Annotated in this window: 46 protein-coding genes; 15 read left to right on the plus strand and 31 right to left on the minus strand. The window is 64.9% G+C overall.

The annotated features are described in order from the left end of the window. Positions 1-203: 203 nt before the first annotated feature. Positions 204-911: an AraC family transcriptional regulator gene (locus tag V0R59_RS26520; RefSeq protein WP_330077653.1), complete on the plus strand. Its 708-nt coding sequence runs from the start codon at positions 204-206 to the stop codon at positions 909-911. Here the strand turns inward: V0R59_RS26520 and V0R59_RS26525 are convergent. The 17 genes from V0R59_RS26525 to V0R59_RS26605 form a co-directional block, all read right to left on the minus strand. Then, on the minus strand, positions 864-1,763 hold the full coding sequence (locus V0R59_RS26525) for a sterol desaturase family protein (RefSeq protein ID WP_330077654.1): 900 nt from the start codon (positions 1,761-1,763) through the stop codon (positions 864-866). The two genes, V0R59_RS26520 and V0R59_RS26525, sit on opposite strands and share 48 nt — an antisense overlap. A gap of 106 nt (positions 1,764-1,869) precedes the next feature. Further along, the gene (locus V0R59_RS26530) at positions 1,870-2,919 is read right to left on the minus strand and encodes a hypothetical protein (RefSeq protein ID WP_330077655.1); all 1,050 of its coding nucleotides are present in this window, start codon (positions 2,917-2,919) and stop codon (positions 1,870-1,872) included. Positions 2,920-2,977: 58 nt separating this feature from the next. Further along, positions 2,978-5,341 (minus strand): hypothetical protein, encoded by a 2,364-nt coding sequence (locus tag V0R59_RS26535; protein WP_330077656.1) that lies wholly within the window; start codon positions 5,339-5,341, stop codon positions 2,978-2,980. A 10-nt stretch (positions 5,342-5,351) separates the two neighbouring features. Beyond that, positions 5,352-6,485 carry a hypothetical protein gene (locus V0R59_RS26540; RefSeq protein WP_330077657.1) on the minus strand — a complete coding sequence of 378 codons (1,134 nt, stop codon included), beginning with the start codon at positions 6,483-6,485 and terminating at the stop codon, positions 5,352-5,354. Continuing rightward, positions 6,464-7,909: an alkaline phosphatase family protein gene (locus V0R59_RS26545; RefSeq protein WP_330077658.1), complete on the minus strand. Its 1,446-nt coding sequence runs from the start codon at positions 7,907-7,909 to the stop codon at positions 6,464-6,466. Before V0R59_RS26545 ends, V0R59_RS26540 begins: the two co-directional genes overlap by 22 nt. After that, entirely contained in the window at positions 7,899-9,098 is a 1,200-nt protein-coding gene (gene eboE / locus V0R59_RS26550; protein WP_330077659.1) for a metabolite traffic protein EboE, read from the minus strand. The genes V0R59_RS26545 and eboE overlap by 11 nt, the downstream gene beginning before the upstream one ends. Further along, positions 9,095-9,979 (minus strand): TatD family hydrolase, encoded by an 885-nt coding sequence (locus V0R59_RS26555; RefSeq protein WP_330077660.1) that lies wholly within the window; start codon positions 9,977-9,979, stop codon positions 9,095-9,097. The genes eboE and V0R59_RS26555 overlap by 4 nt, the downstream gene beginning before the upstream one ends. 46 nt (positions 9,980-10,025) lie before the next feature. Next, positions 10,026-10,763: an EboA domain-containing protein gene (locus tag V0R59_RS26560; protein WP_330077661.1), complete on the minus strand. Its 738-nt coding sequence runs from the start codon at positions 10,761-10,763 to the stop codon at positions 10,026-10,028. Then, the gene (locus V0R59_RS26565; protein WP_330077662.1) at positions 10,760-11,647 is read right to left on the minus strand and encodes a UbiA family prenyltransferase; all 888 of its coding nucleotides are present in this window, start codon (positions 11,645-11,647) and stop codon (positions 10,760-10,762) included. The genes V0R59_RS26560 and V0R59_RS26565 overlap by 4 nt, the downstream gene beginning before the upstream one ends. Then, on the minus strand, positions 11,644-13,512 hold the full coding sequence (locus V0R59_RS26570) for a 3-dehydroquinate synthase (protein WP_330077663.1): 1,869 nt from the start codon (positions 13,510-13,512) through the stop codon (positions 11,644-11,646). Before V0R59_RS26570 ends, V0R59_RS26565 begins: the two co-directional genes overlap by 4 nt. A 456-nt stretch (positions 13,513-13,968) precedes the next feature. Next, positions 13,969-15,597, minus strand: coding sequence for an AMP-binding protein (locus V0R59_RS26575; protein ID WP_330077664.1), 1,629 nt, complete (start codon positions 15,595-15,597; stop codon positions 13,969-13,971). A gap of 9 nt (positions 15,598-15,606) precedes the next feature. Further along, the gene (locus tag V0R59_RS26580; RefSeq protein WP_330077665.1) at positions 15,607-16,356 is read right to left on the minus strand and encodes an enoyl-CoA hydratase/isomerase family protein; all 750 of its coding nucleotides are present in this window, start codon (positions 16,354-16,356) and stop codon (positions 15,607-15,609) included. A 1-nt stretch (position 16,357) separates the two neighbouring features. After that, positions 16,358-17,599: a CaiB/BaiF CoA transferase family protein gene (locus V0R59_RS26585; RefSeq protein ID WP_330077666.1), complete on the minus strand. Its 1,242-nt coding sequence runs from the start codon at positions 17,597-17,599 to the stop codon at positions 16,358-16,360. Then, on the minus strand, positions 17,596-18,342 hold the full coding sequence (locus tag V0R59_RS26590) for an enoyl-CoA hydratase/isomerase family protein (protein ID WP_330077667.1): 747 nt from the start codon (positions 18,340-18,342) through the stop codon (positions 17,596-17,598). Before V0R59_RS26590 ends, V0R59_RS26585 begins: the two co-directional genes overlap by 4 nt. Before the next feature lie 13 nt (positions 18,343-18,355). Continuing rightward, positions 18,356-19,321, minus strand: a complete 966-nt coding sequence (locus tag V0R59_RS26595) for an NAD(P)H-dependent flavin oxidoreductase (protein ID WP_330077668.1) — start codon at positions 19,319-19,321, stop codon at positions 18,356-18,358. A 3-nt stretch (positions 19,322-19,324) separates the two neighbouring features. Beyond that, positions 19,325-19,858, minus strand: coding sequence for a MarR family winged helix-turn-helix transcriptional regulator (locus V0R59_RS26600; protein ID WP_330077669.1), 534 nt, complete (start codon positions 19,856-19,858; stop codon positions 19,325-19,327). A 62-nt stretch (positions 19,859-19,920) separates the two neighbouring features. Further along, positions 19,921-21,300, minus strand: a complete 1,380-nt coding sequence (locus tag V0R59_RS26605; protein ID WP_330077670.1) for an aspartate aminotransferase family protein — start codon at positions 21,298-21,300, stop codon at positions 19,921-19,923. Positions 21,301-21,498: 198 nt separating this feature from the next. On the opposite strand from V0R59_RS26605, the gene V0R59_RS26610 reads away from it, so the two are divergent. From V0R59_RS26610 to V0R59_RS26625, 4 genes are read left to right on the plus strand one after another with little or no spacing between them, the layout of a single operon-like run. Continuing rightward, positions 21,499-22,551: an ABC transporter substrate-binding protein gene (locus V0R59_RS26610; RefSeq protein ID WP_330077671.1), complete on the plus strand. Its 1,053-nt coding sequence runs from the start codon at positions 21,499-21,501 to the stop codon at positions 22,549-22,551. Between the two features lie 26 nt (positions 22,552-22,577). Then, positions 22,578-23,648 (plus strand): ABC transporter ATP-binding protein, encoded by a 1,071-nt coding sequence (locus V0R59_RS26615; protein WP_330077672.1) that lies wholly within the window; start codon positions 22,578-22,580, stop codon positions 23,646-23,648. Positions 23,649-23,692: 44 nt separating this feature from the next. Then, complete coding sequence (locus V0R59_RS26620; protein ID WP_330077673.1) at positions 23,693-24,613, plus strand: ABC transporter permease; 921 nt, start codon at positions 23,693-23,695, stop codon at positions 24,611-24,613. Then, positions 24,613-25,449, plus strand: a complete 837-nt coding sequence (locus tag V0R59_RS26625; protein ID WP_330077674.1) for an ABC transporter permease — start codon at positions 24,613-24,615, stop codon at positions 25,447-25,449. Before V0R59_RS26620 ends, V0R59_RS26625 begins: the two co-directional genes overlap by 1 nt. Here V0R59_RS26625 and V0R59_RS26630 read toward each other — a convergent pair. After that, complete coding sequence (locus V0R59_RS26630) at positions 25,409-26,323, minus strand: alpha/beta hydrolase (RefSeq protein ID WP_330077675.1); 915 nt, start codon at positions 26,321-26,323, stop codon at positions 25,409-25,411. The two genes, V0R59_RS26625 and V0R59_RS26630, sit on opposite strands and share 41 nt — an antisense overlap. Positions 26,324-26,403: 80 nt before the next feature. After that, on the minus strand, positions 26,404-27,570 hold the full coding sequence (locus tag V0R59_RS26635; protein ID WP_330077676.1) for an MFS transporter: 1,167 nt from the start codon (positions 27,568-27,570) through the stop codon (positions 26,404-26,406). Between the two features lie 95 nt (positions 27,571-27,665). Here V0R59_RS26635 and V0R59_RS26640 point away from each other — a divergent pair, with 95 nt between their 5' ends. Then, positions 27,666-28,559 carry a LysR family transcriptional regulator gene (locus V0R59_RS26640; protein ID WP_330077677.1) on the plus strand — a complete coding sequence of 298 codons (894 nt, stop codon included), beginning with the start codon at positions 27,666-27,668 and terminating at the stop codon, positions 28,557-28,559. 321 nt (positions 28,560-28,880) lie between these two features. Here the strand turns inward: V0R59_RS26640 and V0R59_RS26645 are convergent, their stop codons facing one another. The 5 genes from V0R59_RS26645 to V0R59_RS26665 all read right to left on the minus strand — a co-directional run bounded on the left by V0R59_RS26645 (position 28,881) and on the right by V0R59_RS26665 (position 34,600). Further along, positions 28,881-29,315 (minus strand): hypothetical protein, encoded by a 435-nt coding sequence (locus V0R59_RS26645; protein WP_330077678.1) that lies wholly within the window; start codon positions 29,313-29,315, stop codon positions 28,881-28,883. Between the two features lie 236 nt (positions 29,316-29,551). After that, positions 29,552-31,681 (minus strand): KAP family P-loop NTPase fold protein, encoded by a 2,130-nt coding sequence (locus tag V0R59_RS26650; protein ID WP_330077679.1) that lies wholly within the window; start codon positions 31,679-31,681, stop codon positions 29,552-29,554. A gap of 472 nt (positions 31,682-32,153) precedes the next feature. Next, positions 32,154-32,753, minus strand: a complete 600-nt coding sequence (locus tag V0R59_RS26655; protein WP_330077680.1) for a histidine phosphatase family protein — start codon at positions 32,751-32,753, stop codon at positions 32,154-32,156. 124 nt (positions 32,754-32,877) lie between these two features. Next, on the minus strand, positions 32,878-33,642 hold the full coding sequence (locus V0R59_RS26660; protein ID WP_330077681.1) for a cupin domain-containing protein: 765 nt from the start codon (positions 33,640-33,642) through the stop codon (positions 32,878-32,880). 34 nt (positions 33,643-33,676) lie between these two features. Next, positions 33,677-34,600 carry a hydroxymethylglutaryl-CoA lyase gene (locus V0R59_RS26665; RefSeq protein ID WP_330077682.1) on the minus strand — a complete coding sequence of 308 codons (924 nt, stop codon included), beginning with the start codon at positions 34,598-34,600 and terminating at the stop codon, positions 33,677-33,679. 129 nt (positions 34,601-34,729) lie between these two features. Between V0R59_RS26665 and V0R59_RS26670 the strand changes: the two genes are divergently transcribed. Next, on the plus strand, positions 34,730-36,163 hold the full coding sequence (locus tag V0R59_RS26670) for an NAD-dependent succinate-semialdehyde dehydrogenase (RefSeq protein ID WP_330077683.1): 1,434 nt from the start codon (positions 34,730-34,732) through the stop codon (positions 36,161-36,163). 51 nt (positions 36,164-36,214) lie between these two features. Here the strand turns inward: V0R59_RS26670 and V0R59_RS26675 are convergent, their stop codons facing one another. Continuing rightward, positions 36,215-36,883: a GntR family transcriptional regulator gene (locus tag V0R59_RS26675; protein ID WP_330077684.1), complete on the minus strand. Its 669-nt coding sequence runs from the start codon at positions 36,881-36,883 to the stop codon at positions 36,215-36,217. A gap of 62 nt (positions 36,884-36,945) precedes the next feature. Continuing rightward, entirely contained in the window at positions 36,946-37,680 is a 735-nt protein-coding gene (locus V0R59_RS26680) for an SDR family NAD(P)-dependent oxidoreductase (protein WP_330077685.1), read from the minus strand. Positions 37,681-37,889: 209 nt separating this feature from the next. On the opposite strand from V0R59_RS26680, the gene V0R59_RS26685 reads away from it, so the two are divergent. The 4 genes from V0R59_RS26685 (at position 37,890) to V0R59_RS26700 (ending at position 42,571) form a co-directional block, all read left to right on the plus strand. Continuing rightward, a complete protein-coding gene (locus V0R59_RS26685) occupies positions 37,890-38,921 on the plus strand; it encodes an ABC transporter substrate-binding protein (protein WP_330077686.1) in 1,032 nt (343 codons plus the stop codon). Positions 38,922-38,977: 56 nt separating this feature from the next. Beyond that, on the plus strand, positions 38,978-40,045 hold the full coding sequence (locus V0R59_RS26690) for a phosphotransferase (protein ID WP_330077687.1): 1,068 nt from the start codon (positions 38,978-38,980) through the stop codon (positions 40,043-40,045). Next, complete coding sequence (locus tag V0R59_RS26695; RefSeq protein WP_330077688.1) at positions 40,042-41,364, plus strand: aspartate aminotransferase family protein; 1,323 nt, start codon at positions 40,042-40,044, stop codon at positions 41,362-41,364. The genes V0R59_RS26690 and V0R59_RS26695 overlap by 4 nt, the downstream gene beginning before the upstream one ends. A 238-nt stretch (positions 41,365-41,602) precedes the next feature. Continuing rightward, a complete protein-coding gene (locus V0R59_RS26700) occupies positions 41,603-42,571 on the plus strand; it encodes a DNA-binding protein (RefSeq protein ID WP_330077689.1) in 969 nt (322 codons plus the stop codon). 3 nt (positions 42,572-42,574) lie between these two features. Here V0R59_RS26700 and V0R59_RS26705 read toward each other — a convergent pair whose 3' ends face one another. Then, positions 42,575-43,078: a GNAT family N-acetyltransferase gene (locus V0R59_RS26705; RefSeq protein ID WP_330077690.1), complete on the minus strand. Its 504-nt coding sequence runs from the start codon at positions 43,076-43,078 to the stop codon at positions 42,575-42,577. Between the two features lie 109 nt (positions 43,079-43,187). On the opposite strand from V0R59_RS26705, the gene V0R59_RS26710 reads away from it, so the two are divergent. Next, positions 43,188-43,385 (plus strand): hypothetical protein, encoded by a 198-nt coding sequence (locus V0R59_RS26710; RefSeq protein WP_330077691.1) that lies wholly within the window; start codon positions 43,188-43,190, stop codon positions 43,383-43,385. 7 nt (positions 43,386-43,392) lie between these two features. Here V0R59_RS26710 and V0R59_RS26715 read toward each other — a convergent pair whose 3' ends face one another. Together V0R59_RS26715 and V0R59_RS26720 are read right to left on the minus strand one after the other, a co-directional pair. Beyond that, the gene (locus V0R59_RS26715; RefSeq protein ID WP_330077692.1) at positions 43,393-43,821 is read right to left on the minus strand and encodes a TOBE domain-containing protein; all 429 of its coding nucleotides are present in this window, start codon (positions 43,819-43,821) and stop codon (positions 43,393-43,395) included. A 173-nt stretch (positions 43,822-43,994) separates the two neighbouring features. Then, a complete protein-coding gene (locus tag V0R59_RS26720; protein WP_330077693.1) occupies positions 43,995-44,294 on the minus strand; it encodes a DUF3077 domain-containing protein in 300 nt (99 codons plus the stop codon). A 445-nt stretch (positions 44,295-44,739) separates the two neighbouring features. On the opposite strand from V0R59_RS26720, the gene V0R59_RS26725 reads away from it, so the two are divergent. Next, on the plus strand, positions 44,740-45,471 hold the full coding sequence (locus V0R59_RS26725; protein WP_330077694.1) for an enoyl-CoA hydratase: 732 nt from the start codon (positions 44,740-44,742) through the stop codon (positions 45,469-45,471). Positions 45,472-45,580: 109 nt separating this feature from the next. Here the strand turns inward: V0R59_RS26725 and V0R59_RS26730 are convergent, their stop codons facing one another. Beyond that, complete coding sequence (locus tag V0R59_RS26730; RefSeq protein ID WP_330077695.1) at positions 45,581-46,873, minus strand: spinster family MFS transporter; 1,293 nt, start codon at positions 46,871-46,873, stop codon at positions 45,581-45,583. Next, entirely contained in the window at positions 46,870-47,853 is a 984-nt protein-coding gene (locus V0R59_RS26735; protein ID WP_330077696.1) for a flavin reductase family protein, read from the minus strand. Before V0R59_RS26735 ends, V0R59_RS26730 begins: the two co-directional genes overlap by 4 nt. A 201-nt stretch (positions 47,854-48,054) precedes the next feature. Here V0R59_RS26735 and V0R59_RS26740 point away from each other — a divergent pair, with 201 nt between their 5' ends. Both V0R59_RS26740 and V0R59_RS26745 read left to right on the plus strand, forming a co-directional pair. Then, entirely contained in the window at positions 48,055-49,476 is a 1,422-nt protein-coding gene (locus tag V0R59_RS26740) for a coniferyl aldehyde dehydrogenase (protein WP_330077697.1), read from the plus strand. Between the two features lie 18 nt (positions 49,477-49,494). Beyond that, on the plus strand, positions 49,495-51,147 hold the full coding sequence (locus tag V0R59_RS26745; RefSeq protein WP_330077698.1) for a methyl-accepting chemotaxis protein: 1,653 nt from the start codon (positions 49,495-49,497) through the stop codon (positions 51,145-51,147). Positions 51,148-51,280: the final 133 nt, after the last annotated feature.

Raw genomic sequence — 51,280 nt, forward strand, 5'->3', positions numbered from 1 at the left:
GCGTTTTTGGTTACTTTTGCCGCCCAGCAAAAGTGACCCGCCGTAAAGGCGGAAGGGGCCGGCAGAGTCGCCGCAGGCAATGGATAAGCTCGCAGCACCAGCACCAGCACCAGCACAAAGCGAGACACCCCTGGCGCGACGAGGCCGCCAAGGTCACGGAAAGTGTTACTGTTGCCCGCCAACAGCCCAGGCGGAGCCCGCCCTTGCACCACCTCCAACCCCATTGGCACGGCACCCTCTGGCTGGCCCCCGACCATTGCCTTATCGCCGGCCAGGCCGGGCACACCGGCAGCCATGCCCACTATCCCCATCAGGTGCTGATCGCCCTGTCCGGGGAAGTCGAGGCCCTGGTCGACGGCAAGGTCGAGCGCGGCCCGGTGCTGTTGATCGAGTCGGGCCGGGAACATGCCATCCTCACCGGCGAGCAGTCCCTGCTCAGCCTCTACGCCGAGCCGCTGGCCTTCGAGCTGCCGCGGCTGCGTGAAGTCTGCGAAGGCACCGGCGCAGATGCCGAAGGCCTGCTCGCCGTCTTGTCCCGGCTACCTCGCCGCACGTTGCAACCGCGCTTGGCCAAGGCCGTGCAGCGTATCCGCGAGCTGGACGCCGACACCTTGCCGGCCACCGAGCTTGCCAGCGCAGCCGCCCTGTCCCTCAGCCAGCTGGAACGCCTGTTCAGCGGCGAACTGGGCGTCTCCGTGCGCCGCCTGGTGCTCTGGCAGCGCCTGCGCCTGGCCCTGCAGCTGGCGCTCGGTGGCCACAGCCTGACCAGCGCCGCCGCTACCGCCGGTTTCTCCGACTCGGCCCATCTGTCCCGCAGCATCCGCCGGCACTTCGGCATCCGTGGCGACCACACCCTGCGTCATCTACAACTGCGCGTGATCGGCCAGGGCGTCGCGCAACCCGGCGGGTAGTACGGCCGGTGGGTGAGTGGCGCGGGGCCCGATGAAGGGCTGCAGCAACTGGTCGGCGTAGGCCACCGGATAATCGGGGCAATCACCGATGCCCAGGTCATCGTCGGCCAGTTCGTAGCCCGGCAGGTGCAGCGCCGTGCCCAGCAGCCGGTCCCAGCCACTGAAGAACAGGGCGAAGTTGACGTCGCCATTGCTGCCGTACTTGAGGTGATGCAGGCGGTGCACCGGTGCCCAGGCGAAGGCGTGGCGCAGCACACCCAGGCGCATGTCGACGTTGCTGTGCTGCAACAGCAACTGGATGGCGATGGCGAAGGCCAGCAGCGCCGTAGTCTCCTGTGGCAGCCCGCAGAGCAGCAGCGGCAGGGTACCGCCGAGGGCTTCGAGCAGTTGGTGCAGCGGGTGCTTCATCAGGCCATTGAAGCCGTAGAGGCGGGTGACGCTGTGATGGACCGCGTGCAGGCGCCAGAGCAGGGCGCTGCGATGGCTGGCGTAGTGAACCAGGGTGATGCCGAGGTCGGCGATGGGGATCGCCAGCAGCAGTTGCCAGGCCAGCGGCCAGTGGCTGGGCCAGATGCCCAGGTCGGGCAGGAAAGGCGCAACCAGGGGAATGGCCGATACGCTGAGGATGTTCAGGGATTCGTTGACGCCGGCATGCAGCACATCGCGGACGGTGTCCTGTTGTGGCCGGTTCCAGAACGGGCGATAGGGCCACAGGCGCTCGCAGGCTGCGCTGACCGTGATCGCCGCGAGCAGCAGCGGCAACAGCCAGGCGAAGCTTGCGCCCAGGCTGGCGAGGGTTGTTGCCGTGCCGATGAAGCCGAAGAAGAAAAGGGGACCGTACAGGCTGCGCATTGGGCTGCTCCATGAAAATTGGAGCGCTGAGTGTCGGTCTGTTCCCGTGGTACGCGCTTGAACGAACGGCGCATGAGTGGGGGAGCAGGCAAGCCCGCTCCCGCCGTCAGAACTGCACCCGCCGCAGTCGGCCGGCCAGCGGCAGGACGCCACCCTCCGGCGTGGGCAAGGGCCTTCCCGACAACCCCATGCCCTCGCTGACCACCACCCCGCCAGGCACCAGGCACAGGTTGGACGGGGTATCCAGGCCCTCGGCCAGCACGGTTACCTCGCCGCTGTGCAGATCGCAACGCAGCAGCCGCCCGCTGAAGCGCGTGAACCCGCCATGCCGCGGTTCGCCGTTCCAGTCGGCGGTCAGCGGTTGTTGCAGGCTTTCGCACAGCTCCAGCACCAACAACTGACCCTGCGGCGCCAGCGCCAGCCCGGTGGGCAATTGCAGTCCGTCGATCACGCATTCGATCTTCCCGCTGCCCGGCCAGACGCGGATCACCTGGCCGGCCCTGTCGGCAAAATCCAAGCCCTTGCGCTGCGGATCGCCATGCAGTTCGCCGGAGAACAGGCTGATCAGCACCGCATCCGTCGCCGCCTCATGGACCAGGGTGACGGGCACCGCTTCCTGGCCCCGTTCCAGGTCCGGCAATTCCACCAGCACCTGCTCGCCCTCGCCTGGGCGGAATTCCACCAGCTGGTTGGTATCGGGCTTGACCGCCAGCCAGCTGCGGCGGCTCGGGTGGTAGCACAGGGCATTGAGATTGCCCTGGCTGTGGCACACAGGTTCCGGCGGAGTGTATTGCAGGTCGAGCAATCGGGAACCTTCGACGTAGTCGGTCTGGCTGACCAGGCAGCGGCCGTCGCCCTGGGCGATATCCGACAGCCCCATGATCTCGTCGCGCAACATGCGGACCTGCATGTTCATGGAGCGATAACCTTGGGCAACGGTCTCCCGCGGCAGCCAGGCGCCCGGTCTGGCCAGATCGGGACGCAAAAGACTGATGCGGCCACTGAACGGCTCGCCCGGCAGGCCCGAGCCGGCTTCGACCAGCAGCAGGCTGCCGTCGTCCTGCAGGTGCACGCCGCGAGGGTTGAGCAGGCCTTCGGCGATGAGGGTGGAAGGGCGCAGGTCCTCGCGGGGACGCGCCGGGATGGTAATGGGCATGGGGGTCTCTCTCCGTGGACAAATGCCGGGTGACATCACGTCACCCGGCGCTCCTGTGTCAGATGCTCGCGTAGTCGCCCATGCTGAGCGGTTGCGGTGGGTAGTTGAGCTTCACCAGCTTGGTCGCCCACAGCTCCAGGATTGCCCGGCGACTTTGCGGCAGGTCGCGGGTGATCGGCATCGCCAGGGTGCTTTCCAGCTGGTACTCCTTGCTGACCAGGACAATGAGCTGGTCGATGGCGCCTTCGATCCGCGACAGCGAGTTGAGCGGCATGTATTTGTCCATGATCGGGTACAGGTAGTAGAACGGCTCCAGGATGCGCGGGTAGATGAAGGTTTCCCAGATCTGCTGGCCGCAATCGGCGTTGTGATAGATGGCGTTCCAGGCATTGACGAACTCTTCCTCCATCTGCGGCTCCTGGGGCAGCACGCGGACCGGGGCGAGGAAGTCGGCATAGGTCTGGAAATAGCTGAAGCTGAAGGGAATGTCAGGTGCCTGGCCGTTCTCGTGGAGGAAGAAACGCAGGGTCGGGAAGCCGGCTGCCACGGCGGTCATGCTCAGGGTGGCGATGCCGTTGGCATCGGTCTGGATCTGCGTGTAGCTGTACTGCACCGTGGTGTTCTGGCCCTGCAGGACGCCTTCGGTCTGCACCGCGCCGCCGAACGTCAGGCAGGGGCTCAGCGCCACCGCACCCGGCGTCGTCAGGTACTGCTGGTAGCTCACCGGCTGCATGGTGGCGGAGCGCACGGTGGGTCGGACCGCGACGAGCTGGCGGCCGTTGCCTTCGTTGACCTGCTGGGGGGCGGTGGGCATGTCGACGAACTGCGGCAGCACCGAGCTGTTGTTGACGCGGTCGTCGGGATAGTCGTTGAACAGGGTGAAGTCGGCAGGGTTGCTGAAGGCCAGGTAATAGTCCGAGGTCCCCACCAGGTAAGGGTTGTTGTACTCCACTACTGTCAACGCCGTGCCAGCCGGCGCCGGCAGGCCGTCGTACTGCACCATGATCTGCAGCGTGCGGGTATCGCCCACGTCGATGAAGCTGCCGCTGTCCACCACCTCGGCGGTCCACATCTGCTGGGTGGCGACGGTCGCCGGCGTGGTGCCTTGCAGTTGCAGCTCCAGCGATCCGCTGGCCAGCAGCTTCTGCGCATCGGCGCTGAGAGGCAGGTCGAGGATGCCGGAGCGCTTGACGAACTCGGACTGCTTGTAGTCATCGAAGCCGAAGCTGCCCACCGAGGTGAAGTTCGAGCCCTGGCGCACGCCGATCTCGTAGCTGCCGGCATCGAATTTTTCCGCATCCGGAATCGCCGCGGTCTTGTCCAGCGGATAGAACGGGAAGCCGTTGAGCAGGTCCAGGGACAGGGTGTTGTCGTGCGCCTGGACCGGGATGATGCCCAGCGTCTGCGACTTGTCGGGTTGCCCCGGGCGCTTGAGCGTTACCGCCTGGCTGCCCACCAGGCGACGCCCGCCGGGTGCCGTCGGGTACTCGTCGGCGAACCACAGGCCGAGGGTGCCGGAGGTACGGCTGTAGGCGGGGTTGAAGAAGATGCTGCCGACGTTGTCCAGGCCCTTCTGATACATGTCCTGCACCTGGGCCATGTCCAGCGGCGCGGTGGAGTGGGTGTTGATCGGCGGGTAGTTGTTGAAGATGCCGTTCTTGTCGTAGCAGGTCAGGTAGGACGAGAAACGCAGCATCAGGCCCTGGGCGCCTTGCTGGTCCATCTGCTGCTGCAGGTTCTGTAGCAGGGTCGAGCCGCCGAGGGCCCAGGTCAGGTTCTCTTTCGGGAAGCAGGTCTGCCAGGTGGCCGTCACGTAGAACAGGCCGCCCAGGGTCGCCCAGTTGAAGTTGAGGAAGCGGTCGAGCATGCGGTACTGGCGCTTGGCGGTGAGGCCGCACTGGTCGTTGCCCAGCACCAGCCGGTCGAAATACAGCGCGGTGAAGGTGTTCTGCCACGGGCTGATATCGACGAAGCGCGCAGGGGTCGGGCTGTTGCTGCCAAAGGGGTTGCCGAACAGGTTGAAGCCCTGGTTGATCAGCGGGTCCTGGCTGACGTAGCCGCCGCCCGGCAGTTCGCCGCCGCTGATGACCGACTTGATGTCGTTGTAGCTGACGGTGCCGCAGCCGTTGTCGCCGAACAGGTCCCATTCGCCGGGAATCAGCGTCGGCGGGCTGTTGGACACGTTGCCTGGTACCTGGGTGACGTAGTCGGGGGCCTCGTGCAGCACCCGCGGGGTGATCAGCCACGGCATCAGGTAGGTGTCGGCGTTTTCCGGGGTGATGTTGTAGTACTTCAGGAACGGCCAGTTCAGCTCCATCTTCACCGCGTCGTAGAGCGGGTAGGTGTCGTTGTTGTTGCCGGTCGGCGGGTTCCAGAACATGTGGCCGTTCAGGTAGATGCGGGGGAAGTTCAATACGCTCATGTCGTTCTCCTTAACGTTGCCACTGGGCGCGTTTCAACGACCAGACGAAGTCCAGCCGGTTGTAGCCGGCAAACTCCGATGCCGGCACCAGGGACGTCGGGTAGACGATCCCGTCCTGTTGCTTGAGGGCGAAATTGAAGTAGCCCTTGTCCTTGGAGTACGCCGCGGTGTCGTGGCAGGCGAAGCACGACGACTGGCTCTGGAAGGCCGATTCGAGTTGCGAGTTGGCGAGCAGGGTGGGGTTGGTCTGCAACTGGGTGCCGATCAGCTCGTACTGCGACAGGTTCTCGTAGATGCCCTGGAACTCGCTGTTGACCGGCTGCGCGGCGGCCGTCGGGCCGGTGCTGTTGGTCATCTCCGTGGGTGGAATCGCGTTGGTCACGGTGTACTTGTGGTTGTTGCGGTTCTCGAAGGTGGTCCAGACCCAGCCCGGCGTCAGCTTGTTGATCACGTGCAGGCCGCTCAGCGCGGCGTAGCCGACCTGGTAGGTGCCGCCCTGTTCCTGGTACCAGGCCTGGGCGATGTAGTAGTTGTCCTTTTCCAGTTGCGCCTTGAACGCCAGGTCGCTGCCGATCCACAGCCAGCCGGCCTTGAGTTCCCAGGCGTTGGAGGGGAAGGCCAGGTCCTGGGTCAGGGCGGCCTGGCCATTCACGTTGTAGACCTGCTGCTGGACGATGTAGTCGAAAGTGCCCTCGCTCATCAGCAACTGGAAGCGCACGGGCTTGCCGCTGAGCTGTGCCGGCACCGTCTTGCCACCCATTTCCAGGATCAGCCCGTCGACCTGTTGCACGGCATTGAGGTTGTGGAACGCACGATTCAGGTTCATGCCCTGGGCGCTGGCCGCGTCCAGCACCGCCTGCGGCGGTGGCACGTTCTGGCTGTACGCGCCGGGCGCCGCGCCATTGCTCAGGTAGACCTGGTCCGAGGGCTTGAGGGTCTCCCAGACCCGATCGAGGCCATTGGCGGCGGGCTGGTTCAGGCAGGCGAACCAGTTCCAGCTCAGGGTTTCCGGGCTCTGCGCGAGTTCGGCCCGGGTCTTGGCCAGGTCGCCCCCGAAGTCGAGGAAGTTGTTGCAGTCGAATGCCTCAGCCTGGGCCAGTCCGGCCAGTGTACTGAGAACGGTTATAGAGATGGCTCGCCGCATGTAAGCTCCTTGGCATTGGCCAGGTCGGTGTAGGACTGCCCCAGGAAGTGTTCCAGGAGCAGTTGTTTGACCTCTGTCACCGCGAGACGCGGAGGCAACGACAGGTCGCAATCGGTGATGAGCAGGGGGCCGTACTGCTCGCTGGCAGGCGCACGGCCGTGACTGCCGCAGACCAGTCCTGTGTCCAGCGGGATCAGGTCCATGTAGTAGCGAAAGCCGAGTTTCTTCTGCAGCAGGCGGCGCGCCACTTTCAACCGGGGGAAGCGGATCGACGGGTCGACGAACAGCTCCACCGGGTCGTAGCCCGGCTTGCGGTGGATATCCACGGTGCGGGCAAAGTCGGGGGCCTTGGCGTCGTCGAACCAGTAGTAGTAATCGAACCAGTGACCCGCGGCGGCCACGGCCACCAGTTCGCCGCTGCGCGGGTGATCCAGGTGCAAGGCACCTTGCTCGTGCCTGTCGAGGACCTGTTCGATGCCCGGCTGCCCCTGCAGCAGCGCCTTGACCCGGGGAATGTCCTCGGGCTTCTTCACATAGACATGGGCGATCTGGTGGTCGACCACGGCAAAGGCGTCGCTGGCCCCCGGATCGAGCAATTCCCAGCTCAGCGACTGGCGCACCTGCAGCAGGCCTTCGCCGCGCAGCACGCGGTTGATCGACACCGAGCGCTCGACCGCCTCGATGCCGTATTCGGAGAGCAGCATCACCGCCGCGCCCTGGTCCCGGGCAAAGTCCAGCAGGCGCCCGACCTCCTGGTCGATGGCCCGCACTTCACCTGCGATCGACGGATGATCGGGGCCGACCCGTTGCAGGCTGTAGTCGAGGTGAGGCAGGTAGATCAACTGCAGGTCGGGGCGGTTGAGCTGGAACTCCAGCAGGGCGCAATCGACGATCCAGCGGCTCGACGCGATGCCGGCCGCCGGCCCCCAGAAACCGGGGAAGGGGAACTCGCCGATCTGCGCTTCGATCCGTTCATGCAGGCCCCGCGGCGAGGAGTACAGGCCGAACAGCTTGCGGCCGTCGGCCGGATAGTGCGGGCGCGGGGTGATGGAGGCCGCCACGTCGGCATACATGTTGAACCACCAGAACAACTGGCTGCAGCGGAACCCGGGCAGCGCCCGCTGCAGGGTATGCCAGACCTTCTCGCCCTGGATCAGCGCGTTGGGCTGCAGCCAGAAGCGCACTTCGGCCTGGTCGCGGAAGTACCAGCCATTGCCGACGATGCCATGCCCGGAGGGCGGCAGGCCGGTGAGGATCGAGGCCTGCACCGTGGAGGTCACGGCAGGGAACGAGGGTTGCAGGCTGGCCATCTTCGCTGTTTCCAGCAGCCTGTTGATGTGCGGCGTCGCCGGACCGAGCAATGCCGGGGTCAGGCCGACCACGTTGATCAGCAACAAGGGCTGGCGCGGGCGATCAGCAGGCATCGGCAGGCACCTCCAGTGGCTCTTCGTGCAGCAGGTGACGTTCGCGCAGTTGCGCTTCGACCCAGTCCAGCTCGGCAGCGATGCCTTGTAGCTGGGCCTGTTCGTCGGCAGGCCGCAGTTGTGCGGGGAGAACGCCCCAGCTATAGGTTTCCACTTCCAGCACGGGACGGAACTCCGCGTGCCTGGCCAGGTAGTCGAAGGTCTGCTTCAGGGCGACCTGGCTGCCACTGAGTTCAGGCAGCAGCAGGTGCTCGCTGAACAGCGGCACATGGAAATGAATGCGCAACTCGGGATAGCGGCGCGGATCTTTCGCGCATGCTTCGAGGGCCGCCGGCAGGTCCAGCCACTGGCCGTCGCGGGCCTTGACCTGATGCAGGTAGGTGGCTTCGGAAAAACTGGCCAGCACTTTGAGCACTTCGCGGCGGCGGCTTTGGTCGTCGACGGGTATGCGACAGATAAGGGCGTTGGACAGCTGGATCTTGCCGATCGGCACCCCGGCCTGGCGCAGCCGCGCCAGCGATTGGCCACAGTCCTCGAACATCACCGCCTGGTGGCAGACGTCGAAGCACAGCGCCAGGTAGGCCTGGTTCGGATCGCTGGCCTGCCAGTGGCGGAAGAAGGCGATGGCCTGGTCGGTGTTCTCCAGCACGCAGTCGGGCTCCATTTCCAGGCAGACCACGATCTTCCTGCCGGTCTCCCGATGCAGGCTGGCCAGCCCGGCCGTGAGCTGGCGTAGCTGGTCCTCGGCGCGCTGCTGCAACAGCGGGCTCCAGCCAGCGGCGTAGCCCAGCGGCACGCTGGAAATCACCCCTTGCCCGCAGTCAGGCGGCAAGGCCTCGGCCAGGAGCCTCGCCAGGTCCAGGCTGTAGCCCAGGCGTTCCGGCATGCTCCAGTCGGGCAGGTACACCTCGGCCTTCACCGCGCCCTCATGGAAGCGGCCATAGGGAAAGCCATTCAGCGACGTCAGGCGCAGCCCGGTGTCGTGCAGCAGGTCGAGGAACTGCGCCCGTGCCTCCGGTTGTTGCAGCTCGGCCGCCGCCCGGGCGCAGATCCACAGGCCGCTGTCCTGGCGGTCCAGCCCGCGCAGCCGGCGCACGCCCTGGAAGTGCCGTTCGATGGAGGAGCGCAGCCCGGCCAGGTCATGGGCCGGGTGCACATTGCTGCAATAGCCGAGCTGCGCGGCCTTCATTTGACCACCGGGTCCTGGCCGCGCAGGGCGGAGTTGTCCTGCCACTGCTTGCGCTGGTCGATGGGCAGCGGCTTGCTCACCAGTGCCTTGTCCAGCTGGCCGCTCTGGGCGAAGAAATTCACCGGGTTGTGGAACAGCACCTGCTCCACCTGGGCCTCGGTGAAGCCGGCGGCAAGCATAGCCTGGCCGGTCTTCGGCACCTTCAGCGGGTCGCTGATGCCCCAGTCGGCGGCGCTGTTGACCACCATCTTCTCGGTGCCGTACTGCTTGAGCAGGGCGACCATGCGCTCTTCCGACATCTTGGTGTTGGGGTAGATGGAGTGGCCGCGCCAGCAGTCGCTGTCCAGTACCAGGGGCAGGGTCAGTTCGTTGAGGTGGTCGATGATCACCAGGTGCTCGGGGATGCCGACTTCGCGGATCACCGCCAGGGTGCGCTTGGTGCCGCCGATCTTGTCGCGGTGCGGGGTGTGTACCAGCACCGGCAGCTGGAACTGCCGGGCCATTTCCAGCTGCATGGCGAAGAAGCGATCTTCCTCGGGGGTGATGTCGTCGTAGCCGATTTCGCCGACGGCCACCACGCCGTCCTTCACCAGGTAGCGCGGCAGCACGTCGAGCACCTCGTGGGCGACCGCGATGTTGTTGGCTTCCTTCGGGTTGATGCCGATGGTGCAGAAGTGATGGATGCCGAACATGCTGGCGCGGAAACGCTCCCAGCCCACCAGGGTGTCGAAGTAGTCGACGAAGCTATGCACGCTGGTGCGCGCCTGGCCCTGCCAGAACGCCGGCTCGATGACCCCGGTGATGCCGGCGGCGGCCATGTTCTGGTAGTCGTCGGTGGTGCGGCTGACCATATGGATATGCGGATCGAAGTACTTCGGCATGGTTACATCCTCTTCAAGGCAGAGTGTCGTGTACGTAGGGGGGCGTTCAGGCGCTGGCCAGGTGCTCGTGCCATTCCCGGGGCAGGCGTTGCTGCCGGTCCAGGCCCGCCAGGCGCTGGCGTTGCGCAGGGCTCAGCAGGTCGAAGGCGATCAGCCGGGGCAGGCTGGGGGACACCGTGCGGGCGGCGGCCAGTTGCTCGTCGAGCAGGTCGAGGGCCAGCTGGTTGAGGGTGACGCCGTGGTGCTGCTCCAGGCCGATCACCCGGGCGCTGTCCAGGCCCATGCCCAGCGCCTTGAGCAGCAATTGCTGGAAGGCCCTTTCCGGGTAGTGACGGGACGGGTAGGCCGTGTCGAGGGCGAGGGCGGCGAAGACCTGGGGATTGCTGGTGCGCCCGGCCAGCAACGCCAGGTCCAGGCACTGGCCGCGGCTGTCGAGCCAGTCGAGGGCCTTGAGCAGGGCGATCTTTTCCTGATCGTCGCCCCACAGGAACAACTGGTTCAGCAGGGGCACCTGGGCGTCGCCGGCATGCTGGCCGACGACCTGGGCCAGCAGCAGCGCACGGGCCAGTTGCACGGTGCTCCAGCCGTCAGCGCCGGGCTGGTCACGCAGGTGGCGCTTGCACTGGCTGATCAGCACGGCAGCCTTGATGGCCTCGGCGGTGCGGGCCAACTGCTCCCGGGCCTGTTGCCACCAGTGCTGTTCGTCCGGGTCGAGTTGTCGGGTCAGGTGCTCATGCCGTTCAGCCAGGCATTCGTGGCGCATTTCGAGCGAATCCATGCTCATGTCGGTTTGATCCAGCGCTGGAAGTGAGGAAGCAGGAAGAACACCAGGACGCAGAACAGGCTGCCCAGCGGCTGGTTGGCCACGGCCATCACCAGGGCATCGAACAGCGGCAGCGCCGCCAGCCCCGCGCCGATGAAGGCGCGCACCTGGCGCTTTTGCGGATTGGCCAGGTGCAGCCGGTAGTGCCAGCCCAGCCAGCCCAGCCACAGCGCCAGCACCGGCCAGAACCACAGTGTCCCGGCATACAGCGCCAGGGCCAGCGGGCTCAGCATCAGCAGCAAGGGCAGGCGGCTGATCAGTTGGTTGCGGTGTTCCTGGCGGGCGAGGTAGGTCAGCCCGCTGATATACACTCCGAGCAGCGCGGCGCAGAGCCAGATGGGCTGCGGCGGTATCGCCAGGCTGGCCGCGGCGGTGAGATACAGCGCGGAGCGGCAGGCGCCCATCAGCCAGACGCTGTGGGCATGCTTCTTGTGCAGCAGGTTGTAGCCGAAGATGCAGGCCACTAGCAGGACCACGCCGCCCAGCAGCCAGCGGGGCTGGTCGATCAGCTGGCTCAGGAGCAGCGCCGAGGCGCCGGCCAGGGCCAGCAACAGCACGCTGGCAAGACGCACCTGCCGGCGGCTGACCAGGCCCAGGGTGATGGGCCGGGGGTTGTGGTGCTGTTCATCCCAGTCGGCATCCAGCAGGTCGTTGAGCAACATGCCGGCCAGGTACAGCAGCGACAGGGTGACCAGCAGCAGCACCCAGACCAGCGACGAAGGCGGCGCCAGGGCCCCGGCACTGCTGGCCAGGAGGGCGGCGGCCAGGGTGTTGGTCCAGACCGTCGGCAGGTTGGAGATGCGGCCCAGGGTCATCCAGGCCTTGACCTGCGGCATCTGGCTCATGGCGTGCAGCCCTCGTTCAGGGCCGGTGCCGCAGTGCCGCGGGACGATAGCCGCAGCAGCGCCTGCTCCATCAGGCGGTCATCGATTTCATGCAGGTCGATGGAGCTGCCGATGCGGTTGAGCATGGGGATGGACAGCTGTCCGCCCAGGTGCTGGCGGAATTCTTCCAGCCCGAGCAGCACCAGGGAGCGGCCTTGTGCGTCCTTCAGGCTCAGTTCCGGCGGGCACAGGTTGAAGCCGAGCCTGGTCAGCAGGTCCATGACCCGTTCCGTCTCGGCATCGCCCAGCAGGCCCAGGGCATTGGCATAGAGCCCGTCCAGGGCCATGCCCACCGCCACTGCTTCACCATGGCGCAGGCGGTGCTGGCTGAGGTTTTCCAGCTTGTGCGCGGCCCAGTGGCCGTAGTCCAGCGGCCGCCCGTTACCGCGCTCGAAGGGATCGCCGGCACCGGTGATATGCGCCAGATGCAGTTCGGCGCAGCGGCGAATGGCATGACGGCTGGCGGCATGCTCGAAGCCGGCGAGGGCATCGGCCTGCTGCTCCATCCACTGGAAAAACGCCTCGTCCTTGATCAGCGCCACCTTGACTGCTTCGGCCAGGCCGGCGATCTGGTCGCGACGGCCCAGGCTGGTCAGCAACTGGAAGTCGTTGATCACCGCCGTGGCGGGGTAGAACGCGCCCAGCAGGTTCTTCTGGCCGAAGGCGTTGATGCCGTTCTTCACCCCGATCCCGGCGTCGTTCTGTGCCAGTACCGTGCTCGGCAGGCGAATCAGGCGGATGCCGCGGTGGAAGGTGGCGCAGGCATAGCCCACCGAGTCCAGCAGGGCGCCGCCGCCCATGGCCAGGACATAGCAGTGGCGGTCCAGGCCATGGGCGAGCATGTCGCGGTAGAGCTGCTGCAGTACGTCGGCGGTCTTGCTCAGTTCACCGGCCGGGACGGCGATGGGGGCCGCTTGCAGGTGCAGGTCGGCATGGGCGGCGAACCAGGCCTGGATCTGTGTCGCCAGCCGTGGATTGCATTGCAGCAGGTGTTCGTCGGCGAAGATCAGCACCGTCACGCGGCCGTGCTGGCCGGCGGTGAGCTGCTGGTGCAGGCAGGGATTGTCGAGGTCGAACAGATGGTCGGTGAACAGCACCGGATAGTCGTAGCTGACCTCGAAACGGCCGTGCAGCGCTTGTTGCGGCGCCTGGCGCAGGCGCTTGAACAGGCTGTAGCCGGCGATGAACAGGGCGGGCAGGACCATGCTGGCAAGCAGCGTCACCAGCAGCGCATTCTGCTCGACGAGGTAGCTGCCGATGGCGCTATAGGCCAGGGCCAGGCCGGCATTGGCCAGGGTGGTCACGACAACGAAAGTGCGCAGCGGATAGCGCTGCATGCCGGCGGCCACCACCGAGGTTTCCGCCAGCACCGGCACGCCGCGCAGGGCGATCAACGACAGAGTGCCGAGCTTGCGGGCAAGCTGTCCGGGCTTGCGCTGGTGCAGCCCGAGGCGCCCCGACAGCACCCGGAAATAGCCGGCGCCCAGGGCGTAGCCGAGCCAGGCGCCGAGGCACAGGCCGATGAAGATCACCAGGTAACCGCCGACCCCGCCCAGGGCGGCCACGGCCAGCAGCGCCACCATGCTCGACGGCACCGGCAGCACCACGTCCAGCGCGAGCAGGGCGATCACCAGCAGCGCCAGGTTTAACTGCTGCGCCGGAGTCCGGGGAAGGTAAAGATCGAGCTGGGCGACAAGGTCCTGGATCTGTTGTTCGAACAGCAGGAAGCTGGCGACCACCAGGACGGAAAAGCAGATTACAGACACCCAGAACCATTCGGCAGGCCCTCGTTTCGAGAGCACACCACGCCATAGGCCGCGCTTCATCAAGCATCCCTCTTGATATTTTTTCGACTGATATCCGTTTCAGTTTCTACAGACTGATAGTTGTTCTTTTGAGGGAGTGAGGTGTCTTTTGAGTGATAGTGTTTTGATGGCACCTCATCAGGTCACTCACAAAACTTAGACGGTCGCGGGGCTTTTGCAAGGCGCGGGCATGGGATTTTTCGAGGGCTGGAGGGCCCGCTCCCACAGAGGGATGGTCGACGCGGGTAGGAGCTGCGTTAGCTGCGAAGGAGCGCGCAGCGGTCCCGAATCCTGTCTATCCAATGAGCCTGGAGAAACGCGGCAGATCGGGCGCTGTGAATCCATGATGCGGTTTGGTCAGAGGCTCGTGCGGGATGGTCTTGGGACCGCTGCGCGGTCCTTCGCAGCTGACGCAGCTCCTACCCGGACCGCGCAGCATGGGTGGTCTGGGTAAACCGCCCATGCCCACGGAGGGTTTCAATCCAGGCCGAACTGCTTCAGCGCATGCTCGCGCAAGCGGCCTTTCTGCACCTTGCTCGACCCGGTCATGCCAATGCTTTCGAAGTCATCGACGATCGCCAGGTAGCGCGGCACCTTGAAGTTGGCGCAGCGTTCCTTGCAGAAGCCGGTGAGCTCTTCGACCGAGGCGGCAACGCCTTGCTTGAGGGTCACATAGGCCGCCGGCACCTCGCCCAGCCGCGCATCGGGCACGCCGATCACCTGGGCCAGTTCCACCGCCGGATGCTTGAGCAGCACCTGTTCCACTTCCAGCGGCGACACGTTCTCGCCACCCACGCGGAACATGTCCTTGAGCCGGCCGACGAAACGCAGCCGACCTTCCTCGGACAGCACGCCAAGGTCGCCGGTGTACAGCCAACCGTCACGCAGTGCCGCAGCGGTCTGTTCCGGCAGCTTGTAGTAGCCCTGCATCAGGCTCCAGCCACTGGCGCAGATCTCCCCCGGCTGGCCGGGCGGCAAGGCCTCGCCGGTGGCCGGGTCGCGGATTTCCAGGCGCAGCCCGGCATGGGGTTTCATCGAGCCGTCCAACCGGTATTCCAGCGGCTCGCGATGGTCGGAAATGACAATGTTCGGCGACGCCTCGGACAAGCCGTAGGCATTGCAGATCGCCGCCGCGCCCATGCGCTCCACCACGTCCCGGAGGATCTGCGGACTGGCCGCCGCCCAGCCACCCCGCAGGCACAGGCGGGTATCGCTGAAGCTGGGGTCGGCCAGGAGCATGAGGAACATGGTGTCGTTGCCCGAGGTCAGGGTGCAGCGCTCGGCACTCATGATCGCCAGGGCCTGGGCCGGGTCGAAGGTGGCTGCGGTGACCAGCGTCGTCCCCGTCACCAGCGCCACCAGCAGCGACATGGTGCTGCCGGCCACATGGTAGAAGGGCCGCGGACTGAAGTAACGATCCTCGGCCTGCACCCCCATGCGCCCGGCCACCGAATGGGCGACGCCGAGCATCGAGGCATGGCTGAGCATCACGCCCTTGGGGAAGGCGGTGGTGCCGGAGGTGAACTGGATCAGCAGGGTATCGTCCGGGGTCACCGCGTCGCGGGCCGCCTGCAGGGTGTCGGCGTCGATGCTCCCGCCAGCGGCGAGGAACGCCGGTGCGGCGATGGCGCCGGCCGGCACCTGCTCGCCGAATACCACCACCTGGCGCAGCAGCGGCAGGGCCTGGCCGGGCAGTTGCCGGTCGATGGCCGGCTCGACCTCGCGCAGCATGGCGATGAAGTCGATCTTGCCGAGGAAACGGTCGACGCAGAACAGCGCGCGGACGTCTTCATGGCCCAGGCCGTAGCCCAGTTCCTCGGTACGAAAGCGAGTGTTGAAGGGCACGCAGACCAGGCCGATGGAGGCGGCGGCGTACCAGGTCAGCGCCCAGTCCAGCGAATTGCCCATCAGCACGCCGATATGCTCGCCGCGTTGCAGGCCCAGGGCGAGCATGGCGCGGGCGCGGGCATCGACCTGCTCACGCAGCTCGCGGTAGTCCAGGCGGCCGTCGTCGGCCACCAGCGCGGTGTTGTCGGGGGCGCGCGTGGCGCTGTCCACCAGGACCTGCCACAGCGGACCGGGAAGCGGGGAAAGATGTTCGTTCATCAGGGTTCCTCAGGAAAACGAAGTCATGCCGGCGCGCCAGGTGCCCTGGGCGAGGTTGTCCTCGATGGCCAGGATTTCATGGGCGAGGGCACCGAAGCGGCTGTCGTCCAGGCCACGGTCGATGGTGCGCTTGGCACTGCGCAGGGCTGGGGCCGGGGCGGCGGCGATGCTTTGCGCCAGCTCGGCGACGAAGGCGGGAAATGCCGCCACCGCCCGTACCTGGTTGACCAGGCCGATGTTCACCGCTTCCTGTGCCGACACCTCGCGGCCGGTGAACATCAGTTCCTTGGCCAGGCGCCGACCGACGATGCGCGGCAGGCGCTGGGTCGCGCCCACCGTGCCCCAGCGGCCTTCCGGATAGCGAAAGCTGGCGGCCTCGCTGGCGACGATGAAGTCGCAGGCCGCGGCAATCTCGCAGCCGGAGCCCACCGCCGGGCCTTCCACCACGGCCACCACCGGCATCGGCATGTCTTCAAGGGCGGCGTACACGGCAAAGGCCTTGATCCGCCGGGCGCGGATCTGGTCCTCGTCCATGTCCTTGCGCTCCTTGAGATCGGCGCCGGCGCAGAACACCGGGCCGTTGGCGCGGATCAGCAGCACGTGCACGTCGTCACGCTGGCGCACGGCATGCAAGGCCGCGTGCAGGTCGCGGCACAGACCGGTGTTGAGGGCATTGCGCGCCTGGGGACGGTTCAGGGTCAGGGTCGCCACGTGTTCGTCGACGCTCAGGTCGACGTTTTCCAGTTGCAGTTCATCCATCTCAGATCGCTCCTGCAGTGCGCAGCGCGTCGATGCGCTGGGCGCTGTAGCCCAGGCCGGACAGCACCGTGTCGGTATGTTCGCCCAGCAGCGGCGGGCGGCCGGGATCGGGGCGTTCCAGGCCTTCGAACTGGAACGGCAGGCGGATCGCCGGGAAGCGCCCGCCTTCGGGGTGCTCGAAGGCGCCGAACACGCCACGGGCGTTGAGGTGCGGATCGACCACCACCTCGTCCAGGGTCTGCAGGGGCCCGGCCGGAACCCCGGCGGCGTCGCAGGCGCTGCACAGTTGGTCACGGGTCAGGCGTGCCGTGGCCTCGCTCAGCGCCGCCATGACTTCCTCGCGATGCAGGACCCGGCCGCTGTTGAGCTGCAGGCGCGGATCATGGGCCATGTGGTCGAGGCCGAGCAGTTGGCACAGCGGCCGCCAGTGCTGATCGGCACCGGTGATATGCACGTAGCCGCCGTCGGCGCAGCGGAAACTGGCCGAAGGCACTCGCCCCGGGTGCTCGGTGCCGAGGCGTTCGGGCACTTCGTCGAGGGCGAAGTAGCGGGCGGCGGCCAGGGCCAGCAGGCTGATCTGGCCGTCGAGCATGGAGAAGTCCAGGTACGCGCCGCTGCCTGCGCGCTCGCGGCCCTGAAGCATGGAGACGATGCCCAGGGCGATCCACAGCCCGGAGCTGAGGTCGGACACCGGAATCCCCGGCTTGACCGGCCCGCCGTCCTTCTCGCCGGTCAGGCTCATGATCCCGCTCATGGCCTGGAACACCGTGTCGTAGCCCTTTTTCCGCGCATAGGGGCCGGTCTGGCCAAAGCCGGTGCAGGACACATAGATCAGGCGCTCGTTCAGCGTCTTCAGGCTCGGCCAGTCGAGGCCGTAGCGCTTGAGGGTGCCCACCGGGAAGTTCTCCAGCACCACGTCGGCGTCCTTGACCAGCTCGCGCACCACCTGTTGACCCTCGGCGCTGCGCAGGTTGACGGTGATCGATTCCTTGCTGCGGTTGAAGGCATAGAAGTAGGCGCTGCGCTCATGGCCGAGGGCGGCGGCCAGGGCTTCCTCGTCCAGCTCGTCGCGCACCAGCTCGTCCTGGCCGACGAAGGGCTCGTAGCCACGGGTTTCGTCCCCCGTGCGCGGTTGCTCCACCTTGATCACCCGCGCGCCCAGTTCCGCGAGGATCATCCCGGCGAACGGGCAGGCCAGGACCCGCGCCAGTTCGATGACGGTAATGCCTGCCAGGGGCTTCATGGCTGCTGCTCCTGCTGGCGGAATGCACGCATGCGCGCGTTCAGTTGCTGGCCCAGCTTCAGGCCTTCGCTGAACGGCAGTTCGGCCACCTGGTGGAAGATGCGCTTGGTCGCTTGCATGGCATTGACCGGGTGCGCCGCCAGGCTCAGGGCCAGGGCGCGGGCTTCGTCGAGCAGTTGCGAGTCGGGCAGCACGCGGTTGACCAGCCCCAGGGCGCGGGCTTCGTCGGCGTGCACGGTGCGGCCGGTGGCCACCAGCTCGAAGGCGGCCTTGCGCCCGACATGCTCCACCAGCCCGGCCATGACGATGGCCGCGACGATGCCGTGCTTGACCTCGGGGTAGCCGAAGCGCGCCGATTCGCCGGCCAGGACCAGGTCACAGGAGATCGCCAGGCCGGCACCGCCGCCCATGGCGTAGCCGTTGACTGCGGCGATCACCGGCTTGCCCATCTGCTTGACCAGGCCTTGCAGCTCGGTGGTCAGCGCCGCGCGGCGCTCCACCAGGTCCTGGTTGTCCGGAGTGAGCACGGCGAATTCGCGGGTGTCGGCGCCGGCGCAGAAGCCGCGACCGGCGCCGGTGACGACCACGGCGCGCACGCTGTCGTCGGCGTCGGCAGCCTTGAACGCGGCCACCAGGCCTTCGGTGAGGGCGAAATTCAGGGCGTTGAGCTTGTCGGCGCGGTTCAGGGTGATGGTGCGGACGCCGTCCGCGGTGTCGTTGAGTACGACGGAATCTTCGGTCATGGTGCAGCTCCCCTCAGGATTGCATGGCACGCAGGCGGGACAGCGCCTGTTCGAGTTCTTCGATCAGCGAGCGCATGATGGCGCTGGCCGGCAGCAGCTCATGGATCAGGCCGGCGGACTGCCCGGCCTCGACCTTGCCGTTGCCCACGTCGCCGTCGAACGACGCCTGTTTCAGGCTGGCCGAGGCCAGCAGCGCCTCGTAGGCCGGCGGATCGCTCAGGTGCAGGCCGTCGCGTTCGGCGGCGGCGACCCGTTCGGTGAAGGCATTGCGCAGGCTGCGCACCGGCAGCTTGCCGCGGCCCACCAGCACGGTGTCGGCGATCCCGGCTTCAAGCACGCGCTGCTTGTAGGCCGGGTGCAGGCTGGCTTCCTCGCTGAGCATGAAACGGGTGCCCAGTTGCACGGCGTCGGCGCCGAGGGCGAGCAGGGCGGCGATGCCATGGCCATCGGCGACTCCACCACCGGCCACCACGGGAATCGATACTTCCTGGAGTACCCGGCGCACGTTGACCAGGGTGCTGACTTCGTTGGCCGGCGGATGCCCGCCGGCTTCGCTGCCGACCACCACCAGGCCGTCGACCCCGGCGGCAGCGGCCTTGACCGCGTGCTCGACGAAGGCCACCACGTGCAGCCAGGTCGCGCCATAGGCCTTGAAGCGTGCCAGGTGCGCCTTGGGCGAGCCCTGGCTGGCGATGATCACCGGCACGCGCTCGGCCACCAGCAGATCGAGGATTTCCTCGGCGCCCTTGCGGTACAGCGGCATGTTCACCGCGAAGGGCTTGTCGGTGAGGCTGCGCATCTCGCCGAGGGTGCGTTGCAGGTCGGCCAGGCGCATGGGGCCGGCCGCGATGACGCCGAGACCGCCGGCGTTGCTGACCGCCGCAGGGAGTGCGGCGCAGCTCGATGCCCAGCTCATGCCAGCCTGGACGATCGGATAAGGGATACCCAGCAAGCGGGTCAGGCGGGTATCGAGGGGCATGGATCAGTCCTCATGGTCGTCTTCTTCCGACTGGTCATAGGGGATGTGCTTCTTCAGTTCGCCGAAGTAGCCCAGGCTGTTGGCGTAGACCCGTTTCATCAGGGCCTTGAGTTGTTCCCGCTCGGCCTCGGAAAGGCCGTCGAGCATGGCTTCGTTGCGGGTCCGCGAATCTTCGAGGATGCGTCGCACCAGGTCCTTGCCCGCCGGGCTCAGGCAGAGCAGGGCGCTGCGCCCGTCTTCCGGGTTGGGCTGACGCTCGATCAGCTCGCGCTTGCCCAGGTTGGTCACCAGCCGGCTCATCTGGCTCTTCAGCACGCCGGCATGCTTGGCCACCCGCACCAGCGGCGCTTCGCCGAGGTAGTCGAGGATGGCCAGGGTGCGCCACTCCAGCACGGTGATGGAGAAGTGCTGGGGGATCACCAGGGCCGCGATGCGGCTGGACAGTCCGGCCAGGCGCTGCAGTTGCACGGAGAACAGGTCGCGCATGTCCGAGGACGGTTCGAGCGCCTGTTGCGCCGTGGTTGCTTGTTTTTTCATGGGGTCACCTGTGAGGGGATTCGTTCATCAGTGCCTCATTGTTCTGGGTTGTCCGGCCAGGCTCAATGGTTGAATCGTCCTTGGGCGACAAGTTTGTCCAGGGTGGCGTCCAGGCCCTGCCTGAAAGCGGCCAGCACCAGGTCGATTTCGGCCTCGTCGATGATCAGCGGCGGGGCGAATACCACCGAGTCGTTGAGGGAGCGGGCGGTGACGCCGTGGGCCTCGGTGTGCCGCGAGGCCTCCAGGCCGACCTTCCATTCCTTGGGGAAGGCGGCCTTGCTGGCCTTGTCGGCGACCAGCTCGACGCCCCACATCAGGCCGGCGCCGCGCACCTCGCCCACCAGCGGGTGGTCCGCCAGCTGGCGCAGGCCGGCGCCCAGCCGTTCGCCGACGCGCTGGGCGTGTTCCGGCAGGCGACGCTCCTGGTAGATGTCCAGGCATTCCAGGGCCACCGCCGCCGGCACGGGGTGACCGCCGTAGGTGTAGCCGTGGCCGAACACGCCGATCTTCTCGCTCTGGCTGCGCATGGCCTGGTAGATGCCCTCGGAGATCATCAGCGCCGAGATCGGCAGGTAGGACGCCGACAGCGCCTTGGCGCAGGTGACCATGTCCGGTTGCAGGCCGAAGGTCTGCGAGCCCCACCACTGGCCGGTACGGCCGAAACCGCAGATCACTTCGTCGGCCACCAGGAGGATGCCGTGGCGCTTGAGCACCGCCTGGATCTTGGCGAAGTAGCCGGACGGCGGGGTGATCACGCCGCCGGTGCCCATCAGCGGTTCGGCGAAGAAGGCGGCGATGGTGTCGGCGCCTTCGCGCTGGATCAGCGCTTCCAGTTCGGCGGCAAGGCGGGTGGAGAACGCCTCTTCGCTCTCGCCCGGCAGCCCTTCGCGGTAGTAGTGCGGGCAGGTGACATGGAGGAAGCCTGGCAGTGGCAGGCCGAAGTCCTGGTGCAGGTGCGGCAGCCCGGTGAGGCTGGCGCTGGCCACCGTGGTGCCGTGATAGGCGCGGTTGCGGCTGATGATCTTGCGCCGTTGCGGCTGACCGACTGCACTCCAGTAATACCAGGCGAGCTTGATCGCGGTGTCGTTGGCCTCGGAGCCGGAACAGGCGAACAGCACCTTGGACATCGGCACCGGGGCCAGCTCGATCAGGCGCTCGGCCAGGCGGATCGCCGGCTGCGTGGCGCGGTGGGCGAAGTTCTGATGGTAGGGCAGTTCCTGCATCTGGCGCAGCGCGGCCTGGACCAAGCGCTCCTCGCTGTAGCCGAGGGCGGCGCTCCACATGCCAGACATGGCATCGAGGTAGCGCTTGCCCTGGTCGTCCCAGGTGTAGATGCCTTCGCCACGGACCATCACGGTCGGGCCGACCTGCTCGTGCAGCGACAGGTTGGTCTGGCTGTGGATGTGGAAGGCGATGTCGGCGGCGTGCAACTGGCTTGTCATTGTTGTGCTCCTGTTGGCTTATTCGAGATGGTTGACAATGTGAATCAATGTAGTTCATCTTGTCAACCATCTTGCTGGGCCAGACGGCACATCACGACGACCGGCGAGACGGGCACAGACCCGCTCCGCCTTGAGCATTACCGCTGCCTAGAACAATTCCCGCGCCGACCACGGCGTTACAAGAACAGGAGCCGGACAATGATCGACACCCTTCCTTCCGCCAGGACCCTGCGTTTCGCCCTCGGCCTGCTCGGCGCCAGCCTGGCGGCGCCGCTGCTGGCGGCCGACGAACAGACCGTCACCGTCGCCGGTTATGGCGGCAACCTGCAGGACGCGCTGATTTCCACGCTGTGGAAGCCGGCCGCCGACAAGGCCGGGCTGACCCTGCGCACCGAATCCCACGATGGCCAGCCCTCGGTGCGCCTGCAGGTGCAATCCGGCAAGCCGAGCTGGGACGCCATCCATATCGGCGCCAATGACTGTGCCGCGCTGTCCGAGCAGGGGCTGTTCGAGCCCCTGGACTATTCGGTGATCGATGCTTCCGGGGTGCCCAGCCGCGCGCGGGGCAAGGACTGGATCGCCACCAACAGCTATTCGGTGGTGATGGGCTGGCGCACCGACAAGTTCAAGGAAGGTCCGAAGAACTGGCAGGAATTCTGGGACACCGAGAAATTCCCCGGACGCCGCGCGCTGTCCGTGGCGCCGGACGAAATGCTCGAAGTCGCCTTGCTCGCCGATGGCGTACCGAAGGAGCAGCTCTACCCGCTGGATATCAAGCGCGGCCTGGCCTCGCTGGAAAAGATCAAGGACAGCGTCGCCGTGTGGTGGACCTCCGGCGCGCAATCCTCGCAGTTGATCAAGGACGGCGAGGTCGACCTGATCGCGATCTGGAGCAGCCGTGTCGATTCGGTGGTGAAGGACAAGGCACCGGTGGCCTATACCTATGATGACGGCCTGCTCGGCTACGGCTGCATGGCCATTCTCAAGGGTGCGCGGCATGTCGCGGCGGCGCAGAAGCTGATCGCCAACACCGTGTCGGCGGATATCCAGGCGCGCATCCCGACCATGATGGGCTACTACGGCCCGACCAATAACCTGGCCTTCGAGAAAGGCAACTTCTCTGCGGACATCCTCAACCAGTCGAACATGTCGCCGGCCAACCGCGCCCGCCAGACCATGATGGACCCGCGCTGGTGGGGGCAACACATGACCGACGTGCAGGAAGACTACAAAGCGTTGATTGCCCAATAGTTCTGGATTTATCGGAGGTCGGAATCATGCAAGGCAACATTGCGATCCGCGATGTCTACAAAGGCTACGGATCCTTCACCGCGATCGATCATGTCTCCCTCGACGTCAAGGCGGGGGAGTTCCTCACCCTGCTGGGGCCGTCGGGTTCGGGCAAGACCACGCTGCTCAACGTCCTCGCCGGGTTCATCCGTCCGGACGCGGGCAGCATCAAGGTCGATGGTGTCGAGTTCCTCACCCGCCCGCCGCACCAGCGTGACGTCGGCATGGTGTTCCAGAACTACGCGCTGTTCCCGCACATGACGGTGGCGGAGAACGTCGCCTACCCGCTGCGCCTGCGCAAGGTCGCCGGCGCCGAGCGGGCGCGGCGGGTCAAGGCGGCGCTGGAGATGGTGCAGATGGATCATCTGGGCGAACGCGGCATCCACCAGTTGTCCGGTGGCCAGCGCCAGCGCGTGGCACTGGCCCGGGCCATGGTCTTCGAGCCGAAGATCCTGCTGATGGACGAGCCGCTGTCGGCCCTGGACAAGAACCTGCGCGAGCACATGCAACTGGAGCTCAAGCGCCTGCATGCGCGCCTGGGCATGACCACCATCTATGTCACCCACGACCAGAAGGAGGCGTTGACCCTGTCGCACCGTATCGCCGTGCTCAACAAGGGCCGGCTGGCCCAGCTGGATACGCCGGATGCGCTGTACGAGAAGCCGCTGGACCGCTTCGTCGCCGGTTTCATTGGCGAAAGCTGCTTCTTCGAGGTCGAGGAAGGCGAGGGCGGGGTGAGCTTCCAGGGCGAGCTGCTGAAGCTGCCGGCCGGCACTGCTGCCCGGCACCCGCACAAGCGCTGGCTGATGGTTCGCCCGGAGCGCCTGCAATGGCGCGCCGGCAGCGATGGCGGGGCGATGAACCGCATTCGTGGCACGGCGCGGGAGGTGGTGTACCAGGGCGACAGCTACCACGTCGGCCTGGTCCTGGCCGATGGCAGCGAGCTGACGGCGCGGCACCAGAAGGGCTTCCGCGACGTACCGGTGCCGCTGCCCGGTGCGCCGGTGGAGTTGTGGCTGCACGCCGAAGAGACCCTGCTGGTGACGGAGTCGGCATGACTCCCGACCGCGATCATCCTCCCGCACCTGGACGAGGCTCGAACATGAAAACCACCACCACCGTGGGCCTGCCGCTGGCGGCGCCAGGCTCCGCCGCGCGCTCCATGCAGGTCACCCTGGCCCGCGCCGAACTGAAGGAACGCTGGAGCCTGCTGTCGCTGACCTTGCCGGGGTTCGTCCTGGTCTTCGTGGTCCTGGCCATTCCCCTGGCCTGGCTGCTGTGGATGTCAGCCTTCGACAACAGCGGTGCGCTGACCCTGGCCAACTACGAGCGGCTGTTGCGCCCGGTGTACCTGAGCAGCTTCAGCATCACCTTCCAGGTGGCGTTCTGCGTCACCCTGGCCTGCGTGGTGCTGGGCTACCCGCTGGCCTACCTGCTGTCGCAACTGCCGGAGCGGGCCAGCCAGATCTGCATGGCCTTCGTCCTGCTGCCGTTCTGGACCTCGATCCTGGTGCGCACCTACGCCTGGCTGGTGCTGCTGCAACGCCAGGGCATCATCAACAACTGGCTGCTCGACCTCGGGCTGATCCAGCAGCCGCTGGCCCTGGTGCACAACTTCTTTGGCACGGTGGTGGGCATGGTCCACGTGATGCTGCCGTTCCTGGTGCTGCCGCTGTACGACAAGATGAAGAACATCGATCCGCTGCTGCTCTCGGCCGCCGCCAACTGTGGGGCAACGCCGGCCCAGGCGTGGCGCCAGGTGTTCCTGCCGCTATCGCTGCCGGGCCTGGCCTCGGGTATCACCCTGGTCTTCGTGCTCTGCCTGGGCTTCTACCTGACCCCGGCGCTGCTGGGCGGCGGGCGCGTGGCCATGTGGTCGATGAAGATCAGCGACACCATCGCCCTGTACGGCAACTGGGGCGCCGCCAGTGCCCTGGGCGTGTCCTTGATGCTGGTGACGGTGCTGATCCTGCTCAGCCTGCGCCGCCTGTTCGGTCTCGACGATGCGCGGAGGAAAGCCTGATGCTCAAGCTCAACGAGGCGGTGACGCCGACCCAGATCACCCATTTGCAGCGGCTGTGGCTCTATGGCCTGGCGGGAATGGTGATGTTGTTCCTGATCATTCCCTGCCTGATCGTCATTCCCATGTCGTTCTCGGCCTCGCAGTACCTGGAATTCCCGCCACGGGAGTGGAGCCTGCGCTGGTACGAGGCCTACCTCGGCTCGCCGGAGTGGATGCAGGCGACCTGGGTGTCGTTCAAGGTGGCGATCATCTCCACGCTGGTGGCCACGCTGCTCGGCACCCTGGCGGCCTATGGCCTGTCCCAGGTGCGTGGCGGGCTGGCGAAGCTGGCGGGCGGGTTGCTGATGCTGCCCATGCTGGTGCCGATCATCCTGGTGGCGGTGGGGGTGTTCTTCGTCTACTCGCGCACCGGGCTGAACAACACCGTGACCGGGCTGGTGCTGGCCCACAGCGTGCTGGCGATTCCCTTCGTGCTGATCGCCGTGGGCAACGGCCTGCAGGGCTACGACATGAACCAGGAGATGGCCGCGCGCAGCCTTGGCGCGTCGCGGGCCTGGGCGTTCCTCACGGTGACCCTGCCGCAGATCCGCCTGTCGATCTTCTCCGGGGCGCTGTTCGCCTTCATCGCCTCGTTCGACGAGGTGGTGATCGCCCTGTTCATCGTCGGCGGCGACAGCTCGACCCTGACCCGGCGCATGTTCGCCAATATCCGCGACCAGATCGACCCGACGGTGGCGGCGGTGTCGACCTTGATGATCGTGCTGTCGATCGTGCTGCTGGCGGCGATGATGTATATCAAGGGGTTGGAGGGGAGGCGCAAGGCGACGCAGGGGTGATGGGGGGCGGTCTGTTGTGTTGCCCATGAACGAACGCCGTCACCTCATCCAGGACCGGCGCCAGCCATCGCATAGGGCGGGAGAATGCTGCAATCAATGTCCCGTGGCCCGGCCTGGAGAAACACAGCGCGCGCACGGGCACACCCAGCTCGCGCAAGCGCCGGGCCATGGCCGCGGTGTTGCGCTCGGGATTGACCAGCGTGTCATCCTTCGCGGCTATCAACAGCGCAGGGGGCGACGTCGCACTGATGTGGTTGATCGGTTGGGAGTCGGGTGGTGAATTCGGGAAGAAGAAAACCGGTTTTACCTGCGGATTTTCGACGGGCAGAAAGTCATAGGGCCCGGCCAGGCCGATCCAGCCGCTGAGCATCGAAGGTTCCATGCCCACGGCTGCCAGCCATTTGGGGTCTAGCGCAAGCATCGCTGCGTTGTAGCCGCCTGCGCTATGGCCCATCACATAGAGTCGCGCTGGATCGCCGCCGTATTGGCGGATGTGTTCGCGGGTCCAGCCCACCGCTCGCGCACTGTCTTCCAGAAAACCCTGATAGTGCACCTGCGGATAAAGCCGGTAATCGGCTATCACCGCGACGATGCCTCGTGCGGCCAGCGCCTCGCCGACAAAGCTGTAGTCACTGCGCGAACCGCTGTTCCAGCTGCCTCCATAAAAGAACACCACCACTGGCACGTCGGCTGCGAGATTGACCGGGGTGTAGACATCCAGCCGGTTGCGCGGATCGTTACCGTACTTCAGGCCAGATGCCTTGTTGAACGTGTCTTCCGGGGTGAGGAGGTTCAAGACCTTCAGCGGTGAACAGCCCAGCAACAGGCCCAACAGCCCGCCGACAACGCATAGGCGCAAGGCTATCCCGATCATGGTTCGTTCTCTGCAGCGGTGTGGTTTTAAGACTGCGAGCTTGAACAGGAATTCAGCGTTGTCGCCTCACTACATCCTCCTCACACCGCCACCGCCTCCGAGGTCCTCGACCGCCACGCAAAGCCCAACACCATCAACAACCCCAACCCGGCCATCGCCGCGCCCGCCAGGGAAATCGCCGGAAAACCCAGCCCCGCATTGATCACCGCGCCCCCCAGCGCCGCGCCAATCGCGTTGCCAAGGTTGAACGCCCCGATGTTCACCGCCGAGGCGAGATTAGGCGCGTCCTTGGCAGCTTCCATGACGCGCATCTGCAACGGCGGCACCAGGGCGAAGCTGGCGATGCCCCAGATCAGGATGGCTGCGGCCGTAGGCAACGGCCAGCGCATCAACAGGGTGAACGCCAGCAGGACCAGGATGAGCACGCTCAGCGAGACGATCAGGGTGCGGTCTATAGAGCGGTCGGCGGCTTTGCCGCCCCACAGGTTGCCCAGGGTCAACCCTGTGCCGAACAGCACCAGCATGGCGGTGATGAAGGCGGGCGAGGCGTGGGTCTCGCTGCTGAGGATCGGTGCGATGTAGGTGAAGACGGTGAACATTGCGCCCGAGCCGACGACGGTCAGGGCCAGCGCGCCCAGCACCGGGGCACGGCCCAGTACGCGGATTTCGGCCATGACACCTACGCTTGGCGGTGCCTTGAGGTCGGGCAGGGCGAACCACAACGCGGCCATGGTCACCACGCCGAGGCCGGTAATGCCCCAGAAGGCGGTGCGCCACCCGAACATTTCGCCAAACCAGGCGGCCAACGGCACCCCGCCAATGGTCGCGAGGGTGAGGCCCATGAACATGGCCGCTACCGCGCCAGCACGTTTTTCAGGGGCCACCACGCTGGCGGCGACGATGGAGCCGACGCCAAAGAATGCGCCGTGGTTCAGTGAGGTCACGACCCTGGCAATCATAAGGCTGTAGTAGTCGCTCGCCAGTGCGGACATGAGGTTGCCCAGGGTGAAAATCGCCATGAGCCCTATCAGCAGATAGCGCCGGGGAATCCTGCCGGTGGTCAGGGTCATCAGCGGCGCGCCAAGCAGTACACCCAGGGCGTATGCACTGACCAGCAAGCCCGCAGCGGGAATCGAAACACCGAGGTCCGCAGCAATGCCCGGCAACATGCCCATGGGGGCGAACTCGGTAACGCCGATGCCAAAGGCACCAATGGCGAGTGCAACAAGGGGGGGATTGATACGCATGAAAAGGCTCCTTATCTATGCCGCCAATGCTACGATCAAGCCTTTCAAGGCGGTAGACGGCATTTCTGGTAATCACCTTTGCGCAAGAGGCACAAGTGGACTTCAACGGTAGATCGGGTGAAATGTTTGTGTTTGCCACCGTGGCGCAAGAAGGCAGCCTGTCGGCCGCCGCGCGAGCATTGGGGCTCACGCCCTCGGCGGTCAGTCGAATCATCGCGCGAGCCGAACAGCGCCTGGGTACCCGGCTGCTGTTGCGCACCACGCGGGCGATCACCTTCACCGCCGAGGGCGAAGCGTTTCTGCGCGGCGCCCGGCGCATCCTGGCCGACATGGATGAGGTCGAGGAAGCCATTGCCGACCAAGGCGTACCCCGGGGGCGATTGCGGGTCAGCGCTGCCCTTGGCCATGGGCGTCTGTCCATCGTTCCCCTGGTCGCGGCCTTCAGCGAGCACTACCCGAACATCGTCGTCGACCTCACCCTGGGCGACGAAGTGGTCGACATCCTCAGCGGCCAGGCTGATGTGGCTATACGTTTTGGTCACTTGCCCGACAGCCCGCTGAGCGCCCGCAGGATCGGCGACACCGGCCAGGTGGTGGTGGCATCGCCCGAGTACCTGCAGCGCCATGGCACCCCTCAGGAGCCGGAAGACCTGTTACGGCACAACTGCCTTCGCTTCAACTTCCGGCGTGCCGAACCCAACTGGCCGTTTGCGCGCGACGGCAAGGAGTTTTCCCTCAATGTCAGCGGCAACATCGAGTGCAGCAGCGGTGAAGCACTGGCCCAACTCGCGCGGGTCGGCGCCGGCATTGCGCGTATCGGCGAGTTCACTGTCAGCGAGGACTTGCGGCGGGGTGACCTTGTATCGCTGTTGCAAGCGTGGAATCCGGGGGATCGAGAACCGATTCATGCGGTTTTTGTGGGTGGCCCGACGATGCCGGCGCGGGTGCGGTTATTTGTGGATTTTTTGGTGGAGCATCATCGGATGTAGGGGAGGGTGGTGGCTGGCTCTTTTTGGGGGGATGTTGGGTGCCTTCGGTGGCGTAGTGTTGCTGATTGGTGCAATTGCCATTCGGGAGCAATTGCCATTGGGGACAGATTTATTTTCAAACCTCGCGCGATTAAAAATAAATCTGTCCCTTTTTCTTTAAAGCATCATCGGAACAAATAAATCCGTCCCGTTTTTCTTCAGCGAAGGCTGCTTTCGATTCAAGCCAGTCTCCCGCAGAGTGTGGAAATTTGGCAATAGTGGACGATCAGCATCTGGGCCGATGCCCCAAAGCTATCCATTATTTGTTGCCGATCAATCATGTTAGTAGGGGATAGCTGTATATTGTTCGCAGTGAACCATTATCTCCCCAGAAAAATTTAACTCAATATCATCCACGCTTCTAATTATTTTGAAATCTTTGCATTCCAACCAAGCCCAGATGTCGACTTTAGAGTCAGAGGCTAATTCCAGTTCATGCTCTAGAAAATCTTTTACAAGCGGGCTATAGATCAGCAGGGTAGGCTCGACAGGTATGATCTTATATGTATATCCATACGATCTTGCTTGCTCAAAATTTGTCGTGCAGATGAGTGTTGAGCTTCTAGCTCTTATTCCAAATTTCTCAAAGAACCATAAGTCCGCAAGTTCGTGCGCTTTCTTTTTTGTATCCTTCTGCACTCTTGGGGTGTGATGGAAAATATTGGTTTGCGTAGCTGTAGAAAGCTTGTTGTCAAAGCCTCTGAATAATGATTTCATTTCGCTGTCTAGCTTGAAAAGAGTCGAATGTTAATGGGGTTCGGTGAAAGCGTCAAAGTGTCGAAAAATAAATCTGTCCCTTTTTCTCCCCAAATGGCCGATATCGACCCAAAGCAGCCATCTGCACAGCAAACGGCCAGGAGCGGACACTCCTAATTTCGAGCAAGCCTGCCTTTGCATGATGGCGTCCCCAAGAACGAGCGAAATGCATCGGCTGTAGTAGCATTAGCGATCCATCACATTCGTCCATCAGAGCCATTACCGTATACCGGTTTCTTCTCTACCACCGATCTCCATGCCGCACGCACTGGGTACTCAACAGCCTTATCTGCAAGGCGTGCCTGAGCATGTGCGATGAGTGTCTGGGGGCTAACCAGATTCGTGACCGCTGGATCATCGGGGAGGCAGTAGCTCTGACCGCCGTTGGAGCTGAAGGCATGCTTCAAAAAGTGCAGTGCGAAATCATCAAGGGTCGGGTCTTGTCGCTTGAGTGCTGAGAACATTTTCTTTGCTGAGTCGGGGGCCGCTCGCATGATCGTCCATAGAACTCGAGACGGATTATATCCAGACCAAAGCGAGCCATCCTCAGCTGAGCTGATTGCGTTCTTAGCGAATGCTTCAGCTGCCGTATTTTGTGCTTGAGGATTGCATACGAGCTTATGGTCCTCCTTTGGCGCGAAGAGACCTCGATCCACGATGAGAGCGGCCATAGATAGAGAGGCTGGATCTGCAGTGATCGAGTGGGCAATCTCATCGAAATCTTGGCCGGACTTGGTGATGAGACTTTCGATGGCCGACATCGCAAGCGCATCAGCTGAAACTGTGAAGAAGCCACGCGAATCGATCGAAAGCGAGAACGGTGGTTTATCTAGTAGCCGGCCAATAGTTAAACAGAGGCCATTCAGATCGGGAACTTCTTCTGGTGTGGTTGATTCTGCAATGTCACCTAATAGTTCGAGGAAACCTAAGCAGTTCTCTCTCGACAGTTTTGCCTCAATGTTTCCGCGTAAATGCGGCTGAACAATATATTGCCTGGCATCCACCAGACTCACATCTGTGGTTCCAATCGCCATGCTTAGTGCAATGTTTAGACGGCTCGGTGCGGCTAAGTGACCCTCGATATCGATCGAGCGGGAAAATCCATAACTGCCGCTAGCCGCCGCTACTGCAGGGAAAAGATGATGTACGAGCTTACGAACTGCATCCGGATTCGAGCACTGAGAAAAAAGGCGGTTCGCCTTCCTTCGATAGTCGTTTTCCCGCTCTTTAGCGTCCGTCGCCCCCCTAATGGAGGGGCTCCTAGCAGTGAAAAAGTCAGGGTCCTTCCGTAGAACGCTATAAACACTAGGCGCCCGGACCATCAGGCAAGCCAAACCTAGAATGTCGGCAAGAACAATCTCACCACGTAGCCCCGGTTCTATGACACTTAAGGTGTTCATCACTCGTGTCACGTCGCGCGGGTGTTCTAGTAATTCGCGGAGGCCCGAGAAATAAAGGGTTTGAAGGCGGCCTTCCTGCTTCTCGAAGTAATCCGCCGTCACGTCCTCTGGAAGCGCCGCCAAAGCACCATTCAGAAGCTGAAGACGAGCATGCGCAGAGATAGCGGGCACAGGAAGGCGAACTTGGACAATTTTGTCGAGGTAGTTGGCTGCCTGCGGGACTGTCGCGGCTTTCAGGGCACGACAGATATAGTCTGGGTCCCAGGCCACCACGTAACCGACATTGGGTAATTGGCCCACTGCCTTGATGATTCGAACCATTTCAAAAACTTCGGTCGGAAACAGTCGATCCACGTCATCAATAAACACGTAGATCTTCTTGCCCAGCTTTCGCAGAGCCTTCTCAAGCCGCTCTTTCTGTCCTTCAATGCCCTGCATTTTTTCTTCAGCAATTTCGCCGACAACTTTCCCTCCTGCTTCCATTACTCCCTTAACGAGCGAAGCCCACGGCTCAGCGCCTGGAACCCACTTCACGAGATCAAAGACGTTGGCGTAGTTGAGCAGTGCTGTGGATGCTTTTTGAGCTTTCCCTGCATGATCCTGAACGTTGATTGCTGACGCGATGGCATTTAGGAACTGGCGAAGGAGTGCGTCGCGATCACCGACCAACCAGGGATTGAAGTTAGCGATGATCGGGGGCTTGCGTTCATCCTGGACAATCAGCTGCTCCATCATTGCGAGCACTAATGACTTCCCACTGCCCCACGGTCCTTCAATTGATATGACGAACCCGGCCGTGGACGATACCCTCTGCAGGGCCTTCACTGCAGCTTCAGAGAACCCCCGTCGCTGGAGCTGGTCATGATCAAGAGCGTTGGACTTCGATAGAGGTTGGTCTGAGTCGATGAGCGGAAGGTCTTTCTTCATAGCTGGGTAGCATCCGATGCAAAGGGGGCGCCTGCGCGACGCAACGGTAGAGTCAGTAGTGGCAAACGTAAGGCTTTAGGGGTGTGATGCTCAAGGTCTGGAGGGGCGACCTCGTTTGTAATCGGCGAGGCGTCTTGCTTTCCACCGGACCCGATGCAATTGGCCGCTGGCACCGAGCTGAAGAAAGGACTCGACGTCTCCCCAAATTTTGAGTGGCGCTCAGCATGCGATGGAAGCTCCAGTTCTACAGACAGGCGGATGGTCCGCTGTTGTCCGTGAGTTGCTCTCGCCAACGGGCTGCTTTGGGTCGACAGCGGACGGTCGAGGATGACTGTTGTCGACCCACAGTAGCCCCTTTACCAGTTGAGTCCCGGCCAAGGAATGTTTGAACAGCAGCATCCTGGCCGGATGCGGAAGACGAGAGCACCACAGGACACACCTTGCCGGGAGACATTGCAATCCCCATGAATCATCACCCAACTGGCAGCGAAGCTCGCAACCCTTCCAGATCGGCTGTCGGCAGCACAAAGCCTTCCAGCGCCAGAAGACTACCGTTGGCAAGTTGCCAATTGTAGAAGTCTGAAAAGTCGTTCCTGGCCAGTGCGCGGATCGTCTTGGCGACGAAGCCATGCGCGACAAGAAGAACCCGCCTCGATGGGTATCTCGATTGCAGCTCCTGCAAGCCGCCTCTGACCCGTCTCACCACGTCGACAATCGACTCGCCGCCGGTCGGTCCGAGATCCCACTGGCGAGTAACGTTCCCGGCCCAGAGCTGCGGGTATCGCTCTCTTGCCTCTGCCTGGGTCAACCCCTCGAAAACCCCCACGTGACGTTCTCGAAAGCAGTCCATAGTCCGGGTCGGCAGACCCAGTCTTTCGTTGAGGATGCTGGCGGTTTCCAGTGCCCGCAGACGTGGGGATACGAGCACTGCGTCCAATCCACTGGGCAAATTCGCCACCAGCCCCTGGGCCTGCTCGCGTCCCCGCTCGGCAAGCGCCGGGTCGAGTGACCCCAGGTAACGTTGTTCGGCATTCGCCCAGGTTTCACCGTGCCGCACGACATACAAATCCATGAAATCCATCTCGTCAGGTCAAGAGCGCGGGAGTGTATCAATCCGCAGATACCTGGCGATCCAAAAACCGCCACGCCGCGTGCGTGGCGCGGCATGACGGGGCCTTGCCCGGAAGAAGAGGGGACTATTCGAGATAGACGGTCTTCGCCGGGTCGTACGCCGGCGCATCGAAGCTGATGAACAATGCCGGCTCGCTGCCCTCGACGTAGTACTTGTGCGCCACGTTGCGCGGAATGGAGACGTAGTCACCCGGCTCCAGGACGTGCGCTTCGTCAGGCGTCACCACCCGGGCGCGGCCTTTGAGCAGGATCAGCGAGTGATCGGCATCCGGGTGGCTGTGGTTCTTCGCCTCGGCGAACATCTCCACCAGGTTGACGCGCTTGTGCGCGGTCCTGGCCAGGGTCCAGCCGCGGTCGCTGGGATCGTTCCAGCTGGTCGGTCCGGCCATCACCCGGGCCTGTTCGCGGATCATCGGCCGGGCGTCGGCCGCCACCTCGCCAGGCACGTCGAAGACCAGCAGCAAGGGGCTGCCCGGGCCGTCGGGCTGCATTCGGTACGGCTGCCCGCCAGGGATGGCGACGTAGTCGCCGCTGCCCAGGGTGTGCTCGTCCTTGCCGAAGCTGAAGCGCACCTGGCCGTCGAGGACGATCACGGTGCGTTCGCCTTCGGCCTGCAGCGCCGGTGAGGCGGCGTCGAGGCGGACCAGGCGGGTGCGCGACTGCGCGGTGTGGTGCATGTCCCAGGCCGCCTGTCCTGGCACGGCCTGGCTGGGCGGCGAGTGCAGCAGGGCGTTGCGCTGCACCAGCAGCAAGGGTTCCGCGGCCTGGGCAGCGACGCTGCTGCCCAGGAGCAAGGCCAGGGTGAGGGTCAAGGGTTTGAGCGGGGTCATGGCGTGCCTCTTCTTGTTGTGGTGAACGAACGGCTTATCCCAGCAGCGGATTGAGCCCGCTGCGCAGCACCCGGCTGTGCAGTTCGCGGCCCAGCGCGGCTTCGCACTCGGCGGCGACGTCGAGCAGGCCGGCGAGGTCGATGCCGGTCTTCACGCCCATGGACTCCAGCAGGCCGACCCAGTCCTCGGTGCTGACATTGCCGGTATGCCCGCCGCCGTAGCGGACCTTGGCCGGATGCCCGCCAACCCCGCCAAAGGCGCAGTCGTAATAGCGCACCCCGGCTTCCAGGGCGGCGACGTAGTTCACCAGGCCGGTGGCGCGGGTGTCGTGGAAATGGGCGATCGGGACGATGTCGGGAAACTCGGCCAGCACCTTGCCGAACAGGCTGCGCACGCTGGCCGGGGTGGCGACCCCGGTGGTGTCGCCCAGGGTGACGAAGCGCACGCCGCGCTCGGCGAAGGCGGCGACGTCGCGCAGCACGCTGGCTTCGTCGACGCGGCCTTCGAACGGGCAGCCGAAGGCCACCGAGATGGTGCCGATCAGGCGGAAGCGGCCGTCAGCGGCGCGAGCCATGTCGGCGATGTTCAGCCACTGCTCGGCACGGCTGCGCTTGAGGTTGCGCTGGGAATGGGACTCCGAGGCGGAGACCAGCAGACTGATCTCGTTGGCGCCGAACCCGGCATCGGCATCCGCCAGGGCCCGCTGCACCGCGCGAACATTGGCGCAGGTGGCCTTGTAGAACACCCCGTCACGGCGCGGCAGGCCCGCGAGCAACGCGCTGGCATCGGCGAACTGCGGGACCACGGCGGGGTTCGAATAGGAGGTGGCTTCCACCCGGCTGAATCCGAGGCTGGCGAACCGCTCGATCAGTCGCTGCTTGTCGGCCGTGGGCAGGAAGTCGGGTTCGTGTTGCAGGCCATCGCGGGCAAAGCACTCGCAGAGAATCACGTCGGTCATGGGGCAGCAGTCTCGGCTGGCGGGATAAAGTGGTTGACAATGTGAACAAAAACTACTGATATGTGGTTCACGTTGTCAACCTTATTCGCCGTGCCGTCGGCTCGGTCTTTCAGTGCGCAGGAGAGAACGATGTACACCGATTTGCTGTTCTACATTGACGGGGCCTGGACCCTGGGCGAGGCCGACCGTACTGCGGCGGTGGTCAATCCGGCCACGGGGGAGGAGATCGGCCGGCTGCCGCTGGCATCGCGCAAGGACCTGGACAGTGCACTGGCCGCCGCCGAGCGCGGCTTCGCGATCTGGTCGGCAACTTCCGCCTACGATCGCTCGGCGATCCTGCGCCGGGCTGCGGCCCTGGTCCGCGAGCGGCATGAACACATGGCCCGCTGCATGACCCTGGACCAGGGCAAGCCGCTGGGCGAATCGACCCTGGAAGCGAAAAGCGCCGCCGACCATATCGAGTGGTATGCCGAGGAAGGGCGCCGTGCCTACGGCCGCATCGTGCCGTCGCGCAACCCGGCGGTGCGCCAACTGGTGGTCCGCGAGCCGGTCGGCCCGGTGGCGGCGTTCACGCCGTGGAACTTCCCGATCAACCAGGCGGTGCGCAAGATCGCCGGGGCCCTGGCCGCCGGCTGCAGCCTGATCATCAAGGCCCCCGAGGAAGCGCCGGGCTCGGTGATCGAGCTGGTGCGCTGCTTCCACGATGCCGGTGTGCCGGCGGGCGTGCTCAACCTGGTGTTCGGCATTCCCGAGGAAGTCTCCGACTACCTGATCCGCTCGCCGATCATCCGCAAGGTGTCCTTCACCGGCTCCACCGCCGTGGGGCGCAAGCTCGGCGCGCTGGCCGCCGAGCACCTGAAACTGACCACCATGGAACTGGGCGGCCATGCGCCTTTCATCGTCTGCGCCGATGCCGACGTGGAGGCCGCCGCCGCGCTGGCCTGCACCCTGAAGTTCCGCAATGCCGGGCAGGTGTGCGCGTCGCCATCGCGCTTCTATATCCATGACACCGTGTTCGATGCCTTCTCCCGGCGGTTCGCCGAGCTGGCCGGGCAGCTCAAGGTGGGCGACGGCTTTGCTGCCGACAGCCAGATGGGGCCGCTGGCCAACGCGCGGCGGGTCAAGGCGGTCGAGGAACTGCTGGCGGACGCCAGCGCGGCGGGGGCACGGGTGCTTTGCGGCGGCCAGCGCATCGGCGACAAGGGCAACTTCTTCGCCCCGACGGTGCTGGTGGACACGCCTGCCGAAGCGCGCCTGCTACACGAAGAACCCTTCGGCCCGGTGGCGCCGCTGTTGCGTTTCCACGACCTGGACGCGGTGATCCGCGATGCCAACAGCCTGGACTACGGCCTGGCCGCGTTCGCCTTCACCGCCTCGCTGAAGACCGCCACCGAGCTGGGCAACCGCCTGCAGAGCGGCATGGTGTCGATCAACCACTTTGGCCTGGCGCTGCCGGAAACCCCGTTCGGCGGGATCAAGGCCAGTGGTCATGGCAGCGAAGGGGGCAGCGAGGGGCTGGAGGCGTACCTGACCACCAAGTTCATCAGCCAGGTCGGCTGCTAGATCGTTCTTCCCTTTCCAGCGCCGCCTTCGCGGCGCTTTTTTTCGCGCGGCTCAGTCATGTTCGAGCTGCACGTACTCCAGCATCTTCTGGCTACCATCGAGGATGTCGGCGCAGATCGCCGCGCGTGCCGCCGGCCCGTCCTTTTTCTTCAGCGCAGCCAGCACTTCCCAGTGATGATCGATGGCTATGCGTTCGTTGAAGCTGCTGTAGGCCCGGGCAATCAACGGCCCGGTGCGCATCCACAAGCCATCCAGCAGGCTGGACAGCACCGGCATGCCGGCAATCTCCGTCAGCGCGTAGTGGAACTCGTGGTTGTGGGTGAGGGCGGCGGCGAGGTTGTTGTCCTGGATCGCCGCCAGATTGTTGCGGATGCAGGTTTCCAGGCGTTCGAGCTGCTGCGGCGTTGCCAGCGACGCCGCGGTCTCGGCCGCCAGGCCTTCCAGGGCAAGGCGGATGCTGCGGATTTCCAGGTACTGCGAGGAGGTCAGCATGGGCACGCGGATATCCCGGGGCGTCTGCAGCACCAGCGCCTGTTCCTTGGCCAGCTGGAGGATGGCGTCGCGCACCGGCGTGACGCTGGTGCCCAGTTGCTCGGCCAGGTCGCGGATGCGCAGCCGGTCGTTGGGCTGGAAGCGTCCGGTGATCAGCGCTTCACGCAGCAGGCCGTAGATTCCGCTGCCCAGGTAGGAGTGCTTCAGGTTCTCGATGGGGTAGTTCATTGCATGCTCGTGTGCGACCCGGCGGGGGGAGGGGATCCGTCCGCGCGGGATTATCGAACAACTCAGACATGTTGCCCACCGTTCACATGGATCTCCGCGCCATTGACGTATGACGCGCCCTGGGTACAGAGGAAGTGCACCAGGGCGGCGACTTCCTCCGGCCGGCCCATGCGCTTCATCGGGATCGAGCGCTCGACGATCAATTCGGTACCGGCCGACAGGATCGAGGTATCGATCTCGCCAGGGGCGATGGCGTTCACCCTGACGCCATGGGCGCCGAAGTCATGGGCCATCTCCCGGGTGAGCGCCGACAACGCGGCTTTTGAACAGGCATAGGCCACACCGGCGAAGGGGTGGACCCGCGAACCGGCGATGGAGGTGACGTTGATCACCGAGCCCTTGGCCGCCTTCAACTCCTCGAACAGCCCCCGTGCGAGCAAGGCCGTGGAGAACAGGTTGACGTTGAACACGTTCAGCCAGGTGGCGTAGTCGCAGTCGAGCACGCCAAGCCGCGCGCCCTCCGAGCCCTTGGGCGAGATCCCGGCGTTGTTGACCAGGGCATCCAGGCGTCCGCCGAGTTTCTCGCGGATCTCCGGGAGCCGGTCCTGCACCTCTTCGATGTTACCCAGGTCGAGATGAATGTGGTTCGCCAGCCCCTCGGACCAGGGGCAGCCTTCGCCCAGGTCCTGCCGGGACGCGGTGAAGACGCGCCAGCCGGCGGCGTTGAAGTGTTTCACGGTGGCGTGGCCGATACCGCGGCTGGCGCCGGTGAGAAGCAAGGTACGTGGGTCGGTCATGGTGCGGTCCCTTTCATCTGGTGTGGGGAGCATAGCCTAAAAAATATGATGCATCATATCTCGAATATGGTTAAATCAGCCCCACCCCACAGGGGGGATGACCGACTTCCGAACACAGGAAGGGTCACGCTGGATCTGTTTGCTGCCACTAACAAGAAAACTGCCATCCCTTGAAGCTGCCCCGACCCGTGGCTCACCTGGAGAGACGCATGAACAAGAAAATCGCAGCTGTACTGATACTTGGAACCCTTGCAGGATCGCTGAACGCCGCTGAAAAACTCACCGTGGTTTCATTCGGCGGCAACAACCGCCAGGCGCAGGAAAAAGCTTTCTATCAACCCTTCACCGCGAACAACGCCACGAGCATCACCGCCGACGACTACAACGGCGAAATGGCCAAGATCAAGGTGATGGCCGATACCGGGAAAACCAGCTGGGACGTGGTGGAAGTGGAATCGCCGGAGCTTATCCGCGGCTGCGCCGAGGGTTTGTTCGAGCCCCTGGACTGGGAGCGGATCGGCAAGAAGGAGGATTTCATCCCTGCTGCGGTCAGTGATTGCGGGGTCGGGATCTTTATCTGGTCCACCGTGCTCACCTACGATCCGAAGAAATTCAGCGCCGCCCCGCAGGGCTGGGCCGATTTCTGGGATGTGAAGAAATTCCCCGGCAAGCGCGGCCTGCGCCGAGGCGCCAAGTTCACCCTGGAATTCGCCCTGCTGGCCGATGGCGTGGCCAACCAGGACGTGTACAAGGTGCTCGGCACCGAAGCGGGCGTCCAGCGGGCGTTCAAGAAGCTGGACGAGATCAAGTCCAGCGTGCAGTGGTGGGATTCCGGCGCGCAGCCTCTGCAATGGCTGGCGGCGGGCGACGTGGTGATGACCTCCGCCTACAACGGTCGCGTGACCTCGGCGCAGGCAGAAGGGCAGTCGTTCGCCATGCAATGGAACGGCAGCCTCTATGATCTCGACCATTGGGCGATCGTGAAGGGCAGCAAGAAGAAGGCACTGGCCGAGTCGTTCATCGCCTTCGCCAGCGAGCCGGCGCAGCAGAAGAACTTCGTCGAGGCCATCCCCTACGGGCCGAGCAACAAGAATGCGATGGGCCTGGTGGACAAGACGGTGGGCGAAAAGCTGCCGACGGCCCCCGACAACCTGAAGAACGCCCGCGCCACCGACGCCGAGTTCTGGATCGACCATGGCGAGGATCTGGAAGAACGCTTCAACGCCTGGGCCAACAAGTGATACCGGGCGCCCGCGTGGATGCGGGCGCCCCTTGCGAGTCGTGAGGAACCTGGTTTATGCCGCTTGAGAATGCAGTGATTGACGACAGCTTGCTGGAAGTCGCGCCCGCGCAGGTCAGTGACCTGCAGGCGGAGGCGGTGCTCCGGCAGTTCTTTGGTTTTGGCGGCAGGCTCGAACGATTGGGCGGGGAACGGGACCTGAATTTCCGCGTGGTCCTGCCCGACGGCTCGTCCCGGCTGTTGAAACTGTCCCATCCGCTGGAAAACCCGCAGGTCGTCGATTTCCATAACCAGGCCATGCGCCGGATCGAGCGCTGTGATCCGGGCCTGCCGGTGCAGCGCGTGCACCCGGCGCTGGGCGGCGCCTACGCGACCTGGGTCGAGATCGACGGGCAGCGCATGCTGGCCCGGCTGCTGTCCTTCGTCGACGGTCTGCCGCTGCATCGGGTGAAGTACACCAGCCAGGTGTTGCGCCGGGATATCGGACGCTCGCTGGCGCGCCTCGATATCGCCCTGGACGGCTTCGATCACCCGGCGGCCGGCCACGTGCTGCTGTGGGACATGCAGCACGCCGAGCGCTTGCGGCCGCTGCTGGTGCACATTGCCGAGCGTGACGACCGCGCTCTGCTGGAGCAGGCCCTCGACCGCTTCGAATCCGCGGTCTTGCCGAGGATGTCGTCGTTGCGCCAGCAGGTCATCCACAACGACATGAACCCGCATAACCTGATCGTCGATGCCGATGATCCCGATGTGCTGCGCAATATTCTCGACTTCGGCGACATGGTGCGCGCGCCCCTGGTCAACGAGGTGGCTGTCGCGGCCTCGTATCACCTTGGCCAGGTCGGCGATGTCCTGGAGCCTGCGCTGGACGTGATCGGCGCCTACCACCAGCACAACCCGCTGACCGCCGACGAAATCGCGCTGCTTCCGGAACTGCTGGTCACGCGCCTGGCCGTGGCCCTGTGCATCAACTCCTGGCGCGCCGAACTGCACCCGGAAAATCGCCAGTACATCCTGCGCAACGCCCAGCGCGCCTGGGCCAACCTGAAGGCAATGTCCTCTGTTTCGCGAGCGGAAATCGAAGAGCGGATTTCCCTGGCCTGCACCCGGGAGCTGAATGCATGAGCATGATTAACGGTTTCACCGCGCAGGATGCCGCGCGGCTGTCGGACACCGAGCGGCGCCTGGTCGAGCGTCGCGAGCGCCTGCTCGGCCCGGCCTACCGCCTGTTCTACGAACGTCCGCTGCACACCGTTCGCGGCGAGGACGTCTGGCTCTACGACGAGCAAGGGCGTCGCTACCTGGATGCCTACAACAATGTCGCGTCCATCGGTCACTGCCATCCACGGGTGGTGGAGGCCATGTATCGCCAGTCCCGCCAGCTCAATACCCATACCCGCTACCTGCAGGAAGGGATTCTCGACTACGCCGAGCAGTTGCTGGGCACCTTCAGCGCTGACCTGGAGCGGGTCATGTTCACCTGCACCGGCAGCGAGGCCAACGACCTCGCGCTGCGCATCGCCAGGCAGTACACCGGGGGTGCCGGGGTCATCATCACCCGCTTCGCCTACCACGGCGTGACCGGGGATATCGCCGAGCTTTCGCCGTCGCTAGGGCCGGCGATGGTCTTGCCCGGGCATGTGCGTACCGTACGGGCACCGGACGCCTATCGCCTCGGGGCCGGGAATGTGGCGTCGACCTTTGCCGATGACGTGCGTGCGGCCATCGAGGACATGAAAGCCCACGGCATCCGGCCGGCGGCCATCCTGCTCGATGGCATCTTCTCAAGTGACGGCGTGCTGCCCGGTCCGGCGGGTTGCATCGCCGAGGGCATCGCCGCAGCCCAGGCGGCCGGCATGCTCTATATCGCCGACGAGGTCCAGCCGGGCTTTGCCCGTACCGGGCTGAACCTCTGGGGCTACTCTCGGCACAACGTAAGGCCCGATATCGTCACCCTCGGCAAGCCCATGGGCAATGGCCAGCCCATCGCCGGCATCGTCGGGCGGGCGGACGTGGTCGATCACTTCGGCAGGAACATGCGCTACTTCAATACCTACGGCGGCAACCCGGTGTCGTGCGCGGCAGGCAAGGCGGTGCTGGATGTCATTCAGGAAGAGAACCTGCAACAGCACGCGCACGACATCGGCGGCTACCTGCTCGACGGCCTGACCCGGCTGGCGCAGCGCCATGAAATCATCGGCGATGTCAGGGGCGCGGGCATGTTCCTCGGTGTCGAACTGGTCAGCGACCGGAAGACCCGGCAGCCAGCGGCCGAGCAGGCGCGCAGGGTGGTCAATGCGATGCGTGAAAACGGCGTGCTGATCAGTGCGGCGGGGCCGCTGGAAAACGTGCTGAAGATACGGCCGGTGCTGACGTTCACCCGCGAGCATGCGGATTTGCTGATACAGGCGGTGGATGTGGCCCTGGGAGATGTCCGCTTGTAGCTGCGTCCCTTCTTTTACCCCCCTCGCTTTCCCTTTCGCGCCCCTGGCCACTTTCGTGGCCGGGGGCGCGCGTTTGTACACCCCTCCAACCACTTTTACCCGCCCCAAACGGCTATCAGATTTGATAAGTCGTGATTATTTGATCTTATAAATGAATGATTTCATTTTTCTCAATTGACTAAATTGGTATGTAAATACAGAATACGTACCACATTACGAAATTGCAGGAAAACGCAACATGGCCCGTGGTGGTATCAACAAGGCAGTCGTGCACAAAGCCCGTCAGGCGATCCTGGCCCGGGGCGACAACCCCAGCATCGACGCGGTGCGTATTGAACTCGGAAACACCGGCTCGAAGACCACCATTCATCGTTATCTGAAGGAACTGGAGATCCAGAAGCCGCCGGCCACCACCAGCGTGCCGGACCTCAGCGAGTCCATCAGCGGCCTGGTACGCAACCTGGCCGAGCAGTTGAAGGAAGAGAGCGACAGCAAGGTCGCCGAGGCGCAGAAGTCGTTCGACGTGGAACTGGCCGGCCTCAAGACGCAACTGCAGGAAAGCCAGCAGGCCCTGGCGGCGGCGCAGCAGCAACTGCAGATCCAGGGTGCGGCGCTGGCGGCGGAATCCGCCGAGCTGGCCACCACCCACAGCACCCTGCAGAGCGAGCACACGCGCAATGCCACCCTGAGCCAGGCAGTCGGCGAACTGAACGTGCGCCTGGCCGACAAGGACGAGCAGATCGCCTCGCTGGAAGACAAGCACCAGCACGCCCGCGATGCCCTGGAGCACTACCGCAGCGCCGCCCGCGAACAGCGCGAGCAGGACCAGCGCCGCCACGAGGCGCAGGTGCAGCAGCTTCAGGTGGAGCTGCGCCAGTTGCAGCAGACGCTGATCGTCAAGCAGGACGAAACCACGCGCCTGAACCGCGACAACGAGCGCCTGCTGGTGGAAGCACGGCATATCCAGCGCGAGTCGCAGCAGCTCAAGGATCAGGTCGAGCAGCATATCCTCGAAGGCCGCACCCTCAGCGCCAACCTGGCGCAGTCCCAGGGCGCCCGCGAGGAACTGCAACGGCAGAGCCAGGCACTGGCGGCGCAACTGGAACAGGTCAGCGGCGAGCGCCGGCAGCTTGGCAAGCAGGTGAAGCAGCTGGAAGCCAGCCTGGAGACGTTGCGCCAGGCGCAGCAGGCTCCGGCGGCGGAGTAGGGCTCAGAGCGCCTTGCCCATGGCGCAGCGGTCCGGCAGGCCCAGGGCCAGCTCATGGCGCAGTTGCTGGCGGAGAAATTCGCCGGCTTGCGCTTCGTCCAGGCGCTGGAAGCCCAGGCGGGCGTAGAAGGGTGCATTCCACGGGATCGTGGCGAAGGTGGTCAGGGACAAGGCCTTGAAACCGGCGTCATGGGCACAGCGCTCAAGGTGCCCGAGCAATGCCCGCCCCAGGCCGTGGCCCTGGCTGGACTGGGCAACCGACAGTTCCTCGATATGCAGCGTGTCGTCCACTGCACTGGCGCAGATGAAACCCAGTGGCTGGTCGTGCCTGTCGACGGCCAGCCAATGCAGCCCGCGACTGATGAAGCCCAGGTGCTGTTCCACGCTCAGTACGTCGTGCTCGGCCAGCCAGGCCAGGTTTTCAATGATGGCGAACGATCGAGCGGCCGAGCGCTCGATGGCGGGGAGCAGGGTGGCGTCTGCCGAGCGGGTGGGGCGGATGATCATCGGTACCTCTGGTCGGTTGCAGGCAGCACACCATACCCGTTGATCGGCTGTCCGGCACTTGCCGGGGCGGGATCCGTTCGAACAAGGACACCCGACGGAGGCCAGTGCCATGAACAGTACGCCCGAACCCCATGACGATCCGCTGTGGAAGGACCCGCTGGCCAATCCACAGCGTGAGCACGATCCGGTCACCGATCCCAACGTCAATGGCGACCGCAAGCGCCCGACCGAGCCCGACGAACCGGCGCCGGACAGGATAGTGCCGGAGCCGGACCAGCCGACGCCCTTGTCGGACGAGCGCCGCTAGCCAGTTCTCAGGCCGGGACGCCGAGAATGATGTGAGAGGCCTTGATGACGGCGGTTGCGCTGACGCCTGCCTTGAGGCCCAGTTCCTGGACCGCATCGCGGGTCACGATCGAGTAGACCTTGGTGCCGCCGGCCAGTTCGAGGGTCACTTCGGCGTTGACCGCGCCATCGGTGACATTCACCACTTTGCCGGTAAGGCAGTTGCGCGCAGACAGGCGGATGTCGCTGGACTCGGTCATCAGCATCACCCAGGGCGCCTTGATCAGGGCGATCGCTTCGGCGCCTGGCGCCAGTTTCAGGCTGCTGACGCTTTCCATGGTCACGACGGCCACCAGCGTCTCGCCGCCTGCCAGTTCCATGATGACTTCGGCGTTGACCGCACCGGGGCGCAGGTCGCGAACCTTTCCTTTGAACACGTTACGGGCACTGACTTTCATGGCACTCTCCATAGGGTTAAAAACCTGACCAGAATGTCAGGTTTCGGTATATAGATAAAACCATAGCGAGGGTCTAAAGCAGGACTCGGCCCCTGTAGGAGCGGGCTCACCCGCGATCGCGGTAGTGAATTCACCGCCGCAATCGCGGGTAAACCCGCTCCTACAGGTCCCGGTTAAACCAATTCAGCTTTTTCGCCGCGTTTCATCACCGTCTCCAGCATCGCCTCGCACATCTCCAGGTTGTGCTGGGTCGCCCAGGTCAGCCGTTGCAATGGCTTGCGGGCCATTTCGCAGACTTGCAGGTTGGTTTCCATGGCGGAAGCCAGCGAGGTGGCGAGGTGTACCAGCATATGCTCCAGCGAGATATCCGGGTTGATCCTGAGGAGGGGGCCGTGTACGCCGCGACAGGTGGCGAAGTCGGTGTGGGCGGTTTTGGGGGATGGATGGGGCGGGTCGGGAACGATCTTCTTCATTTGTGTTGTCCTGGTTCGGTTGAAGGTCTTCCCTTCGTGACCAGACGAAGGGAGGCGACTGTACGCAGGCTGGTCAACCGGTGATCCAGGAACCCGGCGCACCCGAAGGTGCCCCGCGCACAGCCGCCATAACACGAAACGGCGGACACAAAAAAGCGCCCGCCAATCGGATGGGGCGCTGATGCGCTCCTGTACCACATCGGGTGACCAGACCCGATCGCTGAATTTGCAGCGACCGGCGAAGCCTAGGGCCCGATGTCCACGAGCGCAACGCTTTGGAAGGCGCGGAAGTATGATTGGGAAATTGCCTACAAGAAAGTCGGAAATACAGGGAATTTCGTAGCCATATGCAACACCTTCGCTGAAGGCCTACTCAATCCGGACGATTCCCGATCCCCGCCAGACCGGTTATTGCTAGCCGCCCCAAAAACCGGCGAGAACGACAATGACCGACCTCCAGACCCGCGTAGATTCCGGCGTCCTGATCATCACCTTCGCACGCGAAGCCAGGAAGAACGCCATTACCGTGGCCATGTACCAGGCCCTCACGCAAACCCTGCAACGGGCGGCGGATGATCCGCACATCGCCGTGGTGCTGTTGCATGGCAGCGAGCAGGCGTTTTGCGCAGGCAATGACCTGGCGGACTTCCTCAGCCAGCCGCCCGACAGCCTGGATGCGCCGGTGTGGCAGTTCCTGCGTGCGCTGGCGGTGTTCCCGAAGCCCTTGGTGGCAGCGGTGTGCGGCGTCGCGGTGGGTGTGGGTACGACCTTGCTGCTGCACTGCGACCTGGTTCATGCGGGCAGCAATGCAAGGTTCAGCCTGCCGTTCGTGAATCTGGGGTTGTGTCCGGAGGCCGGCTCCAGCCTGTTGCTGCCGCGGCTGTTCGGTTATCAACGTGCCGCCGAGGCGTTGCTGCTGGGCGAGCCGTTCGATGCCGAGGCGGCGGTGAAGGCCGGGCTGGTGAGCAAGGTGCTGGAGCCGCACGAGGTGCTGGACAGTGCCCTGGCCCAGGCGCGCAAGCTGGCGGGCAAGCCGTTGCAGGCGTTGATCGAGACCAAGCGGTTGCTGAAGAGGGGGGATGTTGTGGAGCGCATCGACGAAGAGGCACGGGTTTTTGCCCGGATGCTTCGGACCGGAGCGGCGCAAGAAGCGATATCAGGCTTCAGGAACAAATAACTCACTGATTCAACGCGAACTTGTAGGAGCGGGTTTACCCGCGATTACGGTAGTGAAGCCACCATCGCAATCGCGGGTGAACCCGCTCCTACAGGGTCCGCGTCGACCCTCAAGCCCGGGAGGTGCGCACCAGCAGGAACACCGCCCCCAACACCGGCAGGCTCACCAGCACCAACGCATAGCGCAGCGAATCCTGCCCGACCACCGGCATCAACCCGTCACTGAGCAACCCGGCCAGCAGCGGACCTACGCCAATCCCGAGCAAGGTACTGACGATGGTCTGCAACGCCATCGCCGTACCCCGTCGGTTGGCCGGCACCAGCTGGGTCACCAGGTTGTACGACGGCGCCACCCACCACACCGCGAAAAAGCTGTACAGCGCACACCAGAGCATTGCCACCGGCACCGGCAGGCTGCCGAGGTGCAGCAGCACGGTGTCCGGCCACAGCAGGTAGCTGACCAGGGCGGTCAGCGCAGTGAGATGGCCAATGATCGGGATGGAAAACTGCCAATGCCCGTCCCGCCGGCTCAGGCGATCGCTGAGCCAGCCGCTGAATAGCCCGCCAATCCCCGCCGCCGTCCCGCAGACAACCCCGGCCAGCAAGCCCGCGTGCTGCAACGACAAGCCATGGGAGCGCACCAGGAAGCTGGTATTCCACATGGCGATGGCATAGGAACTTAGGGTGGTCAGGCCACCTGCGAGGATCAGCTGCCGATACGCCGGCAACCGCCATAGGCCGCCGGCTTCGTGCAGCAGGCCGGGAGAAGGCGAGGGCAAGTGCGGTGCCAGGTCCCAGCGCCCGCGCTGCGGATCACGCACGACGAAGGCCAGCGCAGCCGCGAAGGCCAATGCCGGCAGGCCCAGGGCAATGAACGCGAAGCGCCAGCCATGCTGCTCGACCACCCAGGCACCGATGCTCAGGCCGATGATCGAGGAAAAGGTCGGCGCTGCCGTGAAGCAACTGATGGCGAACGAGCGCCGCTGCGGCGGATACAGGTCGGCAATCAGCGACAGCGATGCCGAGGTGGTCGGTGACTCGCTCACGGCCACCAGCATCCGCGCGATGGCCAGCAGCACGAAGCTGCCGGCCACGCCGCAGGCCATGGTCGCCAGGGCCCAGAGCAGGCACGACGCGGCCAGCAGGCGGGTGCGCGACAGGCGATCCACCAGGCGTCCCGCCGGCAACCCCATCACCGCGTACACGGCGGCGAAGGCGAGCCCGGAGATCAGGCCCATCGCCGTGTCGCCGACGCCGAACTCGGCTTTCACCGGCTCGATCATCACCGCAAGGATCTGCCGACCGACGAAGTTGTCGGCGAAGACCATGGCCAGCAGCAACAGCAGGCCATGGCCCCGCCAGCCCACCGGGGCGGCGGACAGGGCCGGCACGGCGGCGCTCATCGCGGCGCCCAGAGGTCGGGCAGGCCGGGGTCGCTGACCACGATCAGGCGCTTGAGCAGCACCTTCAAGGCCTGGGCATCGGCCTGGCCGAGCTTGGCGGTGAGTTCCTGTTCCACCACCTTGGCCAGCGCCACTTGCTGCAGCGAGGTCTCGCGACCCTTGGCGGTAAGGACGAAGCGCAGGTCGTCGTCCTCGCCTTCGATCGCCACCAGTTCCTGGCGTTCGAGGAAGCGCATCCCGGCCAGGGTCACCACGTGCCCGGTGTAGCTGACGAAGGTGTTGATCTCGTCGAGGTCGAGGTTGTCGCGGATGCACAGCACCGCAAGGATGAAGAACGCCTGCTCGTCCAGTTGCTGGTTGCACAGCAAGCGGCGCAGCAGGTCGAGCGCCTGGTAGTGGCCGCGCCCCAGGAGGTAGCCGAGCAGGTCTTCGGTGTAGCTGCATTCGGGCGGCGGCGGCGTGGTGGCCAGGCGCAGTTCGTTGCGCGGCTTGCGCGTGGCCAGGGCGTACTGGCCGCTCTGGAACGCCAGCGGGGCGCGGTCGCTGTGGTCGAAGGCCAGCACTTCGCCGACGAAGATCACATGATCGCCACCTTCGTACTGGAATGCGGTGCGGCACTGGAAACGCGCGGTGCAGTCCTGCAGCAGCGGCGCTTCGCTGATGCCGCGGTCGAGCAGCACTTCGGCGAACTTGTCCTCGCCCTGGGTGGCGAAACGCCCGGACAGACGTTCCTGCTCGGTGGACAGCACATGCACGTTCCAGTGCTTGCCGCTGCTGAACACCGGCAGGCTGCGGGCCTGCTTGGACAGGCTCCAGAGCACCAGCGGCGGGTTCAGCGATACCGAGTTGAAGCTGTTGGCGGTGATGCCCACCGGCGCGCCGTCCTCGTCCTGGGTGGTGATGATGGTCACGCCGGTGGTGAAGGTACCGAGCGCCGCGCGGAAGGCCTGGGGGTCGAAACCGAGGTGTTGTGTTGCCATGACTGGCCTCATGCAGTGGTTTTTCAGGAGGCCAGTATTGGGCGCGGCAGCGGGCCGGACATCGTCTCAACGGACTAACGCTTTTGCCCGATCCTCGTCCGATCGGACGACGCGCGGCGGCAATTGCAGCGGCAACGTGGGTCCTGCGCATCGAGCGCTACAAGAGCCACGACAACCGGCCGCATTGCCAAGGAGCCAAGCATGAGTTCATTGATCCTTTCTTCACTGCTGGAACGCCAGAAAGCTGCCTTCAACGCCGCCGGCAAGGTGGATGCCGCCACCCGCCGGCGGCGCATCCAGCAGGTGATCGACCTGCTGGTGAACCACCATGCCGAGCTGACCGAAGCCATGGACGCGGATTTCGGCGGTCGGCCGGCCGGGTTTTCCCTGATGAACGACGTGCTGGGCGCCCTGGCCTCGCTGAAACACGCCCGCGCGCACCTGGAAAGCTGGATGCAGGACGAGCCGCGCGCAGCCTTCCCGCCCTATGACCAGCTGGGTGCCGAGGCCTGGATCATTTACCAGCCCAAGGGCACGGTGGGCATCCTCGGTACCTGGAATGCGCCGCTGTTCACTCTGTTCAGCCCGCTGGCCTCGGTGCTGGCGGCGGGCAACCGGGCGATCCTCAAGCCGTCGGAGGTGACGCCACGCACCGCCGAGGCAGTTGCTCGCCTGTGCGCCGAACACCTCGATCCGCTGGAAGTGGCGGTGGTGACCGGCGATGCGCAACTGGCCGAGACCTTCACCGCGCAGCCTTTCGATCACCTGGTCTTCACCGGCAGCACCACCGTCGGCCGCGCGGTGATGCGCAATGCCGCGCAGAACCTGGTGCCGGTGACCCTGGAGCTGGGTGGCAAGTCGCCGGTGATCGTCTCGGCCGGCGCCGACCTGGACCAGGCCGCATTCAGCATTGCCGTGGCCAAGGCCACCAACGGCGGGCAGATCTGCATCAACCCGGACCTGGTGTACGTGCCGCGGACCTTGCTCGAACCCTTCGTCGCCGCGATGCGCACGGCCTACGCCAGCCTGCACCCAGGCATCAACGGCAACCGCGATGTGGTGGCGGTGGTCAATGCGCGGCACCTGGCCCGGGTCGATGGCTATGTCGAGGATGCTCGGGCGCGGGGTGCTCGCGTCGAATCCGTGCCGGAAGAACTGCCGCCGGAGGAGGGCGAGCGTCGCCGTCCGCTGCGCCTGGTGATCGATCCACCCGCCGGCAGCCGCATCCTTGAGGAGGAAATCTTCGGTCCGGCCATGGTCGTGCTCGGCTACGACGACCTCGGTGCGGTGATCGACGAGATCAACGCGCGGCCGCGCCCATTGGCCCTGTATTACTTCGGCCATGACGCCGACGAGCAGCGCCGGGTGCTGGAGCACACCCTTTCCGGTGGCGTGACCCTCAACGACGTGATGATGCACGCGGCGATGCACGACGCACCCTTCGGCGGTGTCGGCGCCTCGGGGATGGGGCATTACCACGGCCGTGAAGGCTTCCTCGAATTCAGCCATCTGCGCACGGTATTCAAGGCGCCTGCCCATGACCCGCGCCGCGAGTGGGGTCTGTTGCCGCCGTATGGCGAGCATTTCGAGGCAGCCATGCTGTCCTTGCTGACCTCCGACTGAGCTGGCCGAGGAATCACTGTGTTCAAGTCCATCACCATTGCCCAGCGCCTGTGGCTGTGGGCGCTGCTGGCCACCGCGCTGTTCGTCGCCGCGGTCGGTTTCGGCGTCTATGGCCTGCAACAGGCCCGCGACAGCCTGCGCACCCTCACCGAAGACAACCTGGCGACCCTGCTGACCTTCGGCGAGGTCCAGCACCGTCTCGATGAAAGCCGGCGCCTGGCCCTGCTGGCCGTGCTGCACGACCCGGACGGGCCGCTGATGGCGGCCTTCGACCGTTCGGTGGAGGTCACCCTGGGTGCCATCGATGCCAACAACCGCGAACTGGCCCAGCGCTGGGCCGAGTACCGGCAGCGCCCGTTGAGCGCCGAGGAACAGGCCGTGGCCGCTGCGTTCGACGAGCACTACGGCATCTGGACCGAGGAACTGACGGTCCTCATGGAGTCGTTGCGCGCGGGGGATTTTCGCCTGCCGGGGATCATTTCCTTCCTGCGCGTGGCGGAACCCGCCGGCAGTGCCGCCGGGGCCGAGCTGGGCAAGTTGCAGGCCCTGCAGCAAGCTTCTGCGCAGCGCGCCTATGCGGCGGCCCAGGAGCGTTATCGCAGTACCGTGCTGGCCTATCTGCTGTTGGGGCTGGTCGGCGTGGTGGTCGGCAGCGCCACCGCGATCACCACCCTGACGCGTCTGCGCCGGGCCTTCAGCCAGGCCGCCGGGAGCATGCGCGCGATCGCCGCCGGTGACCTGGCGCAGCCGGTGCTGGTGCACGGCAACGACGAGTTCGCGCGGATGCTTGGCGATATCGCCGCCATGCGCGACAGCCTGCATGGCCTGATCTCGCAGATGCGCGAACTGGTGCAGCGGGTCAGCCACGAGGCGGCGCACCTGGCCGAGTCGGCGGAACTGGCGTCCCAGGCTACCCAGCAGCAGGCCGAGGCGGTGCGCGGGATTTCCAGCGCGGTGGAGCACCTGTCCGGCTCCATCGGTGAGGTGGAGGGCCATGTCGGCGTGTCCCGCGATATCACCCAGCATTCGGCGGGGCGCTCGGGCAAGAGCGAGGGCTTTATCCGCGACATGGCCCAGGAGATGAACCGCATCAGCGATGTGATCAGCGACACCGCCGTGCATATCCATGAGCTGGAGGGGTTTTCCGCCGATATCAGCGATGTGCTCGGGGTGATCCGCAACATTGCCGAGCAGACCAACCTGCTGGCCTTGAATGCGGCGATCGAGGCGGCCAGGGCAGGGGAGCAGGGCCGTGGCTTCGCCGTGGTCGCCGACGAGGTGCGCCTGCTGGCCCAGCGTACCGGACGCTCGATCGGCGAGATCGACCTGACGGTGCAGCGCATCCAGGAAGGTACCCGCGCCGTGGTCGACGGCATGGGCCGGGTGGTGCTGCGGGTGCGCGAAGGGGTGAACCTGGCCCATGAGGCGGGGGATTCGGTGGCGCAGATTCGCAGTGGTACGGATGATGTGATCCGTAGCGTCGATACCATCGCCACGGTGATCGACGAGCAGGTGCGGGTGACCCGGGAAATGGTGCTGCGGGTGGAGAATGTCTCGGCAGGGACCGGGGCGTTGTCGGCAAGCGCCGGGCGCAGTGCGGAGGCAGCGGCGGGCCTGGAGCAACTGGCGCGGGCGCTGGACCAGTTGTCGGCGCGGTTCACGGTGTCGTGATCAGTGCCGAGAGAACAGAGACTGAGGGCGCGACGCATGCCCTGTGGGAGCGGGTTTAACCGCGATTGCGATAGTGAAATCAGGGACGCAATCGCGGGTAAACCCCCACCAACAGGGGCCGGCCGAGACGAGC

It is taken from the genome of Pseudomonas ulcerans, from assembly GCF_036324125.1.
Classification (GTDB): Bacteria; Pseudomonadota; Gammaproteobacteria; order Pseudomonadales; family Pseudomonadaceae; genus Aquipseudomonas; species Aquipseudomonas ulcerans.

What these genes read in the sequence shown, in the direction of transcription:
- V0R59_RS26570 (WP_330077663.1), bottom strand. Translation starts at nt 13,512, where the DNA reads ATGAAGCGCGGCCTATGGCGTGGTGTGCTCTCGAAACGAGGGCCTGCC.
- V0R59_RS26680 (WP_330077685.1), bottom strand. Translation starts at nt 37,680, where the DNA reads ATGACCGACCCACGTACCTTGCTTCTCACCGGCGCCAGCCGCGGTATC.
- V0R59_RS26740 (WP_330077697.1), top strand. Translation starts at nt 48,055, where the DNA reads ATGAGTTCATTGATCCTTTCTTCACTGCTGGAACGCCAGAAAGCTGCC.
- V0R59_RS26735 (WP_330077696.1), bottom strand. Translation starts at nt 47,853, where the DNA reads ATGGCAACACAACACCTCGGTTTCGACCCCCAGGCCTTCCGCGCGGCG.
- V0R59_RS26555 (WP_330077660.1), bottom strand. Translation starts at nt 9,979, where the DNA reads ATGCCGAAGTACTTCGATCCGCATATCCATATGGTCAGCCGCACCACC.
- V0R59_RS26695 (WP_330077688.1), top strand. Translation starts at nt 40,042, where the DNA reads ATGAGCATGATTAACGGTTTCACCGCGCAGGATGCCGCGCGGCTGTCG.
- V0R59_RS26610 (WP_330077671.1), top strand. Translation starts at nt 21,499, where the DNA reads ATGATCGACACCCTTCCTTCCGCCAGGACCCTGCGTTTCGCCCTCGGC.
- V0R59_RS26700 (WP_330077689.1), top strand. Translation starts at nt 41,603, where the DNA reads ATGGCCCGTGGTGGTATCAACAAGGCAGTCGTGCACAAAGCCCGTCAG.
- V0R59_RS26595 (WP_330077668.1), bottom strand. Translation starts at nt 19,321, where the DNA reads ATGCCCCTCGATACCCGCCTGACCCGCTTGCTGGGTATCCCTTATCCG.
- V0R59_RS26540 (WP_330077657.1), bottom strand. Translation starts at nt 6,485, where the DNA reads ATGCGGCGAGCCATCTCTATAACCGTTCTCAGTACACTGGCCGGACTG.
- V0R59_RS26710 (WP_330077691.1), top strand. Translation starts at nt 43,188, where the DNA reads ATGAACAGTACGCCCGAACCCCATGACGATCCGCTGTGGAAGGACCCG.
- V0R59_RS26635 (WP_330077676.1), bottom strand. Translation starts at nt 27,570, where the DNA reads ATGCGTATCAATCCCCCCCTTGTTGCACTCGCCATTGGTGCCTTTGGC.
- V0R59_RS26585 (WP_330077666.1), bottom strand. Translation starts at nt 17,599, where the DNA reads ATGAAGCCCCTGGCAGGCATTACCGTCATCGAACTGGCGCGGGTCCTG.
- V0R59_RS26535 (WP_330077656.1), bottom strand. Translation starts at nt 5,341, where the DNA reads ATGAGCGTATTGAACTTCCCCCGCATCTACCTGAACGGCCACATGTTC.
- V0R59_RS26600 (WP_330077669.1), bottom strand. Translation starts at nt 19,858, where the DNA reads ATGAAAAAACAAGCAACCACGGCGCAACAGGCGCTCGAACCGTCCTCG.
- V0R59_RS26590 (WP_330077667.1), bottom strand. Translation starts at nt 18,342, where the DNA reads ATGACCGAAGATTCCGTCGTACTCAACGACACCGCGGACGGCGTCCGC.
- V0R59_RS26725 (WP_330077694.1), top strand. Translation starts at nt 44,740, where the DNA reads ATGACCGACCTCCAGACCCGCGTAGATTCCGGCGTCCTGATCATCACC.
- V0R59_RS26690 (WP_330077687.1), top strand. Translation starts at nt 38,978, where the DNA reads ATGCCGCTTGAGAATGCAGTGATTGACGACAGCTTGCTGGAAGTCGCG.
- V0R59_RS26615 (WP_330077672.1), top strand. Translation starts at nt 22,578, where the DNA reads ATGCAAGGCAACATTGCGATCCGCGATGTCTACAAAGGCTACGGATCC.
- V0R59_RS26715 (WP_330077692.1), bottom strand. Translation starts at nt 43,821, where the DNA reads ATGAAAGTCAGTGCCCGTAACGTGTTCAAAGGAAAGGTTCGCGACCTG.
- V0R59_RS26630 (WP_330077675.1), bottom strand. Translation starts at nt 26,323, where the DNA reads ATGATCGGGATAGCCTTGCGCCTATGCGTTGTCGGCGGGCTGTTGGGC.
- V0R59_RS26670 (WP_330077683.1), top strand. Translation starts at nt 34,730, where the DNA reads ATGTACACCGATTTGCTGTTCTACATTGACGGGGCCTGGACCCTGGGC.
- V0R59_RS26730 (WP_330077695.1), bottom strand. Translation starts at nt 46,873, where the DNA reads ATGAGCGCCGCCGTGCCGGCCCTGTCCGCCGCCCCGGTGGGCTGGCGG.
- V0R59_RS26660 (WP_330077681.1), bottom strand. Translation starts at nt 33,642, where the DNA reads ATGACCCCGCTCAAACCCTTGACCCTCACCCTGGCCTTGCTCCTGGGC.
- V0R59_RS26650 (WP_330077679.1), bottom strand. Translation starts at nt 31,681, where the DNA reads ATGAAGAAAGACCTTCCGCTCATCGACTCAGACCAACCTCTATCGAAG.
- eboE (WP_330077659.1), bottom strand. Translation starts at nt 9,098, where the DNA reads ATGAAGGCCGCGCAGCTCGGCTATTGCAGCAATGTGCACCCGGCCCAT.
- V0R59_RS26545 (WP_330077658.1), bottom strand. Translation starts at nt 7,909, where the DNA reads ATGCCTGCTGATCGCCCGCGCCAGCCCTTGTTGCTGATCAACGTGGTC.
- V0R59_RS26530 (WP_330077655.1), bottom strand. Translation starts at nt 2,919, where the DNA reads ATGCCCATTACCATCCCGGCGCGTCCCCGCGAGGACCTGCGCCCTTCC.
- V0R59_RS26625 (WP_330077674.1), top strand. Translation starts at nt 24,613, where the DNA reads ATGCTCAAGCTCAACGAGGCGGTGACGCCGACCCAGATCACCCATTTG.
- V0R59_RS26560 (WP_330077661.1), bottom strand. Translation starts at nt 10,763, where the DNA reads ATGAGCATGGATTCGCTCGAAATGCGCCACGAATGCCTGGCTGAACGG.
- V0R59_RS26565 (WP_330077662.1), bottom strand. Translation starts at nt 11,647, where the DNA reads ATGAGCCAGATGCCGCAGGTCAAGGCCTGGATGACCCTGGGCCGCATC.
- V0R59_RS26705 (WP_330077690.1), bottom strand. Translation starts at nt 43,078, where the DNA reads ATGATCATCCGCCCCACCCGCTCGGCAGACGCCACCCTGCTCCCCGCC.
- V0R59_RS26665 (WP_330077682.1), bottom strand. Translation starts at nt 34,600, where the DNA reads ATGACCGACGTGATTCTCTGCGAGTGCTTTGCCCGCGATGGCCTGCAA.
- V0R59_RS26675 (WP_330077684.1), bottom strand. Translation starts at nt 36,883, where the DNA reads ATGAACTACCCCATCGAGAACCTGAAGCACTCCTACCTGGGCAGCGGA.
- V0R59_RS26575 (WP_330077664.1), bottom strand. Translation starts at nt 15,597, where the DNA reads ATGAACGAACATCTTTCCCCGCTTCCCGGTCCGCTGTGGCAGGTCCTG.
- V0R59_RS26620 (WP_330077673.1), top strand. Translation starts at nt 23,693, where the DNA reads ATGAAAACCACCACCACCGTGGGCCTGCCGCTGGCGGCGCCAGGCTCC.
- V0R59_RS26685 (WP_330077686.1), top strand. Translation starts at nt 37,890, where the DNA reads ATGAACAAGAAAATCGCAGCTGTACTGATACTTGGAACCCTTGCAGGA.
- V0R59_RS26580 (WP_330077665.1), bottom strand. Translation starts at nt 16,356, where the DNA reads ATGGATGAACTGCAACTGGAAAACGTCGACCTGAGCGTCGACGAACAC.
- V0R59_RS26645 (WP_330077678.1), bottom strand. Translation starts at nt 29,315, where the DNA reads ATGAAATCATTATTCAGAGGCTTTGACAACAAGCTTTCTACAGCTACG.
- V0R59_RS26525 (WP_330077654.1), bottom strand. Translation starts at nt 1,763, where the DNA reads ATGCGCAGCCTGTACGGTCCCCTTTTCTTCTTCGGCTTCATCGGCACG.
- V0R59_RS26605 (WP_330077670.1), bottom strand. Translation starts at nt 21,300, where the DNA reads ATGACAAGCCAGTTGCACGCCGCCGACATCGCCTTCCACATCCACAGC.
- V0R59_RS26655 (WP_330077680.1), bottom strand. Translation starts at nt 32,753, where the DNA reads ATGGATTTGTATGTCGTGCGGCACGGTGAAACCTGGGCGAATGCCGAA.
- V0R59_RS26720 (WP_330077693.1), bottom strand. Translation starts at nt 44,294, where the DNA reads ATGAAGAAGATCGTTCCCGACCCGCCCCATCCATCCCCCAAAACCGCC.